This is a genomic window from Streptosporangium sp. DT93 (assembly GCF_049844535.1).
GTDB lineage: Bacteria > Actinomycetota > Actinomycetes > Streptosporangiales > Streptosporangiaceae > Streptosporangium.
Map to the genome: position 1 here is coordinate 47141 of NZ_JBNCLF010000003.1, position 56959 is coordinate 104099.

The following is a 56959-nucleotide window of genomic DNA, read 5'->3' on the forward strand; positions in this document are numbered from 1 at the left end:
ACTGTTGTTGGCACCGGGCCCGCCCGGGGCGGCGGTGGGCGGGGCGGGGGGCGCGAACGGGGGGGGCCCCCGGCTCCACGTGCCGGGTGACGTGCCCGGTTATCGGCCCGCCACTCACGCGGGCGGCGGACCGTACGCGAAAACCTCCCCATCACGCTTTACCGGCCCTTGGCCCGTTCCCGTTCCCGCGCGTGGTCACCGCCACGACGCCCCGGGTGGACGTTCGTCCCGGCCCAGACGTTCACCCTGGGCGATACTCGATCACGCATGGTAGTCAAACGAAAGAGGTTCCCCATGCGTGTCCATCTCGCCTCGGTCGCCGCAACGCTGCTCGCGACCACCTCCCTGGCCCTGACGATTCCCGCCTCGGCCTCCACGGTCGATCCCGTGCGGCCCGGGACCTACGTGATCACCAATCCCAAGGGGCAGTGCCTGCACACCGAGGGCGTCTTCAACGCGAAGGTCGCCCTCGGCCCGTGCGACACCAGGTGGAAGGTCGCTCCCGCTCCCGACGGGGAGACGATCGTGATCCGGCACGCGGACACCGGCAACTGCCTGGCCGTCGGCCTGGAGCGCATCTATCCCCCGAGGGTCGCCACGATCCCGTGCGAGGCGGGCGGCGCGATGCACAGCTGGCTCGTGCGCAAGACCGAGGCCGAGCGGGTCACCATCGCCAGCCCGCGAGGGGGCGGCTACGTGACCGAGGCGGGCGCCGAACAGCCTCTGATGGTGCTGCCCGACGACGAGTCCGGCGACCGGAGGCTGTGGACGTTCACGCCGGCCTGAGATCGCCGATCCCGCTTCGAGAGCGTCGCCCCCGGGCCGGGCCGCATCCGGGGGCGACATCGCCCGTGCGGGACATGGCGCCACCGCCCTCTTCGGGAGCGACTTCCCCGTACGGGCGATGTCGTCACCGGCCCCGCGAAGAGGTGTACAAAGGTCCGCATGCGATGGAGTGACATTTCCGTAGAAGCCGGGCGCTCGTGACGGCCGGCCCGCTCGACCGGCGCGACCGGGTACGCGGCTGCCTGCTGGGCGGCGCGCTCGGTGACGCACTCGGGGCACCCGTCGAGTTCGAGTCGATCGGGAGGATCCGCAGGCAGTACGGCCCCGGCGGCCTGACCGGCCCGGTCCCCGACTGGCGCGGCAAGGTCGGCCTCATCACCGACGACACGCAGATGACGCTGTTCACGGTGGAGGGCCTGCTCCGCGGCGGGGACGTCGCCGCGGTCCGGCGGGCCTACCTGCGCTGGCTGGACACCCAGGAGCACGACGCTCCCCCGCGTTCCTCCACGGCGGACGGTGCGGGAACCGGCACGGGCCCGGGCGCGGCGGACGGCGCGGTGCGCACCGGCGGGCTCCGCGAGCAGCTCTGGCTCTACTCGCAGCGCGCCCCGGGGAACGCCTGCCTGTCGGGCCTGCGCCGGCTGCGGGCCGGTGCCCCGCCCTTCGTCCCGGCCCCGTCCGGCGAGCCGGGCCCGGTGAACCGCGACTCCAAGGGCTGCGGGACCGTCATGCGCTCGGCCCCCTTCGGCCTGGCCGCGCCGAGTGCCCGTCACGCCTTCGACCTGGCCGCCGACTGCGCGCAGATCACCCACGGTCATCCCACCGGCTACCTGTCCGCCGGCGCCTTCGCGGCCCTCGTCCACCTCCTGGTGGAGGACGGGCCCCCGGACCAGGGCGAGCCTCTGGCGTGGGCCGTACGGGAGACGATGGACCTGCTGGCCACCTATCCCGCGCACGAGGAGACCACCGGGGCGCTGCGCGCCGCCGTCCGCCTCGCCGCCGAGGGCGGGCCGACCCCGGAGAGGGTCGAGTCGCTCGGGGGCGCCTGGGTCGCCGAGGAGGCGCTGGCGATCTCCGTCTACTGCGCCCTGCTGAACCCGGGACCCGGCGACGTCGGGCGGGCCCTGCTGCTCGCGGTCAACCACTCCGGGGACAGCGACTCCACCGGCGCCGTCTGCGGCAACCTGCTGGGCGCCCTGCACGGCGAGGCCGCGCTGCCCGGTGAGTGGCTCGCCCACCTGGAGGGCCGCGACGCCGTCGCCGAACTGGCCGACGACTTCGCGGCCCGCTTCGGGGACGGTCACCGGGCCGGCGACTCCTGGCTCGCCCGCTACCCCGTCCCCTGACCTTTGCCGTCCGGCCCCGTCCCTCCCCGGCTCCGGCCTCGGTCAAGGACGGGGCCGGACAGGGACGGGGAACGTGCGGATCGACGAGGGGCCGCTCCTGACCCGGTCCCGGCCAGGGGACGGGACGCGGGTCAGAGGTCGACGTCTATGATCTTCTCGATGTTCCGTTCGGCGAGCGCCGTGATGGTGACGAACGGGTTGACGGTGGTGTTGCCGGGGATCAGCGAGCCGTCGACGACGTACAGGCCCGGGTAGGCGGTGAGGCGGCCGTAGTTGTCGGTGGCCCTGTTCAGCACCGCCCCGCCGAGCGGGTGGTACGTGAGGTGGTCGCCCCAGATCTTGTAGACGCCGAAGAGGTCGGTCCGGTAGATCGTCCCCTCCTTCGAATTGATCCTGTCGAAGATGGTCCTGGCCATGTCGATGGACGGCTGCTTCCAGGAGGTCTGCCAGTTCAGCTCGACCCGGCCGGTCGAGGCGTTCCAGGAGAACTGGGCGCGGTTCGGGTTCCTGGTGATCGACAGGTAGAACGAGGCGAAGGTCTCGATGCCGGTGGGCAGCGGGGCGACCTCGGCGAACGCGCCGCCGGCCGCCCAGTTGTCGATGCCGGAGCAGGGGATGGACGACTGGAGCGCCCCGGTCGGGTCCCACAGGTGGTTGGCCCGGCCGCACATGACGTTGCCGTTGTCGCCCCAGCCCCTGCCGATCTCGCCGTTCAGGCCGGGCAGCACGCCGGTGGCCTTCAGCTTCACCAGCAGCTTGCTGGTGCCGACGCTGCCGGCGGCGAAGAACACCCGGTCGGCCGTCACGGCCTTGGTGGCCGTGACGGTGCCGCCGGTGTCGAGCTGCTCGATGACGATCCGGTAGCGGCCACCGGACGCCGGGGCGACCGAGGTGACCCGGTGCAGCGGCGAGACGGCGACCCTGCCGGTGGCCGCCGCCTGGGCGAGATAGGTCTTCTGCAGGGACTTCTTGCCGTGGTTGTTGCCGTAGAGGATCTCCCCGGCCAGTGCCGACTTCGTGGCGGTCCCGGCCGCCTCCCGCTTCATGTAGTCCCAGTCGTACACGTCGGGCACGAAGACGAACGGGAAGCCGGAGCGCTGGGCGTGCTTGCGGCCGACCCGGGAGTACTGGTAGCAGGCGGTGGACTCGAACCAGGCCGGGTCGACGGTGCCGACCCCGAGCCCGGCGTTGGCGCGGGGGTAGTGGACGCCGTACATCTCGTCGGCGTTCACCGACGGCAGGACGGCGGCGAAGTTCTCGCGGCGGGGGACGACCGCCATGCCGCCGTTGACCAGCGACCCGCCGCCGACGCCCCGGCCCTGGTAGACCGTGATGCCGCCGAACTCCTCGGCGTCCAGGATGCCGGTGTAGCGGGGGATGTCCCGGTCGATCGGGAAGCCGAGGAAGTAGTTGAGGGGTGCCTTGGTCCTGGTGCGCAGCCAGTAGGAGCGCTTGTCCGGCTCGCGCGTGTTGCAGAAGATCTTGCCGTCGGAGCCGGGGGTGTCCCAGGCCATGCCCATCTCGATCATGTGCACGTCGACGCCCGCCTGGGCGAGACGCAGGGCGGCGACCGCGCCGCCGTACCCGGTGCCGATCACCAGGGCCGGCACGTGGGCCCCGTCGGCGATGGCGGGAGCCGCCGAGGCGGCGTGAGCGCGGGCCGCGCCCGCCTGGCCGCCGAGGGCCGCAGCCCCCAGGATGGAACCGGTTGCAGTGATGAAACCCCGACGCGAAACGCCCTTCGAGCCAGCACCCTCTGGGGCTGTGTCGGCCATGTGACGCTCCTTTCTGGAAACAAAATGAGAACATGTTCTACATAGTGTTCGCGCCTTGGATCATCGCTTGCCAAAAGGTGGTTCACGGCCGGTCCGTCGACCGGTCGTCCAGGTCGGGGCGCGTCCGCCCCTGTGCCGAGGTGCCGATCCGGGACGCGCCCGCCCGCACGGCGGGGCGCGGGGTCAGGTGGCGTCCGCCCGGGTGCCCGAGGGGGACGGGCCCCGCGTGAGGACGCACACGGTGTCCAGGCCCAGCACGTGGTTGAGCCTGCCGAACGCCAGCCAGGAGCCGAGGCTCATGCTCAGCTCCACGATCTCCGGCTGGCTGTAGCGCGCGGTCATCCTGGTCCAGAACTCGTCGTCGAGCCCACGGTGGTCCAGGGCGTACCGTTCGGCGTACTCGGCCGCCAGCCGGGTGCGGTCGTCGAAGGCGCCGGTGGTACGCCACTGCGCGACCGCGTCGGCGAACCCGTCCTCCACCTTCTCCCCGTCCCGCTCGGTCCGCCAGTCGAGGCAGAAGACGCACCCGTTGATCTGGGCGATCCGCAGCCGCGCGGCCTCGAACTCGCGGAGCCCGAGGGTCGTGTGGGCGTAGACCGCCATCGAGAACCTCGACGCGGCGGGCCCGATGCCCGGGATCATCTCCCCCCACACGTACTCGATCGCGTCCCTGCCCTCGGGGATGTCGATGTTCACGGTCGTCTCCTTCCGAGCCTGCCGGTCGCGGGACGCAGCGGGACGTCGAGCGCGTCGTAGAGTCCGGGTTCCGCCTCCACGAGCCAGTCGACGGCGCCCACCAGGCGGCCGACCGCGGTGGCGTTCCCGCCCGCGGCCCGGTTGCCGCCGGCGTCGGTGGCCTCGACGGTGACCTCGATCCGCGGGTCCCCCTCGATGATCACCCGGTGTGCCCCGTCCCCGCCGCCGGGCGGGACCGGCCAGTCCGGGGCACAGGAGGCGTGGATGCGGGTGACGTGCTCGACGACGATCCGGGGGACGCCGCCGACGACGCCCCGCACCTCGAACCGCACCGCGCCCTGGGTGCCGGCCGCGAACTCCCCCATCGTCGCGGTGTCCACCGTCGTCTCCAGCGGACGCCGCTGGAGGGTCTCGGTGATCTCGTCGAGCTCGGCGCCGAGGGCGCGGGCCATCAGCCGCACCTGACCGCCCCACACCATGGTCGGGACCGTCGGCGCGAGCATCGGCGGCTCGTAGTCCATCGGCTGGCCCATGCCGACGAGGTAGCGCACCGCGTCGGGCTGGTCGTAGGTGGAGTAGTCGAAGATCTCCTGGCAGCGGACCACGTCCACGACGGTGCCGAGCCCGCTGATCAGCAGCGGCAGCACGTCGTTGCCCCAGCCGGGGTCGACGCCGGAGACGAACAGCGAGCCGCCGCCCTCGGCGACGGCGGCCAGCACCGCCTCCCTCGTCCCGGGCGGGGCGCCGCGCCGGTCGTAGAGCGCGTACAGGGCGGGGGTGACGACCACGGCTCCGGCCCGGATCGCCCGGACGACGTCGGCCAGGGCCCCGTCCGGGCGGATGTCGCCGGAGGCCGCGTACACCACGGCGCCGGGAGCGGTGGCCAGCACCGCGCCGGCGTCGGCGGTCGCGGTGACCCCGAGCTCGCGGCCGAGCCCGGCGAGCTCGCCCGCGTCGCGGCCCGCCTTGGCGGGGTCGTGGACGAGCACGGCGGTGAGTCTCAGTGCCGGATGGGCCTCGACGGCGCGGATGGCCGCGCGGCCGATGTTGCCGGTTCCCCAGACGACGGTGGACACCATGGGCGGAGCGTAGCAAGCGCTTGGTTTGGTGTACAGTACCGCCACCGCCGCACCTGCCGTCGCGGATCCCTCCGCCGGCGTCGGAGTCCCCTACCCGCCGTCGACGCGCACCTCGCGGCGGATCCGTACCGCCAGCGTCGCGGCCCAGCTCCAGCCGACCAGGGCCAGCAGGCGGAGCAGCAGGCTCAGCGGCCGCGCGTCCTGCCCCCGGTCCGACAGCACCCCCGCCAGCAGGTAGATCACGGGAAGCGCCACGCCGACGGCCGCGCAGTACAGCGACCAGCCGCGATCCCCGGCGGCGGCGAACCGGCGCGCGAACACGGCGCAGGCCGCGACGAGCGAGACGAGCACCACGAAGAACGACGCGCCGTGCAGGACGTAGCTCGGGCCGTACTCCTCGGGAAGGCCCGGCGGCGCCCCGGCCGGGTAGCCGAACGCCGGTTCGGTACGGAAGAGACCGGCACCGGTCAGGCCGGCGCCGTACCCGCCGATCAGCAGCGGCCCCCAGGTGCCGCCGCGCCCCGGACGCAGCACCCGCCACAGCCCGGCGGCGAACGCGACGTTCAGCAGGCCGGCGACCACGAAGTTCGCCACCTGGACCCATCCGCCGTCGCCCAGGCTCAGCATGCTGAGCAGGTGCCGCCGGGGGTCGAACCCCTCCCGGGTGTAGTCCTGGACCGCGACCACGAAGAGGAACAGCGGCCCGGCCACGGCGCCGCAGGTCAGCAGCGCCCCGGTCGACGGCCACGCGGACGTTCTCGGCATGACTCTCCCCCGTACGACTTCCTTAGCAGCGCTAAGTGCGCGCTGACGGTCATGCTTCCTTAGCGCTGCTAAGCTGTCAACGGATGGGCGAGAACAGGCGGGGAGCCGGGCTGACCCGGCAGACGGTGGTCGAGACGGCGCTCCGGCTGCTCGGCGAGGTCGGGCTGGACGGGCTGACCGTGCGCAGGCTCGCCACCGAGCTGGGCGTACGGTCGCCCGCGCTCTACTGGCACCTGCGCGACAAGCAGGAACTGCTCGACGCGATGGCCGACGCGATCGTCCTGGCCGCCGGCATGGGCCCGCCGCACGACGGCGAGTCCTGGCAGGACTGGCTGTGCCGCCGGGCCCGCGCCTACCGCGCCTCGCTGCTCGCCCACCGCGACGGCGCCCGCCTCGTCTCCAACGCGGCGAGCCTGAGCCCGCACACGGTCAGGATGTTCGACGAGGAACTGGCCGCCACCGTCGCCCTGGGCTTCACCCCGGTGCTGGCACTGCGCACGGTCACGGCCGTCACCCGGTACGTCAACGGGTTCGTCCTGCAGGAGCAGGCCGAGCGCCAGACGCCCCCCGGCAGCCCCGCCGAGCGGCTGGCGGCGCTGGCGGGGCTGCTCGAACGGGGACAGGAGGCCACCCTGATCACCGCGCTCCGCGAGGGCGGTGGCCAGGGCGGCGAGGAGGCGTTCGAGCACGGCCTGCGCGTCCTCATCGACGGCACCTCCGCCGCCCTGACCCGCGAGGCCCGTTCCTAACCGGCCGGGGCGTACCCGACGGCCCGGGTGGTGAAGGTCCCCCGGCCCTGGGTCCGGCTGCGCAGCCGGGTCGCGTACCCGAACAGCTCGGCCAGCGGCACGGTCGCGGTGATCACCACCGTTCCCGCGCGCGCGGCCGACCCCGAGACCCGGCCGCGCCGCGCCGACAGGTCGCCCATTACCCCGCCCGCGGCGTCGCCGGGCACGGTGACCGTGACCTCGACCACCGGTTCCAGCAGCACCATCGCGCAGGAGCGCAGCGCCTGGCGCAGCGCGAGCCGGCCGGCCGTGCGGAACGCCATCTCCGAGGAGTCCTTGGGGTGGGTCGCCCCGTCGGTCAGCGTGACCCGCAGGCCCGTCACCGGATGACCCCCGAGCGGACCTTCGGCCAGGGCGTCCCGGCAGCCGGCCTCCACCGCCCGGACGTACTCGCGCGGCACCCGCCCGCCGACGACGGCCGACCGGAACGCGAAGCCCGCCGCACCGCCGTCGGCGCCGTCACCACCGGCGGCACGGGCGGCACCGGCAAGACCGGCGCCACCGACCGGACCCGTCGCACCGTCGAGAGCGGCGGCACCTTCCAGGGGTTCCACGTCCAGGACGACGTGGGCGAACTGCCCGGCACCCCCGTCCTGCTTGACGTGCCGGTACAGCACCCCCGACACCCCGCGCCCGACCGTCTCGCGGTAGGCCACCTGCGGCCTGCCGACACCGACGTCCAGGTCGTGGGTACGGCGGATCCTCTCCACCGCGACCTCCAGGTGCAGCTCGCCCATCCCCGACAACAGCGTCTGACCGGTCTCGGGATCGGCCCGGACCACCAGTGAGGGGTCCTCCTCGACCAGCCGCGCCAGCGCCACCGCCAGCCTGCCCGCGTCGACACTCCTGCGGGCCTCGACCGCGACGGAGACCACCGGATCGGCCACGGACGGCGGTTCGAGGACCAGCGGCGCCGAGGGTGAGCACAGGGTGGCCCCGGTGCGGGCCGCCTTCAGCCCGACCACCGCCACGATGTCCCCGGCCACCGCCCGGTCCACCTCGGTGTTCCGGTCGGCCTGCACCCGCAGGATCCGGCCGATCCGCTCGGTACGCCCCGCGCCCGCGTCCAGCACCGTCTCCCCCTTCCTGATCGTCCCCGAGTACACCCGCAGGTAGGCCAGCCGCCCGGTGGCGGTCGCGTTCACCTTGAACACCAGCGCGGCCAGCGGCGCCTCCGGATCGGCGGCCCGCTCCTCCACCGCACCGCCCGCCGTCCCGTCGCCGACGCCCCGTACCGGCGGCACGTCCAGCGGCGAGGGCAGGTAGGCCACGACGGCGTCCAGCAGCGGCTCGATCCCGCGGTCGCGGTAGGCCGACCCGCACAGCACCACCACGCCCTCCCCCGTACGGGTCAGGTCGCGCAGCACGGCGGCGAGGGTCGGTGCGGAGATCGTCGCGTCCGCGCAGAACTCCTCCAGCGCGAGCGGATGCAGCTCGGCCACCGCCTCCTCCAGCGACCGGCGGCGCCGGAGCGCCTCCTCCCTCAGGGCGTCGGGCACCGGCCCCTCCTCGAACGCGCCGCCACCGGCCCAGACCAGTGACCGCATGCGCAGCAGGTCGACCACCCCGACGAAGGCGTCCTCGCGCCCGATCGGGAGCTGGACCACCAGCGGGACCACGCGCAGCCGCTCGCGGATGGAGGCGACCGCCGTGTCGAGGTCGGCTCCGGCGCGGTCGAGCTTGTTGACGAAGGCGATCCGCGGCACCCCGTGCCGGTCGGCCTGCCGCCACACCGACTCGCTCTGCGGTTCGACCCCGGCGACGGCGTCGAACACCGCGATCGCGCCGTCGAGCACCCGCAGCGAGCGCTCCACCTCGTCGGAGAAGTCGACGTGGCCGGGGGTGTCGATCAGGTGGACGCGGTGGCCGTCCCAGGCACAGCTCACCGCGGCGGCGAAGATGGTGATCCCACGGTCGCGCTCCTGGGGGTCGAAGTCGGTGACGGTCGTCCCGTCGTGCACGTCGCCACTCTTGTAGGTGGCGCCGGTGACGTACAGGATCCGTTCGGTGACGGTGGTCTTGCCCGCGTCGACGTGGGCGAGGATGCCCAGGTTGCGGACGCCGTCCAGCGATTCGGTGATATGACGGTGCAGGTCGGTGCGCACGGCTCATGGCCCTTCGGGAGGATCCAACGGAACAGCGCGATTTCCGGACGAGACGACCTCGGTTCGGGTCGTGGAGAGACCCCTGGCGCGGCGCGGCCGTACGGGGACATGCCCCGCCGGCCCGTTCGGCACCGGCCGGCTCGGCGCGGGCTTGTCCGGCGCCGGGCGGGTGGGGGTCAGGCGTTCGTCACGGAGCTTCGACGCCGGCCGCGCGGCCGGTGTCGGGCACCGAGGAAGACACCAGGATCACGTCGTAGCGTGACGGGGGAATGACGACAGAGGTGCGGTGGCGCACGGTCTGCTCCCCTCACTGGGTCGAAGGCGCGCGCCGCGTGACACGGCGACGCGTGATCAGTGGCGAGTGTAATGAGGTAGGAACGCGCGGGAAACCGGTTTTCCGCCCGCGGCGACTCCCGGGATGCCGGCCGAGACGAACGGGCCAGGTCACACGTCCGGCACCGGAGCGGCATGCCCCACGAAGACGACTCCGTCGATCTCGCGCAGGTGGCCGGGGTCCAGCGGGAAGTAGCCGTGGTCCGCCGACGTGTCGGTGCGCGGGACCGGCTCCGTCCCCGCGGCGCCGAGGGCGTCGGCCAGACCCTTCGGGTCGACGACGTGGCGGTTGCCCGGAAGGACGGACAGGATTCCCTCCGGCGTGTCCGGGTGCGGGGCGCCGAGCCCCCGGTGCGGCGCGGCTCCCAGGGCCGACGCCACGAAGGCGTACGCGCCGCCCAGCCGCTCGGCGACGATCGCTCCGGCGCTCCACCACCTCAGCGTCCGGCCCTCCAGCGGCCCCCAGCCGGGCGGCAGCCGCCAGAGGCTCTCGTTCCGCTGGAGGTGGCGGTTGTGGGCGTGGACCAGCGTCGGACCGGTCCGCGACCGCTGCTCCGCGACGGCCAGCAGGTTGTCGGCCATCATCGCGTCGCGAAGGCCCATGAGCCGCACCATGCGCGCCTCGGAGGTGTCGGCCATCGCGGCGTGATAGCGGAGCAGGCCCGTCGCGCTGCGCCCGTACAGGCAGGCCCGCCACCAGTCGTCGCGCGAGGTCGCGCGGATCAGGCGCGGCGCCTGAGCGGTGAGCAGCGCCAGCAGGTCGTCCGCGACCAGGCGCAGTTCCCCGGCCTCGGCGGACAGCCCCACGGACCGGGAGGGGTCGGTGAGGATCGCGGGATCGGTCCACCGGTCGTCGGAGCCGATCAGGTTCTCGACGGCGTCCACGGTGTGCGGGACGAGATCGGCCTCCAGGTGGGCGGAGAGGTAGGCGTGCAGCGCGACGAGCGCCCGCCCGGGACTGTCCGGTCCGCTCATCTCGATCGGGGCGTCGAACCCGGAGAAGGTGACCCGGTCCGCCGCGGGACGGTCGCGGTTGTACTCCCTCATCCACCGCACGAGCTCCCGGTTCGCCGCCGACCCCGCGAACCCGGGGCTGAAACCGCGGCGCATGACGTCGTCGAGCGCTCCCGCCCCCTCCGTGACGTACGCGTCGACGATCAGGCCCGACAGGCAGTCGCTCTCCAGCGCGATCGACCGGTAGCCCTCGTGCTCGACGAGGTACCGGAAGATCTCGTTGCGCAGCCGCGGAAACGCCTCCTCGCCGTGCATGGGCTCCCCCAGACCGAGCAGGCGGGGCCTGTCCGGTAGCGACCGCAGGAGTCTCGTCATCGCGGAACCGAGATCCGCGGCGCTCTCGGCGGAGAAGGCCCACGCGTCGTCCCGGGATCGAGGGTCGGCGGCCATGACGGCTCCCGTCTGTTCGGCGATTCGGCGGCACCCTCAACCGTATCCTTGAACCCCCTGTTGAGACTTCCACCGCTTCTCGCCTGCCCGGCGGGGTGAGGGTCTCAACGGTGACCGGCGACCCGGCTCCCGGGCGTCCGAGGTGCCCGTCAGGGCGCTACCGGGAGGGGCCGAGTTCCGTCACGGCGTCGGCGACGTCGCCGGGGCACTCCAACGGGACGAAGTGACCGACCCCGTCGACCGGCCGCAGGTCGAGGTCGCCGAAGAAGTCGCCCAGCCTGTCCGACCACTCCCGGGGGAACAGCGGATCGTGCTCGGGCCACAGCACGATGGTCGGCGCCGCGACGCGGTCCGCCGGGTCGGGGGTCCGCTCCGCGGCCACCACGGCCGCGGTCCCCGACCCGGCCCGGTACCAGGCGATGGAGGCGGTGAACGCCCCGGGCGCCGCGTAGCCGGGGACCAGGTGGTCGACGTCGGGCCGGAAATCCGGCCCCGACCAGTGCGTCCAGAAATGCAGGAGGTAGTCGCGCACGGCCTCGGTCTTGCCGTCGACCAGGTGCTCGGCCAGCGGCAGCCGGTGGAAGGTCTGGTACCAGAACTCGCGCTGGGCCCGCTCTCCGAGCACCCGTTCCCCGATGCCGGGCAGGGGCGGGGACAGGACCAGGCCGCCGACGAGGTCGGGGCGGGTCAGGGCGACGCGCTGGGCGATCCGGCTTCCGATGTCGTACCCGGCCAGCACCGGCCGTTCGAGGCCGAGTTCCTCGATGAGCCCGACGACGCTGCGCGCCTGCCCGGCGGCGCCGTAGTGCTCCGCCGGGTCCGCGGGGTGTTTGTCGGACTCGCCGAACCCGCGGAGATCGGGCACGACGACCCGGTGCGAGGCCGCCAGCAGGGGGACCACCAGCCGGTGGTCGCTCCTGTCACCGGGCCACCCGTGCAGCAGCACCACGGGCGGCCCGGTGCCCGTGATGTCGTAGCGGAGCCGGAACCCGTCCACCCCCGAGGTCGTCGGCATGGCCCCCTCCTCGATCGCTTCACGGTAGGTCTCCCCCGTGGAAGCGATCCCTACTCCGGCCGCCGCTACGGAGAGAGACGACCGGTGCACAGCGCATCGAGCCGCTCCAGCGTCCTGGACATGCTCTCCACCCACCAGGCACGACCGTCGCCGAACTCGGCGCGCTTGTCCTGCGGCAGGCGGGAACCGTCGAAGGTCTCGGTCACGATCGTCGCGCCGGGGCCGTCGGGCACGAGGTCGAAGACCCACCGATGCCCCCACCGCCCCTGGGGGGCGTGCACGTCCGGGTGACCGCGCCCGGGTTTGGGCTCCCAGCCGACGCGCCGGTCCTGCTCGTACTCCACGACGTGGTTGTCCATCTCGTAGTCGCCGTGCCGTTCGTTCGACATCCGCATGACGAAGACGTCGCCGAGACCCGAGATCACCGCATCGGAGGCGGGCCCCCGCACCATCCCGGAACCGTCCAGGTCGAGGTGCCGCCCCGGGTCCGTCACGACCCTGAAGATGACACCCGCCGGAGCCTCGATGCGCCGGGACACCGCCACGGGCCCGTCGGCCTCTCCCACCATCGGCACGCCTTTCCTCACCGCACAGCACCGGCTGACCTTCCGCGCGTGATGCTACGTGAGGGGTAGGACAGAACGGCCGCGCAGGAACGGGCGACCGGTGCCGGGACGCGTCACGCCTCGTGCGCGTCCAGGATCTCGTCCCAGTGCTCCCAGGTCCACTCGCACGCGGCGTTCATCGGCCCGATCATGCTGCGGCCGAGCGGCGTCAGCGCGTACTCGACCCTCTGCGCGGGATGGACGGTGCGGGTGATCAGGCCTTTGCGCGTGAGCGTCCGGAGCGACCCGGTGAGCACCTTCGCGGTGATGCCGCGCAGCGGGACCCGAAGCTCCGAGAACCGCCTCGGGCCGTCCTCCAGGCAGCGGATGATCAGCCCTGCCCACTTGTCGCCGAAGCGGATCGGCGCGAGATCGGACGGGCAGGCCGGATCGAACATGTCCGGATCAAGGGGTGCTGTCACCCGTTCCACGGTAACCGGTATCCCGTCGGTAACCACCTGTTCGGATACCTTCCCGGCAGCGGCCGGTGATCGGATCCGGCCGCGGGAACGAGGGGTGCGAGATGAGCGACATCATCGTCTTCGGCGCGGGCGGCAGGGCGGGCCGGGCGGCCGTCCACGAGGCCCGCCGCCGCGGCCACCGGGTCACCGCCGTCGTCCGGGACCCGGCCGGACACGACGACCTGACGGCGGAGGGTGCACGGATCGTCGCCGGCGACATCACGGACGCGGACGGCATCGCGAGACTCGCCCGGGGCCACGACGCCGCGATCGCCGCCGCCTACGACTTCGGTACGCCGCCCGGCGTCTTCTTCCCCGCCGCCGCCCGCGCCCTGCTCGACGGACTGGCCGGGGCGGGCGTTCCCCGGCTGCTGGCCGTCGGCCTGGCGTCGGTCCTGGAGACCGCGTCCGGGACACTCCTGATGGACACCCCCGGCTACCCGCAGGAGTACCGGTCGTTCTTCCTGGGCCACGCGGCCGGGAACGACGTTCTGCGCACCGCCGGCACCGACCTCGACTGGCTGATCCTCAGCCCGAGCGGTGACTTCGACCACGGCGGCCCCCGCACCGGCCGCTACCGTACGGCCCCCGCCGACGCGGACAGCCGTATCTCCTACGCCGACTTCGCGATCGCCCTGCTCGACGAGATCGACTCCCCCGCCCACCACCGCGTGCACCTCGGCGTCGAGAAGGGCACCGACACCATGAAGCACCCCGGCGAGAAAGACACCGACACGACGGAGGACCCCGTACAGAAGGGCACCGACGCCACGGAGCACCCCGGTGCCTCGGAGGATTCCCGCGTCGAGGGGGCCCGATGAAGGTCGCCGACCCCGTCGCCACCGTCCAGGTCGGCACCGAGACGTTCACCGTGACCGCGCGGACCGCCACCCTCGAGGAGAAGCCCCGCCTGTGGCGGCTCATGGTCGCGACCATGCCGTCCTACGAGGGGTACCGGAAGAGCACCGACCGGGACATCCCCGTGGTGATCGCCGAACGCACGGGGTGACGGGGCCGCGTCGAGCATCCCGGTACCCGCTCCCCTCGGCCCGCGCCTTGTAGCGTGTGCCCCCATGACGGAGCTTGAAGAACTGGCGGCCCGACTCCGGCGGTTCGCCGAGGCGCGGGAGTGGCAGCGCTTCCACACCCCCAAGAACCTGGCCATGGCGCTGTCCGGCGAGGCCGGTGAGCTGGTCGCGGAGTTCCAGTGGCTGACGCCCGAGGAGTCGGCGGCCGTCATGGGCGACCCCGACGCCGCCGCGCGCGTCCGCTCCGAGGTCGCCGACGTCATGATCTACCTGACCCGGCTGGCCGACACGCTGGGGATCGACCTCGTCGAGGCGGCCCACGCCAAACTCGACGAGGGCGACCGCCGCTACGACGTGCAGACCTACCGGGGAACCATCAAGAAGGCCCCGCCCCTCTCCTGATCTCATCCGGTGATCGCCCGGTGGGCGGGTTCGACGAGGTTGCCGGCGGGGTCGGTGAGCAGGATCTGCCGTCCGCCGGGACCGGCGACCACGTCGCCCTGGAAGGGCAGCCCGGCGTCGCGGAGCCGGCCGATCTCGTCGTCGAGGTCCTCGACGACGAGGTGGACGCGGTTGCGGCCGGCGGGGGTGCCCGGGGAGGTGGCGCGGGCGCCGGAGCTGCTGCGCCGCGTGGTGACCAGGCCGCCGTCGCTCAGCAGCCGCCTCCGCAGCGGGTGGCGGGCCGGCCCCACGGGGGCCGGGACGGGTCGAGCCGGGGGCACCACGTCGCGACAATACATCGCATGTAATCGATGTATTCGGCCCGCCGTAGTGTCCGATCTGCTCACGGGCTGTCACCTGGGTCCCGATGGCAGCCTTCACACCGAGCGAGCCGCACGACCGGGGAGGAGAGCGACAGTGGCAGACGAACAGGCCGCCGACGATCAGGCAGGCGGCCCCGAAGGCGGCAGGACGTCCTGGCGCGGAGTGCGGGAGGTGGCGCTGCTGTTCCTCAAGCTCGGCACCATCGCCTTCGGCGGCCCGGCCGCGCACACCGCGATGATGCGCGACGAGCTGGTACGCCGCCGAGGCTGGGTCAGCGACGAGCGGTTCGTCGACCTGATGGGCGCCACCAACCTCATCCCCGGCCCCAACTCCACCGAACTGGCCATCCACCTGGGCTTCGACCGTGCCCGCTGGCGCGGCCTGCTGGCCGCCGGCCTCTGCTTCATCCTCCCGGCCGCGTTGATCGTCACGGCTCTGGCCTGGGCCTACGTCACCTACGGAACGACACCCGCCGTCACGGGCATCCTGTACGGCATCGTCCCGGCGGTGATCGCGATCATCGCTCACGCCCTCTTCGCCCTCCTCCGCACGGTGATCAAGAACGTGTGGTTCGCGCTGCTGGCCGTCGCCGCCCTGGCCGCCTACCTGCTCGGGGTGAACGAACTGCTCGTGATGGCGGCCGGTGCGCTGCTCACGGCGGCGGCACGCGTGATCCCCCGCCGCCGGGACACCGTGCACGGAATGCTCGCGCTGCCGTTGCTCGGCATGGGCTCGCCGCTCCTCCCCGATCCCACGGGGGGTCAGCTGGCGCAGCTCTTCCTCACCATGCTGAAGATCGGATCCGTGCTGTACGGCAGCGGGTACGTCCTGCTGGCCTTCCTGCGCGGCGACTTCGTCGAGCGGCTCGGCTGGATCACCGGCCCCCAGCTCGTCGACGCCGTCTCCGTCGGCCAGGTCACCCCGGGCCCGGTCTTCACCACCGCCACCTTCGTCGGCTACCTCGTCGCCGGTCCGGCCGGAGCGTTCCTGGCCACCGTCGCCATCTTCCTGCCGTCCTTCGTCTTCGTCGGCTTGCTCACCAGGCTCGCCGACAGGCTCCGCTCCAGCGCCTGGACCTCCGCCCTGCTCGACGGCCTCAACGTCGCCGCCCTGGCCCTGATGGCCGGTGTCTCCCTCCAGCTCGGCCGGACCGCGATCGTCGATCCCCTCACCGTCGCGATCGCCCTGACCACCCTGGTGCTGCTGTGGAGGACCAGGCTCAACAACGCCTGGTACATCGCCGCCGGCGCCGCCGTCGGCCTGGCCCACACCCTGCTGACCTGAAGGACTCCCCGGCGAACCACCGGGCAGGCGGATCCACCGCGGCGACCCCCAAACCCCGCGGCGCGTTCCCGCCCCCGGCAGAGACATGGTCACCGCCGATCGCGGCGGCTCCGGGCGCGGTAGTGGTCGAGCACGTCCTGGCGGAGGAGGTCGCCGAAACCCGCGGCCTCGATGCGCAGGCCGAGTTCGGGTTCGGTCACCCCGAGCGTGACGGCGGTGTCCGCCAGGTTCCAGCCGGAGGCGGGCACCGCAGCGACATTCGAACATGCGGGCCGGGCTGCGGTGTGGCGACTGGAGCGGTCGGCCATCGCAGCGGCGCCGTGACGGCGGTAGCGGGTGGTGGTGAGGGAGGGCCTGAAAGCGTTCGGCCGTGTCGCTGTCACCGACGTCCGCGGTCAGTACACCCGGGTCGAAACAGGTCTCACGACATGGTCAGTTGGTCGATTTGACATCCAGATGGACGCCAAGGTATCCGACATATATCTTTCCGGTCCCGCGCGCGTCATCATAAAAATGAAGGCGAGGGGAGCTCATCCCCGCACCGCCACCGATGCAAATATGTGCCCACATGTACACACGGCCCGAAGAATCAACTTCCACGGGAACGGGGAACTCTCGCTGGCGACGCATCTTGACATTGTTCTGCACTGTCTCCGATTCGCCCAGCTTCACCTTTTTCGCGGAAATCGCAGCGGCCCCCGACGGGGGAACGGAACACCACCTCCGGAAGTCTCCGCTGAATCTCCCACCAGCTATCGCTTCAGCATACTCCTGAAACGCAACAACAACCTGCCAGGTAGTTTGTGCCCATGTCGAGGACTGCGTCTTCTCTTCGAGCTTCGAGACCTTGTCGATGTTTCCGGTGAACTCGACCCTGTTAAGTTCGTCAAGCCGATCCAGAACTTCGGACAATTGGGCGGGGAGCTTGATCGGCTCTTCGACCGGTAGATAAGCCTCTACCGCACGGTCGGTCTTCTCCAGCCGTTTCCGCAGAACACGGACCCAGTCCGACAACTCGGCGATCTTTTCGTTTGCCGATGCAAGGTCTATCGTGACATCCAGCATTTCGCTTTGCGCGTCTGCGACCTCTTCCCGGAGCTTCTTCTCTTCGTCTCCCACCATCTCGAACAGTTCTCGAAGTTCGTCGTTCTCCCGACGAAGAATCGTGACCTCCCCGCGGAGATCCTCAAGAGACGTGTCGACCTTCTCCTCCGGCAGGGGAAGCGTTCTGGACGAGCTGGGAGCCACAAGACCAGCTGTGCGAGCCAATTTTCCCAGCGGTCCAGGAAGACGGCCGTCAGCCGCCAGTCTCCGGGGAAGACCGGCCAGAAGCTGCGCAGCCCGGCGACTGTTGTCCCGGATGCGCGGTTCGGACAGCACCCGATGACGAGCGGCATCCTCCTCGATCGCCAGATCCAGGCCGGGAAGATACGTTCTTATCGCACCACCGCGAACCCCGAAGGAGCTGCCCACGGCTTCGTTGAACTGCATTTCAGCCAGCGGGTCGAGGATATGTAGACTCGCAACCCCGGGAAGAAGCTTTGTCACCTCCTCGACCTTCTTGCGCCACGGATCGAAACCGATGTGGCCTCGTGACGACGCCACAATGGCGGGTAGCCTGCGTTTCTCGTCGGTAAGAATCTCAAGGAGCTCGTCAACTCTTTCCGACCTGAAAAGAGTAGGAGTCGGAGTCAGCTGGGCCCAGTGGTCACGAGCATCTACGGCTGCAAGCAAATTCCGGGCGATGCCGGGCAGTCCGGCTCGCGGAGGTCTCCAGTCCTCGTCCTCGTCGTCAGCCGTTCGCACATACTCGACATCGAGCCAGAACCAGGTACGCTGCCCCGGGTCTTTCGGCTTCGACGGCGCGTGAACGACCAGTGAACTGAGCCAGTATCCCCCGTCGTTCTTCTCGCGAAGCTGCCAGTGCCGGGTCTGCGCGCCGTCCCCGCTCGACCGGACATTGTGAAGGAGCATTATCCCGTCGCCCAACCGCGCCTGCCCGGCGTCGTAGGCGGCAATGTCGATGGGCTTGTGCGCAGCCTTTGTGATCAGCCATGAGCGCATCTCACTGGCTGTGATACCAAAAGCGTCAGCCGGCGCCAGGTCGGCATGAAAAGCTGTACGGTAACGACCGGACGGCGCCCCTTCGTCCTGAGCAACGTCTTTCCGGAATCCCATACCGATAATCCCTGTTAAATAGTGGCCACTATTCGAAACTGGCAACAGGCAACGAGACCAGATCGCCTTCCCGGAGCTGGGGAGCGATAACGGGACGCCAGCTACCACTCCTTCCGGTGTCCCCGGCAAGAAAAAAGCAGGGCGAGGCGCGCCCGTAAACCGCCCGAATCCGGTTCGGCAGCGACTCCAAGGGGACAGCGGTCACCGCGAACACCCTGCGGCGCCGGGGGCGAACCACTCCAGCCCGACCCCCGTCATCGCCAGGGCCCACGGACAGGACGGGGCAGACGCTTCACAGGACTTAAAGCTCTCCCGGTTCGCCCACAAGTAGACACCCGGAAGCATTTTCGAGAATGTAATTCGACGAACGAACCACGGAATGATTAGCGGAAGCCGCGGTCGCCGGCCCGGTCACGACGGATGCGATCTCCCGAATCAGACAAATCCTCCAAAAAATATACATATCTCGCAAGCAGGACATAAGGTTATCTTATTGCCGTAGGCGTCAAAAGAATCTTTTGAACTCAAGAAAAAATGTACACACGAGATAGGGTTTTCCACAAGAAGATCCGGGCACTTGGCCCATCCATTTTCGCTGTACCCGATAAGTCGCCTTGATCGCATCTCAGACAAAGAGGCGCCTACCGACCTTGACCGTGTCGAAGTGATCAGGCACCCGGGGCCAGACGAGGCCCCCTCTCCGTCCCGTGTTGTTTCGGTGCCACCGGTAGTATCCGGATCTCGGCTATCTTCTCGACGGCCTTGTCTGATACTCCGGTCAGGCGATCGACACCCAACATGCGAGAAACGGAGTCCCATGCTGGTCGCGCAGCGCTACGAGCTCCAGGAGCCGATCGGCCGGGGCGGCATGGGAGAGATCTGGCAGGGCGTCGACCTCCATCTGAACCGCAAGGTGGCCGTCAAGCGTGTCCGGGGCGACAGGCTCACCGAGGAGACCGTCAGGCGCTTCAGGCGCGAGGCCCGGATCATGGCCCTGCTCCGTCATCCCGGAGTGCCCTCCGTCCACGACTTCGGACAGGACGACTACGGGTTCTTCCTCGTGATGGAGTTCGTCGACGGGTGGCCTCTCACGCACGTGCTCGACATGCACGAGCGCCTCCCCGTTCCCTGGGCGGCTCTGATCGGGGCACAGCTCTGCGCGGTGCTGTCGGCGGCGCACGCGCGCTCGCTCGTGCACCGGGATCTCAAGCCGGGCAACCTCATGCTCTGTCGCGACGCGACCCTCATCGTGCTGGATTTCGGGGTCGCGACGGTTCAGGGGTCACCCGACTTCTCGGTGATCACCGGAACGACGAGCGCGCCGGGCACCGAGCCGTACATGGCTCCCGAACAGTTCCACGAGGGCAGGACCGGCGCGCTGACCGACCTGTACTCGGTGGGCTGCGTCCTGTACGAGATGCTCACCGGCGGGCGCGCCTTCCAGCCGACGGGCCGCATCGGGATGGGCGAACACGCCGGCCGTCCCCCGGCGCCGCTGGGAACGGCGGTGCCGGAGGAGCTCGGCACGCTGGTGGCGGCACTGCTGGAGAGGGAACCCGATCGGCGTCCGCAGCGCGCCGACGAGGTCTTCCACCGCCTCCTGCCGTTCGTGAGGGACCTGCCCCCGCTGCCCGGCGTGGTCGACCGGGCGACGAGGCCGATCCACCTGTACGCCGGGGCGCTGTCCCGGATCAGCTGGTGACGCGCATCATCACCTCGGCGGCCGTCGGCCGGCCCCTCGGATCCTTGGCGAGGCAGGCGGCCAGCGGAGCCTGGAGCCCCACCGGCAACACGGACAGATCCGGATGATGGTTGACGATCTTCCGGTAGACGAGAGGGGTGGAACCGGCGCCGAAGGCGTGCTCGCCCGTGGCGCCGAAGAGCATGGTCGCGGCCCAGCTGAAGACGTCGGAGGCCGGGCCGACCCGCTCGCCGGAGATCTGCTCGGGGGACATGTAGGCCATGGTGCCCTTGAGGACGCCCGAGGTCATCGTGACCTGGTCCAGCGCTCTGGCGATCCCGAAGTCGATCACTCGTGGGTCGTCCGGACCCAGCAGGACGTTGGCCGGCTTGAAATCCCGGTGCACGATGCCCGCGGAGTGGATGCCCGCCAGCGCCGCCGCCGTCCCGATGGCCAGCCGGGTGAGGCTGTCGCCGCCTCTCGGCCCCTCGTCCCTGACCAGCCGTTCCAGTGACGGGCCTGGCACGTACTCGCTGATGATGTAGGCCATGTCGTCGACGACGCCGACGTCGATCAGCCTGGCCGTGGCGAAGGGACGCACCCGCCGGGCCATGGCGGCCTCCCTGACGAAGCTCTCGCGTTCGGTCGCGCCGCCGATGATCCGGCTGTGCAGCACCTTGACCGCCACCTGCTGCCCGCCCGGCCCGTACCCGAGGTAGACCGCCCCCTGCCCCCCTTCTCCGATCTTCCGGTTCAGCCGGTACGGCCCGATCCACTCGAAGGGAGGCGCGCCGGACGCGGTGTCCTCCGGATACCGGGGAGACGGGGGAAAGGACGGCGTCGGGATCGGGGGAACCGGGTGGGGCCGGGAGGCGGAGACCTGGTGGGGCGAAGGCGCGGGAGCCCGGTAAGGCACGTCCGGGGGCGACGGCGTCCGGTGGTGAGGCGGTGGCGCGGGGGCGTACCGCCATGCCTCCGAGGAGGGGTGAACCGTCGGCCGGGTCTCGAAGACGGCCGATCGAAGGATGAACGCGTGTGCCGTGCCCCCCAGCCAGCCCACGATGATCCAGATTCCCACGATCACGTCGACCGGCGCTTCCTTGGTCGTGGGGTCGTTATCGCCATATATGCCGGAAATAACGATATAGGCGAGCAGAAGAACACCGTAAACACCGGTCGCGAATCCGGCGATCCTATTTCTCAACTGCATCGCGGCATGGCCGATGACGAGGGGCGTGGCGAATCCGGCGGTGTACAAAGGCGCCAACGCCCAGATCAGGCTGAGCGGAAGGCGCCACCAGGAAGGCCGGCCGGAAACGTACCCGTCGGCATTGCGGTGATGGTGAGGGGCGGGACCACCGGCTGAGAACACGGCACAAATAATACGGACCCGCCGCCGTCATCGGGGGGGGACGACGACCTCGGAACCCGTACCACGGCCGGGTTCGCGGACCGCCCGGCGACGGGGCGTCACCTGTCACGCGGGGGACGCGCACCATCGGTCACGCAGGGCGGTGCACGCCCTCCGGGTGATCCGTCGCCCCCGGGGCGCGGTTCGGCCGGGCGCGAACGGGGTCCACCACGCGACGCCGATACACAGCATGTACACAGTCACGATTTTTAGAGTTGTGCGCTTAGTTCACAGCATGATTCACTGGTGTCGCTCGACCCACCGCTGTCCCGAAAGCGAGCCTCGTCATGCACGGAAACCCCCACCACCCGAACTACGACCACTTCCAGCCCCCTCCGCAGACCGTGATCGTGCGGCACAAGGGAGGCGGCTGCCTGCGGGCGACCCTCGTCGGCGCCGCCGTCCTCGCCGGCCTGGTGGTCCTCGGCGGGCTCCTCGCCGGAGGCGGCCGAGACGGCGGGGACCTCGCGAACCGCACCGGCACCACGGCCGCCGAGGCCGCCACCCCGACGAAGACGAAGAGGAAGAGCGAGCCGAAGCGGGCCGGACCCGGCGACACCGTCAGGGACGGCAAGTTCTCCTTCAAGGTCACCAGGGTCGAGAAGGGCGTCAAGCGGGTCGGCGACCGATACCTCGGCTCCGACGCCCAGGGGCAGTACATCCTGGTGCACGTCACCGTGAGGAACATCGGCGACGAGTCGCAACTGTTCGTCGACTCCGCGCAGAAGCTCATCGACGCCCGGGGCAGGCAGTACGACACCGATTCGGGCGCCGCCCTCGGACTGAAGAACTCCAACGCCTTTCTCAACACCATCAATCCCGGCAACACGGTCAACGGGATTCTTCTCTTCGACGTCCCCGAGAACTTCACCATCAAGGCGATCGAACTACACGACTCCGTTTTCTCCGACGGGGTCACCGTCGTTCTGAACGACTGACCTGTGACGCACTGTTGTACGGCTCCGGCAGGCCGAGGAGAACGCCTCAGGCCGTGATCCGGGCATGCTTCAATGGCCGGTGATGACCACGAGGAAGCGGATGGCGGGGCCGGCCCTGCTGGTCGCCGTGGCCCCGCTCCTGACGGGACAGGCCCAGGCCGAGGTGTCGTCCCCGGCCCTGTCGGTGATGAGCTGGAACGTCTGCGCCGGCACCAATCCCGCCTGCCTCCTCTACGGCCGGGACATGCGGGAGGTGGCCGTAGAGATCGGCCGGTACGCGACCGGCCAGGCGATCAGGCCGGATGTGATCCTCCTCCAGGAGTTCTGCTCGGGCGGGACGGCCGTGCTGGAGGGCGTCCTGGAGCAGGCGACCCGGCGGGCCTGGACCGTGCGGTCCTCGGTCCTCACGCTGAAGGACGGCTCGCCGAAGGTCTGCGCGCCCGACCGGCAGGGGCGCCCGCGGGGCGACATCGCCGTCGCCGTCGCGGTCGCCGATCACGCGGCCGTCTTCCGGGCCCACGCGCTGACCTCTCCCCCGTCGTACGCCGGGCGCATGGCGCTCTGCGCGGCCGTCCCGGCCAGGAGGGTCCACGTCTGCGGCACCCACCTCAGCTCCGGCCTGTCCTACGACGACAACAGGCCGGACGCGCCCTTCCGGAGGAAGCAGGTCGGGGAGTTGCTGGCGGCGGTGGCCAAACCCGGCTACCGCGCCGTCTTCGGCGGGGACCTCAACCTGCCCCCGCCGGACAGCCGGCAGGGCACGGCCGTGAAGAGACGCATCCTGGCGCCCGTCTACGCGGCCTACGCCGAGTGCGACCAGAAGGGTGGCCGCAGCGGCCGCTGGACGGAGAAGCACGCCGGTGAGAACGGCGGCGTCGTGAAGCGCAAGCTCGACTACCTCTTCGCGCCCAGGGGAAGCGTCGTGCGGTGCCACGTGGCCCAGGGGGCCGGCTCGTCCGACCACAAACCCGTCTACGCCGGCCTGAACCTCGGCTGACGTGGACGGGTCTCCAACACACGATCCCTATCGAAGCGCGGCGCGCTTGTCCGCCGACGTCACGGCGACCCAGGTCATGGCCGTGATCGCCCCGACGGCCAGGGTCAGTGATCCGGCCCGCCCTCCCGACATGGCCCAGCCGTCGCCGACGGCGAAGATCAGGCCGCTGACCCGCGAGGCCGCCGCGAATCCGGGACGTCCGGCGCGGGAGAAGTGGCGGCCCAGGACGAAGCAGGCGGCGATGAGGGCGGTGAACGCGATGGATCCCGCGATCATGTGCATCAGCGCGTGCCGGCTCAGCGTGCCGGTCTGGCCCAGCGGGGTGCCCGCGGGGAAGCCGTCGCCCGCGTCCATCACGAAGACGCCCGCGGCGGCCATCGCGACGCCGCTGACCAGGATCAGCCGGGGTGCCCACGTACCGCCGGGCGTACCCCGCATGGCGCGGCGCAGCCCGAGCGCGCCGGCGACGGTCAGGGCGCCGCTGAGCAGGAAGGTGGCGATCTGGAGCCAGCCGAGGTCACCGGTGGCGAGCATGCTCAGGGGGTGACGCGTCAGGTCGAAGCCCTCCCGGGTGAAGGCCTGCGCCAGCGACACGATCGCGAACAGGGGCCCGGCGGCGACACCTCCGGCGAGCAGGGCCCGCGTCACCGACCCGTCGGGGCGGTCGGTGACGGCACCGGGAAGGGGGGTGGGCTGGACGGCGGTCATGGGTGTTCCTCTCTGCCGCGACGGGGTCCCGTCGCTCTCCTTCGCCCGCCGGTCTCGACCGGCGCTGTGGCTCGTGCCCGCCGGGTCTCGCCCGGCCTCGCTGACGCGTCGAACGAGCCGGGCCGAACGCGACACCGCCGCCGCCCCGGGCCTCCGGCCTGCGGGCATGCCGTTTTTCCCGCATTCCCTGTCACGGCGCATTCCCTGTCACATCACACCACCGCCCAGGTCAGGACGTCCCTGTCGATATCGGCCCCCTCCGGTCGACGCGTAGCCGGGAACCGGCGAGGATCGGTCCTGCGAACACCAGAGGGAGATACGACGATGCGATTCCTTATGACCACCAAGGGCGATATGGCTCCCCCGGACGAGGCGATGATGGCCGAGATGGGTGCCTTCATCGAGGAGATGACCCGGGCGGGGGTGCTGCTGGCGACCGGTGGCCTGGACCCGGCCGGTACGCACCTGAGCGCCTCGGGAGGGAAGGTCACCGTCACCGACGGACCGTTCACCGAGGCCAAGGAGGCGATCGTCAGCTTCGCGCTCATCGAGGCCCGGTCGAAGGAGGAGGCCATCGAGCTCTCCCGCCGCTTCTGGAAGATCCTCGGGGACGGCGAGGGCGACATCCAGCAGGTCTTCGGCCCCGACAACTGATCCGACGCCCCGGGCCGGGCCGGGCGGGCTACGCGATCAGGCCCTTCACAGCCGGCCGCACGGGGGCGCTCCGGCCGTACGAGGGCTCCGGCCGGGGCGCCCGCGCGGGCGCACGCGGAACCGGCGCCGGACGGGCTCTTGCACATCTGATCGGACGGGTCCTTGCGCACCCGCCCGGACCGGTGCTCTCATCGAGCGGTGACATCCCGGGACGCCCACCGCGCGGTCGACGCGGTCTGGAAGATGGAGTCGGCGAGGATCGTCGCCGGGCTCGTCCGGATGGTGGGCGACGTGGGACTGGCCGAGGAGTTCGCGCAGGACGCGCTCCTCGCCGCCCTCGAACGGTGGCCTCGGGCCGGCGTACCGGACAACCCGGGTGCCTGGCTGATGGCCGTCGCCAAGCGCCGCGCCGTCGACCACCTGCGGCGCGGCGAGCGGCTCGACCGCGGGCACGAGCGGCTCGCCCACGAGCTCACCGTCCGCCAGGACGTCTCCGACGAGGCCCAGGCCGAGGTCGACGCGGCCCTCGACGACGAGGTGGGCGACGACGTCCTGCGGCTGATGTTCGTCTCCTGCCACCCGGCGCTGCCGGCCGAGGCGCGGGTGGCGTTGACGCTGCGGCTCCTCGGCGGCCTGAGCACCGAGGAGATCGCCCGCGCGTTCCTGGTCTCCGAACCGGCCGTGGCGCAGCGCGTCGTCCGGGCCAAACGGACCCTCGCCTCCCTCGGCGTCCCCTTCGAGATCCCCGAGGGGGCCGACCGCGCGAGCCGCCTGTCGTCGGTCCTGGAGGTCGTCTACCTGATCTTCAACGAGGGGTACGCGGCCGGGACGGGCGACGACTGGATGCGTCAGGACCTCTGCCAGGAGGCGCTGCGCCTGGGCCGCCTGCTGGCCGGGCTCGCACCCGCCGAGGCCGAGGTGCACGGCCTGGTCGCGTTGATGGAGCTCCAGGCGTCACGGTCGGCGGCCCGGACGGATCCGTCGGGCCGGCCGGTCGCGCTGCACGAGCAGAACCGCGGGCGCTGGGACCGGCTTCTCATCCACCGCGGCGTCGCGGCCCTGCTGCGCGCCCGGCAGTGCGGCGGCCCCCTCGGCCCGTACGTGCTGCAGGCCGCGATCGCCGTGTGCCACGCCCAGGCCCCCACGGCGGAGGAGACCGACTGGGTGCGGATCGCCGCCCTCTACGAGGCGCTCGCCCGGGTGCTGCCCACGCCGGTCGTGCAGCTCAACCGCGCGGTCGCGCTGGCCATGGCGTACGGCCCCGAAAGGGGGCTGGAACTCGCCGACACGCTGACCGGTGAACCGTCGCTCCGGGCCTACCACCGCCTGCCCAGCGTGCGCGGCGACCTGCTGGCCAGGCTCGGCCGCCACGAGGAGGCGCGGCGGGAGTTCGAACGCGCCGCCGGTCTCACCCGCAACCTGCCCGAACGCGCGATCCTCCTGGAACGCGCCGCGACCTGCGCCGACGAGGTCGTACGGGAGGCGTCCGCTCCGGAGAGGTCCGCCTGGGAGGCGGGCGGGCCGGGAGGGGCCGTCACCCTGGCCGAGGCCGCGGCGGCGTTCCTGTCGCGCGACGACCTGGACGCCTCGACCGTCCGTTCCTACGCGCAGACCATGGACCGGCTCCGCCGCGACCTCGGTGACGCCACCCCGCTGACCGAGGTGAGCGCCGGGCGGGTCGCCGGGGTGTTCGCCTCCGCGTGGGGCGGTGCCGCCGCCGCGACCTGGAACCGGCACCGCGGCGCCGTCCGCTCCTTCTCCACCTGGATCACCACCCGCGACCCGGACCACGAACCCGCCCTCGACCCAGGCACCGACCTGCGCACCGACCTCGCCGCCGGCCTCGTCCGCCGGTACGAGCCCCGGGGGCGCGCCCGTCCCCTCGACCGCTCGTACGTCGAGGCCCTGGTGGGACGGCGGGACGTCGCCCCGCGCGAGCGCGCCCTGTGGCTGCTGATCCACGAGAGCGCGGCCGGTCCCGGTGCGGCGCTCGCGCTCGACGTCGAGGACCTCGACCTTGCCGGGATGCGTGGCAGGACGGCCTCCGGCTGGATCCGCTGGCGCTCCGGCACCGCCGATCTCCTCCCCGGCCTCGTGGCGGGCCGCCGCCGGGGACCGCTGTTCCTGTCCGACCGCAGGCCGGGACCCGGCCGTCCCCCCGCCCCCGGTGACCTGTGCCCCGAGACCGGCCGCCGCAGGCTCTCCTACGAACGGGCCGCGTACCTGTTCAAGCAGGCCACCGGCCACACCCTCGACCGGCTCCGCTCCAGGCAGGAGAGGTCACCGGCAGAGGGCCCGCCAGGACCGTAGCGGCCGAGGAGGTCGCGCCGGGCGGCGTCACGATCACATGAGAGCCCCTGGCGATCTCTGATTACATGGGAGCCTCGGGCGACAGCTCCTGTCCCGGTCGCATCAGATCGAGGTCCTCGCCCCACGCGTCCAGCACCGCGCCGTGCCCGGCGCGCCGGGCCGTCGCCTCGACGCGGGCGAAGAGGCTCCGTTGCAGAGGTACGTCACCGGTTCCCGAGACGCGGCGCACGGCGTCCAGCAGCACGGCGGCGTCCCAGCCGGGCAGCGGGTGGCGGGCGAGCTCCCATTCCAGGTACCTGTTGTAGGGGCGCGAGCGGCGATCGAGGGCGAAGAGCAGCTCCAGCAGGAACCGGACGCTGTCGGCGGCGTCGAGGAGAGCGGCGAGCGGGTGCCCGTCCCGGTCGTTCTTGACGGAGCGGTAGAGGGAGTTGGCGTAGGCGTCGAGCCAGTGGACCCTATCGTCCGGGCCGCTTGGGAGGCACCGGGTCGCCGTAGACACACCGTCCGGCATTCGGCACGGATCACACGATGCCGGACGTCGCGACACCCAAACGCGAAGCAATCTTTCCGCATTTATCATGAATTACCACCACAGCACCCTAGCCTTCGATGGGACATAAAGGGAAAGCGGCCAATAATTCACAGACAGCCCATTTCGGCAAGTAACCCCATGTCAACGGCCTGGCCGAACAACGTCGATAAAAGTATTTCCATTGACACCACAGAACGAGAATGACACCTTTACCAAGGTCCGGCACCATTCATACGGGATCGGAACCGCGCCCTTTCTCGATTACCGGACAAGGCTCGCAGAACGACCTCTGCCCACGCTCCACCCAGCTCGGAGGTACGATCATGCGTCGATCACTTCGTACGATCTCCATCACGGCCGGTATCGCAGGCGCGGTGTTCCTCGGGGGCTCACCGCCCACGGCGATCGCGGCTCCGGTGCGGTCCTCCCCCGCGCCCCCTCCCTCCCCCGCCCCGGCCCCCGGTTCCGAACGGTCCGCCGCCAGAGGCGAGGCACGCCTGGAGAACAGGGGCCCCTCCTCCTCGCGGGACGCCCGGTCGGCGTCCGCGTACTGCGTCTTCCAGACCTACGGGGACTACGTCCACGTCTCCTCGTCCGCCTTCGAGGCCTCCGGGCACGGCTGGTGGCTGAACGGCAACTGCAGCGCCACCCTGGCGGTCGTCACCGTGCAGCTCCAGCAGTACTACTCCGACGGCGTCTGGAGGAACGCCGGCGCGCCGGGCAGCCAGACGGTGCGGTCCGGGGGCGGCGCCGGCAACCGCGCGACCGGGCGCGCCGCGTGCGTCAACGGCGGCCTGACGGGATGGCGTAGCGTCGTCGACGTGGACCTGGTCGGCCTGGCCGACGACCCGGGCAAGCTCTACACACCGAGCCGCAACATCTACTGCCGGCGATAGCGGAAGAGGGCGACGTGAGCATCGAACCCGACGACACCATGTTCGTGGCACTGCACGGCGAACTGGCGTTGCACCCGTGGCGCGATCCTCTCGTCGCCTCCTCGGACGCCTACAGCCTGTTCCTCGCCAGGTCCTCCGCGATGGGATGGCTCACCGAGGCCACGCGGAGCGCGTCCGGTGGCCTCTGGGGGATGAACGACGCCGGGCAGGGCCCCGGCGTCGGGCCGGAGCCGTCGCACATCGCGTGGTTCCAGGTCTCGCTGACCGCACCGGTCCCCGAGGACCGGCCGCTGCCGGTCCAGGCGTTCCTGTCGTGCGCGGGCGACGTCACGGCACGCCTCGGCGACCTGACCCTGCGAGCGGTCCAGGTCCTGCTTCCGGTTCCGGTACGGGGCCCCGACCCGTCCGCGGGAACGTCACCGCCCCTGGGCGGCGTGATCCCCCTGCTCCAGGACGCGGGCTGGTTCGCCGACGGCGATCCGCGCCGCAGGACGCCGGTACGGGTGACGCTGGACGGCGGGCAGGACCCGTCCGTCCGCTCGGCGGCACCCGGGATGCTCCGGTGGATGCGGGGTTTCGATCAGGACGTCCTGGTGTGCGACTCGTTCTCCCTGACCGACGACCACCCGATCCCGGCGTCCCCGGTCATCGACGAGTTGTGGCACGGCCCCGCCCGGCACCGGGTCACCTTCCACGGCGTCCTCACCGAGTGGTCGACGGACGCCCTGGGATGGCTGGCCGCCCTCTTCGCCGAGGCGGCCTCCCTGCACGGGGTGGGCACCCCGTTGATGCTCACGGCCGACCGCCCCGAGAAGAGCTGAAGCCCCGTCCCGCGGGGAAGCCGGGTCCCACAGGAAGCCGGGGTCGCCGTTCCGCGGAGGGGCGACGTTCACAACCGGCCGCCCGACGGGAAAACGGCCGACGGCGGCTACGGCGACGAAGGATCAAAGTACCTTCAACTTTTGATATCACTCTATGTGTCGTCAATTTCACTATAAGTGAAAATAGGTAGTTTGACGGTGTGACAGACACGATCGGCACCAACGGATCGACGAGGCTGTCGAGCCGCGCGTGTGGCCACTCCCACGGTGAGTGCCACGTCGCCTGCGCCGGCACCGTACCGCTTCGGGAGTACTGCGGGCCGCCGGATCAGATCCGGCCCGGCGGTGAGACCGGCGAGAGCGGAACCACCGACGTGCACCGCGCCGTCCGGAGCCCCGATCTCGGTGAGACACCGACCGTGACCGTCGTCCCGCATGAGCCCGTCCACCGGGAGATCACCGATCCCGAGAACCTCCTGGCGGCCGCCGAGCGGAAGGCCGCCGACCAGACCGCGCTGGCCACGCGCGCGCTGAGCCTGCAACAGAAGGAATGGCGACGCGCCGAGGCCCTGGCCGCGAACAACCAGAGGTTGCAGGACGCCTACCAGGCGCTGCGGCGGGAGCTGGACACCGCACGGGAGGAGACCACCGCCGAGAGGATCCGTACCTGCCGGCTCGACTACCAGCTGTCCACGCTGCGCGAGCAGTACGTCGTGGAGTTGCGCCGGCTGCACGAGGAGGCCGCCGAACAGGTCCGGACCCTGCGCGCCGAGCTCACCGCCGCCGGGAAGGAGGTGAGCGGCCTGCGCGCCGCACTGTCGGGAATCCGCGACCAGGCCGGGTTCACCAACCGGCAGGCCCGCACCACGGACGATCGGACCCGGATCGCCGACGAGCCGGCCCGGGGCGTACGCGAGCGGGCCTGGGACGTACGCGAGCGGACTCGGCGCGCACATGAGCGAGCCCCCCACGCGCGCGAACAGGTCCCGTTCGCGCGCGACCGATCCGGGCCGGCCACCTCGCCGGGCGCCGGGCGTCACCGCAGAAGGGCACCGAGCCACCGATCGAACGGACGCGGCCTCTGGTCGGGACCGAGGTCGAGGTCGAGCGGGCTGTCCTGGATGAGATCACGGCCGACGGGAATCTCCTGCCCGGGGCTGGCATCGATCGTGGCCTGGCTGATCCGCCTCCGATGACCGAAGGCGAACCCGCCCATGACACCGGCCCGCGGGAACGCGCATCTTCGGGAAAGCACGAGCCCCTGAAGGAGCACGGGTCCCTGAAGAAGCACGAATTCCGCCACACCTCCGGCGGCAGAGCCCCGCCGTCGCCGACGACATGGACGGATTCACATCACGCGCGCGGCGACGTCCCGCCCTACCGGGCGAGCTGCTCGATCAGCAGACGCACCAGGCCCTCCGGGTCCTCCCGGTGCGGGTCGTGCCCGGTGGGCAGGGACGCCGCCCGCACCAGGGGCGCCTCCCGCACGGCCGTCCGCAGCTCGTGCTCCACCCACGCGCAGTACGCGTTCCAGGCGGGGACGAGATGGTCGGGGAACACCCCCGCGAAGGCCCGCGCGTCACCGCTGACGACGAGCAGCGGGCATCGCGCCGCCCGGTAGGCGGCGAACCGGTCGAGGGCGTCTATCTCCCGCATGACCTGGAGGAACGACTCCGGGAGCCCCTGCCCCATCTCCTCCAGGAAGGCCGTCATCTCCCGGCACGCACGCGCCGCGGCCTCCTCGTCCAGGCCGAGGAACTGCCCGGGCCGCGTGGGATTTCCGTGACCGTCGAGGTTGACCGCGAGCGGGCACTCCGGATGTTCCCCGGCCCACAACGCGGCGACCATGCCTCCCAGCGAGTGCCCGACGATCAAGGGCCGGTGAAGCCCGAACGCCTCCACCACGGCGGCCACGTCCCCCAGCACGTCCCGCCACGCCCACGGTGCCGCGCCCGACTCGCCGTGGCCGCGCAGGTCCATGGCCACCGGCCGGAACCCGGCGCTGAGAAGGAACCCCGCGAAGGCGTCCCAGTCCTCGCGCGTCCGCCCTCCGCCGTGCAGCAGGAGCACGTCCTGCCCCTGCCCACCGTGGTCCTCCGCCACGATCGGCACACCACCGGCCAGGACCTCCCCGACCGTGCTCCCGTCGCCGTCCCTGTAAGCCATGTCGCCCGTCACCTTCCGCTCGCCCTCCCCTGCACCGCCCTCTTCGTAACAGCCCGGCGCCGTGGTCGCGACGACTTTTCCGGCGGCCGGCGACGACGTCCGAGGGACGCGGTCGTCACCCGTAGGTGGCGAGGAACATCTCCACGGCCGCGTCCGCTTCTATAGGAGCGGCAACAAGGTCATGGTGAAAGACGAGGTGCCCGCCGACCCGGGAGACGGTTGCGACGAGGTGAACGCCACCACGCGGTGGGCCTGCCCAGTGCCTCGGCGCGCGGTTCCAGTCTGCTGCCGAGATCCCCGGCGCTCTTCAGCGCAAGCTTGGTGGGACGTGAAGGACACAGGGAAGGTCATCGACGATCCGTCCGTCGAGTCTCACACCCGTCTCCAGTTCGAGAACGGTCAGCATGACGGCCTGCAGGTAGACCGGGTCCGCCTCCTCGTCGTCGGCCTCATCCGCCTGGACATAGCGGTGAAACAGGTCGGCATACTCCGCGAGAGGCCCCTGTCGCAATGCCGCGACCATGACCTCGCCTTCCTCCCTGTCATCGCGTGCCTCTTCGTCCCAGCTACCGCCGCTTCCGTCGCGACGCACGTAGGAGAACATCAGATTGCAGGAATCCCACTGCACAACCCCGTGATCACATCCCTCGGCGAGGGCGACCTCGCCACGCAGAAAGCGGCCGACCCCCGCCTCGTCGAACGTGACCACGGCCTGTCCGGACTGCCCGATGAGGAGGCATCCCTCCTCGGCAAGGGTGTCGTGCCCGTCCGCGGGGAGAAGGTCCTTCCCGTGCATACCGATGCGATGAACAGCCTCGTCGACAAGAAGGGGCATGGTCACGGTGTAACAAAAGTGTTCCCGATACTCGACCAGCTCACAATAGTAGGAAATGATTTCGCGGTAGCGTAAGGGAATCTCGTCGTGCATCTGCGGTCTCTCTTCGTGGATAAAGGACCAGAGCGGTCCCGAAAGGTTGAGGGTCTGCCGGGGTCACCCATTGATGCCGACCCGTCGCTTTCCAGAGCTGACGGCCCAAAGCTACCGCCTCAACGGAGAACTGCTCCAGCGCGCAGCGGCCGGGGGCGACATGGCGAGGTTTCAGCGTGTCGGGAGGGTTGACGGGTTCTTTCCCGGTGCGGATTCTGAGGCGGTGGCTCTCATCATCCGATCGCTACGCGAGAGGCGGGGCCGGGAACATGGCAGGACGGCACCGTACGCTCACCTGGACAGTGGCTTTGACCGTCGGTCTGGTCATCACCGGGCTCGGCGTCCACTTCGCGGTGGCGGGGCTTGACGACGCGGACAAACTCGCCAGCGTGGTGGGCGGTGTGGCCGGCATCATCGGCGTCGGGCTTTCCGTCTACGGACTCGCGCTCGCGCGGCGGGTTCCCGGAACGTCACCGGAGAGTGCCGGTCCCGCGTCCGCTCCGGGTGGTGACACCGTGACGAACACCATCGGCGGCACCGTGCACGGTCCCGTCCTGCAGGGGCATGACTTCACCGGGCCCATCACCCTTGGTTCCTCATCGGCCGATCCGGCGGAGAGAACCCCTCGGCAATCGGGTGAAGGACCCCGGAATCCTTGAACGACCAGGCCGCACAAGAAGGACATGACCGGCAGCAGGCTCTGCAGGTTCAGCCGGTCACCAGATCGATGCAGTAGATGTCCCAGAACGGCGGCACGACGCCTGCTGTCGGGCCTTTTCTGCCGATCGGCCGCCGGCCCGAAGCTCGGTGGAAGCCGTGCGCACGAGCCGCGTCCGGCCGCACCGAAAGTATCGCGCGCGACCCCTTCCCCGGACCGAGCGGGGAGTCGACCAGGCGACGGCCGGCCGTGGACCGCGCGAGTTCAGCCAAGGACCGTGAATCTCGTACCGCCGGGTACGGTCTCGTTCCGTTACGGCCGGGGGTCGGCGGCGCGGAGGAGGGCCAGCAGGCCGTGCACGGCCCTGTACTGATCGTCCGAGAGCGGGTCGGGAGAGAAGTGCATGAGCTCGTTGCGCACCTTGCGGACGTCCCTGATGTGGTCGAGGAGGATTCCGTGGTCGATGTTCCAGCCGAGCGCCTCCCATCGGCACTGGTCCTCCAGCAGTTAGGAGTAGTTTGCCGAAGGTGAGGTCGGCGTCCTGGTGGACCCGGGGCCGCTGGTGGCGCGGCACGGCCTGCCTGAACTCGTCCACTCCGAACACCGAGGCCGCACGGTGGAGCCTGTTTTCCGCCTCCTCGATCAGGATGAACGGCCGCGCGTGATACCCGAGCTGCCGGGTCAACTGGCCGGTCCAGTTGGAGACGACGCCCGGAGGAGCCTCCGGATAGGCCGCCGCACCTCGGCCTTGAGTGCCTGCCAGTTCTCGCAGGTGGAGATGTCGCCGATTCCCCGCCAGGCGACGATCGCGAGGTTCTCGGCCAGTGCCTCGCTCTCGATCTCGCCGTCCCGGCCACCGCGGACCAGCCATGCCAGAGGCTCATTGTCATGCCGCGACTTCTCGCGCATTCGATCTCCTCGTGATAATCGTGAACGAGAGCACCAATGACCAGGGTCGATCTAAGCGCACAAAGCATTTGTCTCGCCACGCATTCGGAGGCACCGAAGCTCACACACCACATTTGTCCGAATCCCGCTTTTCACAGAACTCGCCGTGACGTTAGAGTTAAATAGCCGAAAATGGGACAAGGGGGATGGTGGATTCCATGGAACCGGGAGCAGGGCCCTTGTCGCCGGACTTCAGCGGGATGGACCCCACCCAGATGGACGGTTTCATCTCCGAGCTGGAGCGCGGCCGTGACGTGATCGACGAGCAGTCCGAGCGGATCGGGCGACTGCTCGCGGCGGCCGACGTCCCGGCCGCGGGGCTGCATCCGATCAGGGAGGTCGGCGGCTGGGTCCGCGACGAGCTGCCCAAGCTGCGCCGGCGCCTGGAAACGATCAACGAGGACCTTCCCATGCTGGGACCGGCTCCCCCCGGCCTGAAGCAGGGCTCGATGTGGATCGGCGGCCCGCGCCAGGACGCGTTCCCGTGGGGGGTTCTGCCCTACGACGAGAAGACGGGGAAGTCCCCGGTGGGCGGCAGCGTCAAGAAGGGCGCCGAGCTCGGCGCGGAGTTCAAGCGTCTGCACGAGCTCTCCCCCGGCCGGTCCAACGCCGCCTACGACCGGATTCTCGGCAGGCTCGCCGAAGGACGGAAGGACGCCTACCTCGCCGCCGGCTTCTTCCGGGCCGTCGGCCCCGAGGGCATGCTCGGCATGATCGGCCGCCTGGACCAGTACGACAAGAAGGTGGCGGACCAGCACCGGAAGGTCATGGGCGACGCCCTGGCCGCGGCGGTCGGCGCGCAACCGGCCGTGCTCGGCTCCGACTGGCAGGTCGGCACCCTCAAGAAGGCGTCGGACCACGAGCTGGCGTCCCTGCTCCGGTACGGCATGTTCCCTGCCGCGTGGCTCACCGAGATAGCACGGGGCAGGGTGGGCAAGCCCGTCGACGGCGGCGACGGCACCCGCCCCCGGCGCTGGGAGACCGACCTCGTCCCACTGCTACCGGCTTTGGCGAACAACCCCGACGCTGCCAGGAGCCTGTTCAACGCCATGTCCCGCGAGGACCTCAGGGACGTGTTCACCGAGCTCAACCGCCTGGGAACCTTCAAGACCTACCTATCCCCCCTGGGGGTGGAACTCCCGAAACCCTCCTGGCTGGGACCGAAGAGCATGGACTTCGAGATCGGCACCGAATTCGGCCGGATGCTCGCCGCCGGAGGCGGGGCCTACGAGAAGGGCCCGCACAGTCCCGAGGCCGCGAAGTTCGCCTTCAACGTCATGACCGTCATGGGAAACCTCAAGGACCCCGGCGGGAACACGGACTCCCCGATGGAGGTCGCGCCGAAAGCCCGGGTCTTCATGTCGACGCTGGCCGGCGCGTACGCCGCCGAGATCACCGAGGGCGCGAACATCGGTGACGCCAACATGACCGAGGAGAGCACGCTCAAGCCCTTCACCTCGGCCTTCGGCATGACGTCGGCGTTCACCCTGAGCCCGGAGGACACCTACCGCTTCCTCAAGACCTTCGCCGACTCCCCGGCGAACCTCGCCCCGTTCGACCGGGCGATGGGCGGCCTCTCCCAGAAGCTCATCGCCGACGCCTCGGCGAAGGCTCGGCAGACCGGGGACGTCGACCACCTGGACCGGGTCTTCACCGCCCTGGGCAACGTACGAGGCTTCGAGCTGGCCGCCGTCGAGAAGGTCCAGGGCGACCTGGACATGATCGCCAAACAGGAGAAGGACACGGTGAACTTCTTCCGCGACACCGCTGCCGGAGTGGCCGGCCTCTACCTCGCCCCCACCGCGGCCATGGGCTACTTCTGGTTCGCGGTGAGCACGAGTCTCTCCGCCCACAGCGCCTTCATCGACGAGGACGTGACCCGCATGGACGGGGTGAACAAGGGCGAAAGAGCCGCGACCCTCGGTCGGCAGCACACGTACGCGCAGATCCTCATGGCCAACGGCTTTGTCCCCAAGGTGACACCCGCAGAGTTTCAGGCCGGCCGCGCGTCCATCGTCGATGCCAAGGGCAACCTCAAGCCCTTCTCCGAGCTGATCAAGCCACCCGATGTTCCCCTCACCGACGCCAAAGGAAATCTCAGACCGCATTCCGAGCTGCTCAAAGAGGGGAACGATGGGCTTGAGGCGTTCGAGAGGTGGACGGTCGCCAACGGGATGGGCAGCAAAGACGATCTATCTGTGGGAGACCTCTCCGAAAAGATGGCGAGTCGTTTCGAAGGCGGCAACAAACGAGGCAGAGAGCGCGGGCTGGCCTACGACAGCTAGTTCACAAGATCGGAAGGCATTCGGTTTCGCCCCTTACTCTGTACTGTCCGTTAGCCGGTGATTCCAAGATGATCACCGTCTTGTACGTCTCATTGGCAAGGCGGATAGGGGCGTTGCCCGGGTCTTCGACGATCCGATAGGGGGCAACCGAGGAGAGTTCACCAACCAAGTAGGTGTTAAGCCCATCAGGCTCGCGTTGCGGTGCAGCATCTTTGGCGGTAGCTGCGAAAGTCCTTCTAGCCCTTCCTTCCCCACATGGAATATCACGCCCGCCGGAATCCGTGATACGGACGTCCAGAACATGACTTTCCTTCATCAGCTCAGTTATGTGTGACTTAAGGATCTCCCCCGCTTCGGCCGCTGTGGGGTCGCTGTTCCCGCATCCAGAGGCCGCCAGCACCACCGCTCCGATCAGGACTCCGCGCCATGCCAAACGTGTCATGCATTCCTCCGAGACTGGCCGTGGTGCCGTAGATCCAATAATGTCCAATAGTCCACCCGATGTATCGGCCTCCAAGAGGGATATATGAATCCTGGTCCGGAAGATCTGGTGCCCAATCCACGGCGTCAGATGCTGGAACAGACGTTGACGGAGGTCAGGGCGAGGGTCGCCATCCTGGAGGCCGCGCTTGACCCGGCACACGGCAAGTTCGCCGGCCGGTCGGTGTGGGTGGGGCCCAAGGCCCGGACTTTCACCGAAGACCTCACCGCCCGTCGCACACGTCTGCGCCAGGCGGCCAAGGCACTCGTCGACGCGCTCGAAGAGGAGATCCGGGCTGCCCCAGCGAAGGTTTCCCCTTCCGCCGCGCGACAGTGACACGTCCGACTCGATATCGGACCATGAGCCGACGCCATCGACTCACGTCACGCCTCGTGACGCGCTTCCAGGTCCTCGAAGCCATCACCCTTGATGCTGTCGAGGAAGGCATCCCACTCGGCAGAGATGAAGGCCAGCACGGGGCCGCTGGGGTCCTTGGAGTCTCGCATCAGAACGAGCAGGTCAGCAGCCGGTGTGGACTCAGCCTGCAAGCTATCGGCGAGGGTGACTTCAACGCAGGCGGGGCCGTCGCCGCTCAGCGAGCTCTTGCGCCAGAGACCGATCTCGACGCAGTTTTGCCCGTTCCCACTGAGTGAGCTTTTACGCCACGTCACCTGGGGAAGTTCCGATATGGACATTCCACATTTCCTTTCGCGGAGTGGTCATTCGAACTGGGAAGCCGCTTCGGCGACGAAGCGGCGGGAGCCGTCCGGGTCCAGCGCTTTCGCCCGAAGGTGATCGAAAGTCAGGCTGTATCGGTAAACGTCCGTTTCTCGCTCTATGTAGAGGCTTCCCGTGAAGTTCTCCATGAACACCACATCTGGGTCAGCAGGTTCGGGAAACTCCATGATCTCAAATGCGCCGTTCGTACCCGGATGGGCTCCAACAGCGAACGGCAGGACTTGAATGGTGACGTTGGGAAGATCGGTTATGTCGAGTAGCCGCTTGAGTTGGGAGCGCATCACCGCAGGTCCGCCGACGGGACGACGAATGACGGCCTCGTCCAGCACTGCCCAGAGGCGCAGGGGCCCGTCTTGAGCAAGAAGCGCTTGTCGAGCCATGCGGACTTCGACGCGGCGCTCGATCTCGCCTGGAGACGAGAAGGACAAGGCGGAGCGGATCACGGCGCGAGCGTAGTCCTCGGTCTGGAGAAGACCGGGAAAGATCGTTGGCGCGAAGCTTCGCATTGAGGTCGCTTCGGCTTCGAGCCCGATGTAGGTGGTGTACTCCGTAGGAAGATCACCGTAAGCCTGCCACCATCCCTTCTTGCGAGCATCTTTCGCAAGGTCGAGTAGTTCTCCCCGCTTGGCGGAGTCGACCGCGTAGAGGTCGAGAAGGCGCCCGGTGTCGGTGAGGGCCACCCTGACACGGGCCGTCTCGATCCGCGAGATCTTCGTAGCCGACCAGCCAAGCTGCTCCCCCACCTCCTCCATCGTCAGTTGAGCCCGTTCGCGCAAGCGTCGCAGCTCAGAGGCCAGACGGCGCCTGCGCACCGTGGGACTTGCGGTTTGCTTCACATTCACCCCTCCTTGAGTCGAAGCCAACGGTAGCGGATCAGTAACAGAAAGTGTTGAAGTTACTTCCCGAGCAATTTGCCAATCTCGTTGCACGGCACCTCGCCCCCCTGCATCCTCTAGGTGCATATCCAGTGACTTTGAGTCACCGAGAGGTGCTGATGGCACCCCTGGCTACGAAGGGCAGGTAGGCGGATGAGGGTTCATGATCTTCAAGGGTGGGGTGGTGAGTTGCTGGAGCTGGCCTGGGAGTTGAACGATCTCGGGTTCGACTCCGTGGTCAGGCTCTCGTCGGACCGGCAACCGAGCATGGAGATCTTCGTGCCGCTGGATCGGCCGAGAGTCATCGCAACCCAGCGGGGCCGCACGTCGGTGTTCACCTGGAAGAGGCGGCGAGACCGGCCGGACCCACGCGACCGCACTCCACAAGGGCGGGAGCAGCGAGGGCGTAGCAGGATGCGGGAGGCGGCCGAGCGGCTGGTCGAGGTGACGCGGTGAAGGCCCTCGGGCTGCTGGGCCAGATCGAGGTGCCCGCGCAGATCGCCGCCGTCCCCCGGGCCCGACGCTACGTCCGCGACCTCCTCAAAGGACTCGACCACCCGCACACCGACGACGCGCTGCTTCTGCTCACCGAACTCGTCACCAACTCCGTACGCCACTCCGACTCCGGACGCTGCCCCAGCGGGCGGATCACCGTCGCCGTCGCCCACCACGATGGAACGCTCCACATCGACGTGATCGACGCCGGCTCGACAGCCGGACATCACCCCCTGGTCTGCGCGGACGTCACCGCCGACAGCGGCGGAGGACGTGGCCTCTGGCTGGTACGGGAGCTGTCGTCGGCCTGGGGCTGGTACGAGATCCTCACCGGACGCGTCGTCTGGTTCCAGCTGGGCGAAGGCTGACTCTGTGATCCGCTGGGAATGCCCACCCCGCTGCCTCGCCCCGCACGTCCTTCCCGTGCGATCCCACCACGAGCCGCTGACCTGGCACCCCGTACGCGGAGACGAGCAGGTCCGGATCGTGCGATGGACCTGCGACTGCGACCCGGTCTTCTACGAGCTGTGCCAGGCGGGCGGACGGAGGTTCATCCGCCGCACCACCCGCGCGCAAAACAACCCGTCGATCCACGAGAGCAACCGCTACCCCGTCGCAGAGGCCGACGCCCTGTGGGCCGCCCTGCTCCACGGACTCGCGCGATGAGCCGGGCTCACGCCACCCCTTGGACCGCGTCCTGTCCGGCGGTCGATCGCCGATCCGATCAGGACGACGTTCGCGGGACGCGTGAGACGGCGAGAGAAGGGACGGTGAGCCAAGAAGGACAGTGCGTCCTGGTCAGGCCGTGGTAGGACATGGCGGCGGCGAGCAGCCCCAGGCCCCACGCGGTGTAGCCGACCATCTCCATCGACAGCTTCCAGACCGGGGCCCGGGCCAGGTTGCCCCTGCCGAGGACCCATGCCGCCATCCCGGCCACGCCGAAGTAACCGACCAGGCTCGCACCGACGAACAGGGCGGGGCCGAGTACGAGCCACCGCGGCACGTCGCGTCCCGCCGACGGCAGCACCCAGCGTGGCCAGATCCTGCCGAACCGGTGGACCAGTGCCGACGGCAGCAGGGTACCGGCCACCCATGCCGACGCCACCAGCGTCCACCCCACATGAGAGGGTCTTTTCGAGCGTCATGCACTGAAAAGTCCGGGGAGAGGGCAGTCCGTAGGAGGCCGTGACGGCGGCGAGCCCCGGCGTCCGCCGTCACGAGCGCGAGGGGGTCTTCATGCCCGAGGTGGAACTCTCGGCGGGAACCATCGACTACCAGGACACCGGCGGTGACGGCCCGGTGGTCGTCCTGCTGCACGGCGTCGCGATGGACGGTTCGCTCTGGCGTCACGTCGTCGCCGGGCTCCGGGACGACTACCGCTGCGTCGTCCCCGTCCTCCCGCTCGGCGGGCACCGGCGTCCGATGCGCCCGGACGCCGACCTGTCGATCCTCGGTGTGGCCCGGCTGGTGGACGAGTTCCTCCAGCGGCTCGGCCTGAGCGATGTCACGCTGGTGCTCAACGACTGGGGCGGCGCCCAGAGCCTCGTGGCCGACGGCCGCGCGTCCCGCATCGGCCGGCTCGTCCTCACCTCCTGCGAGGCCTTCGACAACTACCCGCCCGGCCTGCCCGGCCGCAACCTGGTCACGTCCGCCAGGCTGCCCGGCGGCCTGGCCCTGGCCTTCACCCTGCTCCGCCTGAGGCCCGTGCGCCGGCTCCCGATGACCTGGGGCTGGATGACCAAGCGGCCGGTGCCGCCCGAGATCATGGACGCCTGGTTCCGTCCCGTGCTCGACTCCGCCGGAGTGCGCCGGGACCTGCGCACGTACGTCCTCAGCATCCCGCCGAAGGCCGAGTTGCTCGCCTGGTCCGAGGCGCTCCGCACCTTCGACCGCCCCGTCCTCGTCGCCTGGGCCGCCGAGGACCGCGTGATGCCCCTCTCCCACGCCCACCGCCTGGCCGAGCTGATGCCGCAGGCCAGGCTCGTCGAGATCGCCGACAGCTACACCCTCATCCCCGAGGACCAGCCCGCCGTCCTCACCGCCCACCTGCGGGACTTCCTCCAGGACCGGCCGTGAGACAGCGCGGGCGCGTATCGCCGCCGGCCTCGCGCCGGGCCATGGATCGGTGAGCTGTCCACGCGCCATGGCGGTGGCCTACCAGCGCCGTTCGCCACGATCACGATGTGTCCGCCGGAGAACTTCACGCCCCCCCAGCGACGCGACAGTCTCGGTGTGCTCGGAGTATTCAGGCGCGTGAGCTCTCGCCTGCCGATCCTGGCCGGGGGATGACCGATCCAGGCCAGGACCGAATGCTTCACGTCCGAACAGATGGGGAGAGGGCACGCGTCGTCCGCTCCGGTCCGTATTCGTGATCGGCCCGAAGCCCCTTGCCTCCCACCGCCCGGACCGGCTGCCCGCGCCCCCGACGTTTCCCGAGGCGTCACCGCCCACGAAGTCGTAGCCGTCGATGGGGTGGCAGACTTCGACGATGACCTCGGAGACGATCACCGCGGCGGCCGCGGGTACCTGGAAGCTCGGCGACCTGACGGTCAACCGGATCGGATTCGGCGCGATGCGCCTGCCCCAGAACGGCGAGGCGTTCGGCGACGGCACCCCGAGCGATCGCGGCCGGGCGATCGCCGTGCTGCGCCGCGCGGTCGAACTGGGCGTCAACCACATCGACACGGCCGCGTTCTACTTCTCCTCGCTGCGCTCGGCCAACGAACTGATCAACCGGGCGCTGGCTCCCTACCCCGACGACCTGGTCATCGCCACCAAGGTCTGGCCGGGGCGGGACCCCTCGGGAAAGTGGTGGTGGGCCACCCCGGAGCAACTGCGCGGACAGGTCGAGGAGAACCTGCGCCAGCTCGGCCGCGACCACCTCGACGTGGTGAACCTGCGCATTCCCTCCGGTCGCGTGACCGGCTCGATCGCCGAGCACTTCGGCGCGCTGGCCGAGCTGCGCGAAGCCGGGCTCGTCCGCCACCTGGGCCTGTCCAACGCCACACCCGCGCACCTGGCCGAGGCCCGCTCCATCGCCCCGGTGGTGTGCGTGCAGAACCCCTACGGCCTCGGCCTTCGGCCCGATGACCTCGTCCTGCCGCGTACCTGCGCGGAACAGGACATCGCGTTCGTCCCGTTCTTCGCGATCGCCGGCGTCGGACGGGAGGCGGGCACGAGCGGCGCCGACAGCGAGGAGGTCGTGGCCGTCGCCCGCGCGCACCGGGCGACGGCCGCGCAGGTCCGGCTGGCCTGGACGCTGCAGCAGGGACCGAACGTGCTGGCCATCCCCGGCACCGGCGACCCGGATCACCTGGCCGACAACGTCGCCGCCGGTGCGTTGCGGCTCTCACGAGAGGAGCTGACCCGCCTCGGCTCCGCCCCACGGTCAGGAGCCTGACCGGCCGGGCGAGGCAGAGCCGTCACGAGACCACCACACCACCCGGCCGGTCGTGGTCTCGCGGGTGACGGTCGGGACGTCGAGCAGGCGGCCGGACGTTTCCCACCCGCACACAGACGGCGTCGACGACGTACACGATCCCACCCTTCTCCGGCTTCACATCCACGCAAAGAAATAGTGTGCGCTTAGTTCACATTTTCAAAGAAATGGTCTACGTTCCATGAGTGTGACGCGGCACACGTCCGATCGGGTTACCGAACGGAGTCCTTTGGCTCCGATCCGACGTGAGCCGCGCGTACCACCGAAGAAACCCCCGGCCGGTGGTGCCGGTGGGCACCGATCTCGGAGGAAACATGGGCAGTGCCGACCTGGCCGACCTCACCGACCGCGCCGCCTCGGCGAGCGGCGGCCACGGTGACCGTGCCGACCGTGCCGACCGCGCCGCCGGGGCGGGTGGCGACGGCCGGGCCGATCGCGGTACGGGAGCGGCCGGCGGCAACCGGGCCGACCGCGTTCCCGCGCCGATCGGCGGCAACCCCGCCGCGCTGGCGGCCACCGTCGGGCACGCCGCCCTGGCGGCCGGCGGTGAGCTCGCCGTCGCCGTCGCGAACGACCGGACCGCGACGATCGCCGAGGAACAGCGCGCCGTCGACCACGCGTACGACTGCCTGGAGTGGCGGCGGCAGGACGCCGGGCGGGTCAGGGCCGCGCGCACCCTGGAGGATCCCGAGCGCGGTCTCCCCTTCGTCCCCGACCTTCCCCCGGAGTTCGGGGAGTCCGACGACCTCGGCGGGCAGCCGCTGGTGTTCCTGCGCGTCGACGTCGCCGACGACCCCGACGGGCGGGAGACGTGGCGTATCGGGCGGCGTTCGGTCCGCGACGCCGAGGGCGACCTGGCCGTGATCAGCTGGACCTCCGAGCAGGCGGTCCGGTGGATGAAGGCCCGCGCCTCCCGTCCCGGTGAGATCCGGCTTCGCCGCAGGCTGCGCATGCACGGGCGTACGGTGACCGACTACCTCGACGACATCCGGCCCCGGGTCGCGACCCGCAGGACCCGGGCACCGCTCGCGGACGCCTCCGACCTTCTCACCCCTCAGGTTCAGCAGGAGCCTCAGGCCGTCGAGGCGCCCGGCCAGGACGCCGACGCCTTCCTCCTCGCCGACCTCGACCGGGGACGCGACGGGATCATGCGCGACATCGTGGAGACCATCCAGCGCGACCAGCTGGACCTGGTCTCCGACGGGCGGCCCGGGGTGCTGGTCGTCCAGGGCGGCCCTGGCACCGGTAAGACCGCGGTCGGCCTGCACCGCGTCGTCTGGCTGCTGGACCCGACGAACCGGGGGCTCACCCCCGACGACGTCCTCGTCATCGGGCCGCACCGGGGGTTCCTGCGCTACGTCGGCCAGGTCCTGCCGAGGCTGGGCAGCCGGGGCGTGGCGACCGTGGAGGTGTCGCGGCTGTGGGACGGCGAGGTCCGCGGCGAGGACACCCCGCAGGCGCACCTGGTCAAGTCGGACGAGCGGATGGCCGAGGTGCTGCGCCGCGTCGTCGAGAGCGGCATCCGCCCCGAGGCACCGGCCTCCCACATCGGCGACGACGTCTTCAGCACCCCGTACAGGGGCGCCGCCCTGACGCTTCCCGCCGCGGAGATCGAGGCGCTCGCCGTCGGCGCGCGCGACTCCAGCGGCCCCTACCTGGTACGGCGCCGCAAGTTCGTCGACACGTTCGTCGACCGCCTGCTGACCAGGTACGCCAAGGCCTCGCCCGGCCAGCGCCCGGACGGCACCCTGCGCTCCGGCATCGAGAGGCACGGCCGGGTGGCCTCCCTGATCAACGCCATCTGGCCGGCGCCGAACGCCGAGACCCTGCTGCGCAGGACGCTGAACGACGCGGAGGTGCTCAGGGCCGCGGCCTCGGGCCTGCTGACCGCCGAGGAGCGGGAGGCCGTCACGCGGCCCCGCGTGGCCCGCGCCTCCGAGGAGCCCTGGACGCTCGACGACCTGGTCTGCCTGGAGGAGCTGCGCCACCTGCTGTCGGGGGACGAACCTCGCCGCTACCGCCACATCGTGGTGGACGAGGCCCAGGATCTCACGCCCATGCAGGCGCGTTCCATCGCGCGCCGCTGCCCCGGCGGCTCCATGACCGTGCTCGGCGACCTCGCCCAGACCACCGGGGCCCGGCAGTACGACGTGTGGGAGCGGCTCGCCGGGATCCTGAGCGGGCACGACGGCTGGCACCTGGCCGAGCTCACCAGGGGGTACCGGGTGCCCGACGAGGTCATGCGCTTCGCGGAACCGCTGGCCAGATCCGTCTCCCTGTCGACCGCGGTTCCCCGGTCGGTACGCGGGATCGACGAGACCTCGCTGAGGATCACGCGGGTTGAGCAGGGCCGGCTGGTGGACGAGGCCGTTGCGCGGGCCCTCGACCTCGCCACCGCCGGCCTGGAGCGGTCGCGGTCGGTCGCGGTGATCGTCCCCGACGACACCGCGCTGCTGGGGGAACTGGAGCGGAGGGTCGCGGAGGTGCAGGGGGCCGTCCCGGCGGACGACGTCCCGCCGGTGAGCGTGCTGCCCGCGACCCTGGCCAGGGGCCTGGAGTTCGACCACGTCGTGGTGGTCGAACCGGCCGCCGTCGCCGCCCAGGGGCCCGCCGGGCCGCGACGGCTGTATGTGGCGATCACCCGGTGCACCCAGTCGCTCAGCGTGGTGCACGCGGCACCGCTCCCGGCCGTACTGGGCGGCCCGGCCGAACCGCTGCCGGTCGAACACGTCGAGCCGCTGCCGGTCGAACCGGCCGTCGAGGTGCGAAGCACAGCGAACGGAACGTCCGGCACGGTGCCGGAGGTCACGGTCACGAGCGTCGCGACCTCCGAGGTCGTGGTCCCGGAGGTCGCGGTTCCGAGCGTCACAGCCTCGGACGTCACGCCCTCCGAGGTCACGATCCCGGAGACCACGATCCCGCAGGTCGCGGCCTCCGAGGTCGTGGTCCCGAGCGTCACGGTTCCGGACGTCACGCCCTCCGAGATCACGATCCCGGAGACCACGATCCCGGACGTCACGGTCCTGGAGACCGCGATCCCGGAGGTCACGGCCTTCGAGGTCGCGGCGGAACACCCCACGCCGACGCTCACCGTGCCGGAGGAGCCTCTCGCCGCCGGCCCGTCCGGCCCGTCAGGCACATCCGGCATGCCCGCCCCGTTGTCCGAGGAGGTCACGAACGTGGACGACGACGCGCCGGTCGAGGGCGACGGCTTCCAGGACTTCGTCTCCTCGCTGGAGGAGCGCGTCCGCGCCGACAGGCGGTGCCACGTCCACGAGCAGCTGCGCCACACGCTCATCGCCGAGCTGCACGGAGCACGGCTCGCCCCCGCGCAGTCCCCCTTCGCCGACATCACCTGCGAGGGGCCGGAGGGTTCGGTCCTGTACGAGGTGCTGGGAGAGGGCGGGCACACCTACGAGCGCATGCGCGAGGCCGTACTCCGGATCATGGAGGTCGAGCACGTCACCGGGAATCGCGCGGATCACCTGTTCCTGGTGCTCCCCCAGGCCCCCGAGCCCGCCTGGGCCGCGGCGATGCCTGCCACGGCGTTCGACATCGCGACGATCTGGCGGGACGGCGCGGGCTGGGCCGGGGACGGCCTCGGCGTCGCCCTCGGCCGTCCTTCCACGGCTGGGTCGCCTCTCCGGTGAACTGAGTCAACGGATAGGCTGCCAGAGACCTCCCACGGAAGGCCGCGACACCCGCCCGGCCGGGCGTACGTCGTGGCCGCGGTTTCCCGCGGCGGGGTCGTCACCGTCCTGACCCCTGTCCGGAGACACGATGCCTCCTTCTGCCGACCCGACCGTGTCCGTCACCCTGGCGGAGATAGCCAGGATCGCCGGTGTCGGGCGCGCGGCCGTCAGCAACTGGCGCCGCCGCCACGACAGCTTTCCCGCACCCGTCGGCGGTACGGACACCAGCCCGCAGTTCGCGCTGTCGCAGGTGGAGCAGTGGCTGCGGCGCACGGGGAAGCTCGACGAGGTGGGCAGCCGGGAACGATTGTGGCCGGAGTTCGAGGCGCTCGGGGACCGCGACGCGATGGGAGCGGCGATCGCCGTGACCGGCGCCCGACTCCTCCGGGGCGAGACGGGACATGCGCAGGACGCGGAACACCCGGTGGATCCGCCGAGCGCCGAGGAGGCCGAGGGACTTCCGGACGGTACCGGTCTCTCCGACGCCCAGCGTTCCCTGGTGGAACGCGCGGTCGGCCTGGCCGGGAAGCACGGGGCACGGGACACCTTCGACTTCCTGCTCGGACGCTGGCTCGACACGCACGTCCGGCAGATCGGCGTCACTCCGGCCCCGCTGGCGGCCCTGATGGCCGAGATCGCCGAGCTGTCACGCGAGGACGACGCCCCGGACGCCCGCACGGTGCTCGACCCCGCGTGCGGCACGGGCGGCCTGCTGCTCGCCGCAGCCCGGCAGTGGGCGAGCACCCCGGAAGACGCCGTGGACGCCGTGGAGGACACCGCGCGGGACGCGGCGGAAAGCCCGGCGGAGAACACAGCGGAGAACACGGCCGAGAGCACCGCGCGGACGCGCGCCTCGGCCCCGCCGCTACGGCTGCTCGGCCAGGACGCCGACCCGACCCAGGCCGCGCTGGCCGCCGTACGCCTGCTGATCGCCCGGCAACGGCCGGGTCCCGGAACCGCGTGGGAGGTGAACGTCCGGGCCGGGAACACGCTGCGCGCCGATCCCCATCCCGACGTCCGCGCCGACGTGGTGCTGTGCAACCCGCCGTTCAACGAGCGCGACTGGGGATACGAGGAGCTCGCCACCGACGTCCGCTGGACGTACGGGCTGCCTCCCCGTACCGAACCGGAGCTCGCCTGGACGCAGCATGCGCTGAGCCGCCTGGCGCCCGGCGGGACGGCCGTACTGCTGATGCCCCCCGGGGTCGCCTCCCGCAGGGCGGGGCGCCGGATCCGGGCCGGGCTGCTCCGGAGCGGCGTGCTGCGCGCGGTGGTCGCCCTGCCACCGGGGTCCGCTCCCCCGCACAGCGTCGCGCTGCACCTGTGGGTCCTGCGGACACCGGCCGCTGGCGGAACGGACGTGGGGGCCGGGGTTCTCCTGGTCGACGCGGCCGACGTCCAGGCCGAGCCTCCGGGAGGAGCACACAGGACGGGCAGGACGGCGATCGACTGGCCCCTCCTGCACCGGCGCGTGGTGTCGGCCGTCAGGGCCGGAGCCGAAAGCGACCCCGACGATACGGACGACGCGACCGACGCGACCGACGCGGCCGACGCGATCCACGCGGGCAGGGACAGGCCCGCCGACCACGCCGTGCTCCCGGTGATCGACCTGCTGGACGACGAGGTGGACCTCACCCCCGCACGTCACGTCCCGAGGAAGGGCGCCTCCGCGAGCCAGGGTCTGCGCCGCTCGTGGGACCGGTTCGGCGCCCTGCTCGACGAGCTGCGGGATCTGACCGCGACCCTGTCCGCGCTCGAACCGGGCGAGGAGGAGCCCGCGGGCCAGGGCTCGGTGACCGTGGGCGACCTGCTCCGGGCGGGCGCGGTGACGATGCGGGCCGGTCAGCAACCGGCGGACGGCGCGGTGCGCTCCGGTGACGCCCCCGACGACGCCGTACCCGTGCTGACCGTCGGCGACGTGCCGTCCGGGGGCGTGCCGTCCGGCTGGCTCCCCGCGGGCGAGGCGTCGGCGGGAGAGGCGGCGGGCACCCTCACGGTGACCGTTCCCGGTGAGGTGGTCGTCGTCGGGGCCCACCGGGCCTTCGGCGCCTGGGTCGGCACCGGTCCCCCCACGGTGCTGGGACCGCAGCTGTTCGCCCTGCGGGTGGATGCCACCCTGCTCGACCCGTGGTTCCTGGCCGGTTGCCTGCGGGCCCCGGCCAACGCGAGGCAGGCGGGGACCCACGCCTCGACCTCCTCGCGCATCGACGTCCGCAGGCTGCAGGTGCTGCGGCTCCCCCTCGACGAGCAGCGCCGCCACGGCGAGGCCTTCCGGCGGCTCGCGACCTTCGAGCGGTCGCTGCGCGAGGCCGGGGCGATCGGCGTGGAGCTGGTCGACGGGCTGACCGACGGCCTGTCCGCCGGAAGGGTGCCCCGCGACCGGCCGTGAGCGGGTGCCCGCGACGGGGCGGCCCCCCGGGCCGCCCTCCGGCATCGGGATCATCGAAGATCGTGACGGGTCATACGACCGAGGAACTCCATCGGGTGCGGGGGGCGGGCGCACTCCTGAAAGCCCGACGAGCCCCGTGGTCCTGCTCGCCGGGACAACCCGCGCTTCGATTCTTCGGCGAATCATCGGGACGGCTCTTCACCATGCCACATCGAATGGACGTCTGACATCCAATGGCCAGGGGAGGGTGGCACTCCGGCCCAGGCGAACATCCAGGTGATCGAGCGACGTCGTCGATTCGACGAGGAGGTGCTGTCCAGCGGCGTCCATGGCCAGATCGACTATCCTGCCTCCTTCGCCGGACAGGTCGAATTCTCCCAGAACATTTCCGTCGGCGATTGATGTCTCCTCGATTCCTTCCTTGTCGTCCGAGGGGGTGAAGAGTGACGACGCATCGGCGCTGAACGCGATGGGCAGGTCGCTTCCCGCCTCCCTCCAGCGACGCAGTTCGGAAGCACGAGCAAGGTCACGACCGGGATCTCGGGTGTCCAGCATTCGAACGACCGTGTCCGGCAGGCAGAACTCTCCCGGATCCGCCGTGCACGGCTCGATGACCGACAGCGCGATTCTGTCCTGACCCGCCCATGCCAGATGCTTGGCCGACAGGTTCTTACCGGCCGTCGTGATGCTCCACGATTCACTCATGTTCGTCTTCACGTCGTGAACGGTGAGCGTTTGCGGCGTTCCCGAGCCGCAACCGTCATCGACGTAAGCCAGCCTGCTTCCGTCGCGCGTCACAGCGAGCGCGCCGACATGTCCACCGGCCCTCAACCGAACCATCCGCCGCACATCCACCTTCGGCGAATCTCCGACGCCCATGCGGGTTCGATATATTACAGAAGCGCAAGCGGTGGAGTCGTCCGGGCGCACGGCCAGGTAGAAGGTGTCGTCCTCGCCCGCGGCAACTTTCTCGATATTGCCGTACACTTCGGCTTGGTCAATGAAAGTGATCTTACTGCCGGTACGTGCATCGACCTTGAGTATCGACGGGATGCCCGCGGCATGGACGACATAGTAATCCGGGATGCCCACGGCGGGTCCCGTCGTTCTCCTCCCCTCCCCTCCGCACGCGGTGAGGCCCGCAATGAGAACCAGGGCGAGTAGTGCACGAATATTCTGGTTGTTTCTCACCGGAGTCGTGAAACCTCGCAGTCGCAAGCACGTTGGCCGACAGTACGTGAAGGGCGTCCATGAGCGCGGCGCCCTCGACGCCGCCCGGAGCATATATCAGCATGAGATCGTGCGCGGTGTGCTCCAGATATCCGGTGCCGATTGTTTGGCCCATCGAGTCCGTGAAGATATCACCGTTCGCGCCGCAGTGCCCGGCGGTGAGCATGTAGGTGACGTTGCCGTGTCGAACGGAGAATCCGGCGGTGCAATTATAGGCGCCACCGGTGCTTCCGCACTGCAGGGTATGGAACTTGGTATTGCGAATCGCCACACCGCCATACCAGGGAGGAGAGTCGTCACATCGGCTCGACAACTTCGTACGCGGAGCGGAGACGACATCCACGGGAACACCGATGTCCTCAGGAACGAGCGATCGAGCACTCGCCCTGGACGATTCTTCAGGATCCACCGCAGCGACCAGGCCACTGCCGTCGAATGGCATTTTAACGGCATGGACCGGTCCGTCCGCGGTGACACCCGCCGAAGCCGTCAGCTTCTTCGCCGCGACTTTCAGTTCCTTCTCGGAGTGATCGGCCTGTCTGAGCTCGACGGGGGCCACCGGAGCGGCAGCGGCCATGGCGCGAAAATACTCGGGGAGGGCGATCCCTTCCACCATACGACGACCCGATCATCGATCAGTTCGATTCCGGCGTATCCGGAGTCGTCACCGGTCTCGACCAGGGATCGAATCCTCCCGGCAGCTTGAATCAACGGCCATTGACGGGTGATCGTTCTTTGATCTTCGGGCGACACGTGGTCCGGAACTCCCGGCTTTTCAGGAGCGTTTTTCTTTGGCGAGGGAGTAGGAGCCGGACCCATGGCCTCCGCGGCGCCGACCGGCGAGGTCGTGAGGATGGTGAGCAGCAACAGCAGAAGGGACGTGATCGAACAGAGGAGTAACGGTTTCCGGCTGCGGGGCAGATGCAAGGTTATTCTCGCTCTCCTGGATCCGGGGTCCATGAGATCATCACAAGAGAAGTTTGACGTGTCAATAACCGTGGACGGGTGGAGCTTTTCCGGCCTGGCGAATCACGTCACGACTCGTCATGGAACACAATGCGCGATTTACATGTAAAGAAGCGCCGGTCACAAGAGGTGCCGATGCCGGCCCAGGCATCAAAGGTTTCGAGCCGCTGTTGCCCTCGGTCCTTGCCCCGGTTGCCCGGTCTCCTTTACCGCACCGTCTGCCGTCACGTTTCCGCCCGGATCGGCACTTTTGATTCTGGGGCGCGGGGCTTCGTCGCCGACCGGAATCCGCGCCCAGGCATCCCGGGCGCGGTAAGGATCGCGCGGGAGAGCGGGTCCGGGCGGGCAGTTCCGCATTCCCCGCAATGGCCGGCCCCGTCCGGTGTCCGCCATCGCCGCCGCCGGGCCACCCGTTCGCCCACCGCCGTCACCGGCGCCGGAACCCCCTTCCCCGCCGACGAAACCACCACCGAGGCGATCTCCGGCCCGCCGAAGTCGGCCTCGCATGAACGGCCCTGCTCAACGGGCGCGATCGGATGCGCCCCGGTTCGGAACGTTTACGGCCTTCCTCGCACGGTAGATGTGTGGCACGAATGGCACGACCGAACGGGGCCTGAATTCTTCAGGGAACAGAAAAGGGGGCATCGACATGCAGGATCGTCGAACCAGTTTCTGGTGGCGGGGTCCTTTCGATCCCGACGGGAGATGGCGCGCAACGCCTTTGTGGCGGGTGGGCCTCATCGGTCTCGCGGTGGGCGCGGTCGCGGGTTTCCTGGTGAACCTCATCAGCACGTGGATCGAAACCCACGACTCCACGCGGGGCTTCGCCATCGACTGGTCGAGGGCTCTCGTCTTCGCGGCCCTCATGGGTCTGGTGACCGCCGCCATCTGGATTCTCACCGTGCGCCACCGCAGGAAGGCCTTCAAGGGGGCGGGGCGGGCGGCGTCCGGATCGGCCGAGCGCGCCATGACCGGCGAGTCCCGCTAGGCGTTCCGATGTCACGTGTCCCGGATCGGGCCGATGCCCTCCGGTCGCGCCCTCCGGATTCGACGGGCGGATCCAGGCGCGTGACCGCGCCTGGTTCGAGGAGCCGGCGTCTTCGCCGGCGGAGCGGATCCATCGGTGGAGACGCCGGTGGATCCGCCGAGCCCGGCCGGCGGATGTGAAGGTGCCCGCCCAGCGGGGCCGGGCGGGCGGTGGAGCCGTCCACGACGGACGGCGGAGGACCGGCGTGGGCGAAGTCCACCGGATCCCGCCCGACAGCCGAGACTAATCGCATAACCGACACATCAATCTTTTAATATCTATGTCGTATTTTATACGATATGACAGTATCCACTGCACCAGTATTTGACACGGTCGCCGACCGGAACGACGGCGGTGGATTCCAGAGCGATGCGCGCCGACGAGAAAACCCGCGAGCACGAATCGGCCGGGATCCGTCACGTCTCCCCGTACGCAATCCCGGCGCACCGCCGACCGTGGCCGGAATCTGCCACTTCACCTGCACGGGAACCCTTGCGCCTATCCCGTCATCAATGGTTAGCTCACTCACGTGACACGCACGCCAAGGTATACGGCGGACGAAATCAGACCTGATTAATCGCGATCGGATCACGACGGTTCTCCTCCGGACCCCGATTTCCGGAGGAATCACACCGGACCGATCCGGGCCGCGCGAGCAGGATGTGAGCAGGTGCCGGCGGTCCCCTCCGGCACTCTTCCACCACACCCATCGACCTCCTTTTTATATTTTTTGGAACGTTCCAGGGATCGAAGCGCTTCAGCTACGACTGGAAACACCTCTCGTGTCCCCCGGGAGGCGGAGAGCCTCGTTCGCGTTCGACGCATCACCGCGCCACCGAATCGCCGCATCACCGCGTTACCGCATTCATCCCCCCGAGCCTTGATGTGATCGCCCGGGAGTTCGGTCCACCATTCCCGAGCTCCTGTCCAGGCGTGGCCATATGGGCGTTCCCGACGCCGGATCGTTTGGAGTCTGCTCCGTGACGAGTTCGCTTTCCGATGTCCACAGTCCCCTTCCAGAACCGGCGACAGGCGAAGGGTCCCGATCACCCACGCCGGACCTCGCCGCCGCCTTCGACCCCGACCGTTTCCGTGACGGCGCCGTGGACATCGTCGGCCGCCTGACGACCTACCTCGCCGACCGATCGGTCCGGGGGCTCGACCTGCTCGACCCCGCGGTGCTGCTGAAGGCCGCGCGGGAGCTGATGACCCCGGAACGGCAGCGCATAGCCGACTTCGACGCCGACCGGGTGAGCCGGATCGTCGACCTCTACACCGAGACCGGCATCCCGGTCTACTCGCCCGGTTACATGGGGCGGCAGTTCTCCGGGGTGGTGCCGCTGGCCGGCCTCATCGACCTGGTCGGCTCGGTGGTCAACCAGCCCTCCTCCTTCTACGAGGCCGGGCAGCTCCCCAGCGTCGCCGAACGGCTCATGGCAGAGGAGCTCAACCGCTTCATCGGCTGGGACCGCGACCGGTTCGCCATGGTGACGACGTCGGGGGGCTCCCTGGCCAACCTGACCGCGTTGCTGGCCGCCCGCAACCGCGCCTTCCCGCAGATCTGGACGCGCGGCACCGGCGGCATGCCGGGCCCCCCGGCCATCGCGGTCAGCGAGGAGGCCCACTACAGCGTGACGCGGGCCGCCGGGGTGCTCGGCATCGGGGAACGGCAGATCATCCGGCTGCCGGTCGACCGGGCCGGGCGGATCCGCCCCGACCTGGCCGGCCCGGCGCTGGCCGAGGCGCTCCGGCGCGGCCTGCGGCCGTTCTGCCTGGTGGCCTCGGCCGGCACCACGTCGACGGGCGCCTTCGACCCGCTGGAGGAGCTCGCGGCCGTGGCGGACCGCTACGGGCTCTGGCTGCACGTGGACGGGGCGCACGGGGCGAGCCTGCTGCTGTCGGACCTGCACCGGGACAGGCTGCGCGGCATCGAGCGGGCCGACTCGCTGACCTGGGACGCGCACAAGATGCTGTTCATGCCGGCGCCGTGCACGCTGCTGTTCTACCGCGACGGCTCGGCGGCGCGCGACGCGTTCCGCCAGCGCGCCAGCTACGTCTTCGACGAGGAACCGGACGTCTACAGCGCCTACGACAGCGCGGCCAAGAACCTGGAGTGCACGAAGCGTCCGATGATCATGCCGCTGTGGACGGTCTGGTCGGTCTACGGCCCGGCGCTGTTCGCACAGAAGATCGACCGGTTGTGCGCGACCGCCCGGCAGGCGTACCGGATGCTCGCCGCCGAGCCGGACTTCGCCGTGGCGCACGAGCCGGAGTCCAACATCGTGTGCTTCCGGTACGTGCCGGAGGGCCTGGAGCCGGGGAGCGCGCACCGGCTGCAACTGGAGATCCGCAACCGGATCCGGGGCGGCGGGCGCTTCTTCATCTCCAAGGTCGACCTCGACGGGACGGCGGCGCTGCGCGTGGTGGTCATGAACCACCTGATCGACGCCGACCACCTGGCCATGCTCATCGACGAGATCAGGGACATCGGGCAACGGGTGCTGCGCGCGGGCGCCGCGACCCGGAACGACCAGCGGAACGGGAGTCATTCATGACCATGACGGGCCTGGACATCGCCGCCTCGGCGGAGCTGGCGGAACGGCTGATCCCCGAGGAGGAGCTGCGGCCCCGCTCGGTGGACGACGTCGTCCGGCTGCCGTCGTTCGCGGGGAGGCTGGAGGAGTGCGGGCGCCTCACCGGGGTCCCCTACTGCGAGTCCCCGCTCGACCTGCAGAACGCGCTGGTGTTCCGGCGGCTCCGCCAGCTCGTCGGCATCGCCCTGCTCAACCCGCTGTGGCGCGAGCGGCTGCACCACTTCGGGGTCCGCGACGTCCCCGCCGACATGTCCGAGTGGGAGCGGATCCCCCTGTCGGACAAGATCGTGCAGCGGGACATGTTCATGGGCGCGCGGGCCGGGATGGTCGTGCCGCTGGAGCGCGGCGGGTTCGAGGTGGTGGCCAGCGGCGGCACCGGCGACGGCATGCCCCTGGAGATCGTCTACTCCCTGCGGGAGCTGCGCGACACGTACCGCATCTCCGGGGCGTTCATGGGCGCCTACCAGCTCGGCCGCTACCTGCGCGGCCCGGCGCCGCGCTGGCTGTTCACCACCCTGGCCGACTACCAGATGTGGAGCAGCGGGACCATGGTCGGCGGCGTGCTGTCCCACGTCCCGGGGGTCAACTACATCGGCGCGGGGCCGGTGAGCGCGCCGGTGCTGGAGCACATGTTCTCCTACCCCGGCCACAAGGCGCTGATGGGCATCACCGCCGGCATCGCGTTGCTGCCCGAGCTGGGCGCGGCCCTGACGCCGCACGCCAGGGCGAGCTTCCGGGTCGCCATGTACGGCAGCGGCTCCCTGCCGCAGCGCAAGCGCGACGAGCTGCAGGCGTTCTTCCCCAACGTGTCGATCCTCAGCTACTTCGCCGCGACCCAGGCCGAGTGCGTCGGGCTCCAGCTCGACCACGCCTCGCCGGCGCTGTCGGCCGTGCCGGGGCTGCACCTGGTGGAGATCGTCGACGAGCACGGCCGCGCCGTCGCCGAGGGCGAGGAGGGCGAGCTGGTCGTCACCCGGCTGCACGCCGACGAGACGCCACTGCTGCGGCTCAAGCTCGGCGACCGGATGATCCGCCGCCCCGCCCTGGACGGCCCCGGGCCGCGCACCGAGCGGTTCGAGTTCGCCGGGCGCACCGCCGACGTGCTGCACCTCAACGACAGCCAGTACTCGGCGACGCTGGCGTACGCGGCCCTGCGCGGGCGGCTGCGCTCGTCGACCGGCGTCGACCTGGACCTGATCGCGCACGAGGTCCAGTTCCACAACCACCGCGAGGAGCGGAGCCTCACCCTGCTGGCGGCGGTGGACGACGCCGAGGGCACGACCGCGGCCGTCGAGCAGGCCCTCGGCCCGAGCGGGACGCGGCAGCTGTTCACCCGGTCGCTGCCGAGTTCCCTGTCGCTCTTCAACGACCGGGAGGCCAACGCGGCGGCCATCGAGCAGACCGGGTACGGGTTCCGGCTGGAGTTCGTCCCCCGCTCCTCGCCGCGGATCGAGCGGACGGCCGTCGGCAAGACACCGCTGGTCAGGGACCGGGGCTGAGCGCGGTGGCCCGCATGACCGAACGACATCCGACAAGGGAGGAACGATGAAACAGAGGATCAGCATCGTCGTGATGGTCGACGCCGTCGGGGCGTTGTCCGACCGGACGCTGCACAACGGCAACATCTCGCTGGTCGACGACAGCTCGGCGGGAAGCAAACACCAGGGGACCCCCGATCTCGTCACGGTGGTCTCCCCGGGGCAGGTCGTCCAGTGGACGCCCATCCACATAGACGTGCAGACCCCGGTCGAGATCCAGTCCATCGAGTTCCTGTCCGCCGCGAACGCCGCGGCCCCGGCCGCCGCGACCCCGGCCGGCGGGGCGGCGGCGCCGCGCCAGGCGGGGCACTCCGCCGCCACCCCCCACCCGGTGTCCGGTGCCGCGCACGGGACGGGGGTCGACGCCACGGCCTCCAACGGATACGAGAACCACGACCTGCTGATCTGGGAGGGCATCGTGCCCTACGGCATGACGCCCGGCGTCCCGTACCGGTACCGGCTCTCCCTCAGGCTCCACGAAGGCGCCAACAGCGTGCTGCACATCGACTCGCCCGCGCTGATGTGCGTGTGAGCCCCGTTCCCCGAAAGGCGGTTCCATGGCCCAGCAACACGGGATCATCGTGCTCTTCGACGTCGAGAACGCGCTCCGGACGCGATCGCTCGACGGCAACACCTACTGGTTCGACAACATGAAGCTGTTCGGCTCCACCGGGGTCGGCAGCGAGCAGCTGGTGACGATCGTGCCCGGCACCCACTACCTCGACGGGTCGCAGGCGACCGAGCAGGTGCTGAACTGGCTGCCCGCGGCGCTGGGGTCGATCCCCCCGACCGTGCCGCGCAACTACCTGGCCGAGCAGGGCCACGCCGACGACCGGCGCACTCTGAAGGAGCTGTCCGAGCTCGACGCCGACGGCGGCGTGGGGGAGGCCGACGTCAAGCGGCTGCAGCGCAGGGTCGGCAAGCGCGCCCGCAAGTCCGCGAGCGGACGCGGCCTCACCGACGCCAAGCTGCTGGACGTCACCGGCAGGACCACGACCAGCTCCGACGCGTACAACTACCCCGCTCCGGTGATCACCGACATCACCGGCCCGGCCGTCACCGAGAAGGTCATGTACCCGGCCCAGTACGGGTCGCCCGACATGATCTACGACGGCTGGTACTGGGCCGCGAACGTGGACACGAGCCGGC

The 56959-nt window shown here is 70.2% G+C and carries 53 protein-coding genes and 1 pseudogene (1 of these 54 only partly in view); 30 read left to right on the plus strand and 24 right to left on the minus strand.

All coding sequences use genetic code 11. The features are described 5' to 3' along the window. The first annotated feature begins 294 nt into the window (after positions 1-294). A complete protein-coding gene (locus ACLQ2R_RS08055) occupies positions 295-786 on the plus strand; it encodes a hypothetical protein (RefSeq protein ID WP_425958718.1) in 492 nt (163 codons plus the stop codon). A gap of 197 nt (positions 787-983) precedes the next feature. Further along, the gene (locus ACLQ2R_RS08060; RefSeq protein WP_425958719.1) at positions 984-2132 is read left to right on the plus strand and encodes an ADP-ribosylglycohydrolase family protein; all 1149 of its coding nucleotides are present in this window, start codon (positions 984-986) and stop codon (positions 2130-2132) included. Between the two features lie 131 nt (positions 2133-2263). Here ACLQ2R_RS08060 and ACLQ2R_RS08065 read toward each other — a convergent pair whose 3' ends face one another. The 4 genes from ACLQ2R_RS08065 to ACLQ2R_RS08080 all read right to left on the minus strand — a co-directional run bounded on the left by ACLQ2R_RS08065 (position 2264) and on the right by ACLQ2R_RS08080 (position 6447). Further along, positions 2264-3907, minus strand: coding sequence for a GMC oxidoreductase (locus ACLQ2R_RS08065; protein WP_425958720.1), 1644 nt, complete (start codon positions 3905-3907; stop codon positions 2264-2266). Positions 3908-4090: 183 nt separating this feature from the next. Continuing rightward, entirely contained in the window at positions 4091-4603 is a 513-nt protein-coding gene (locus ACLQ2R_RS08070) for a carboxymuconolactone decarboxylase family protein (RefSeq protein ID WP_425958721.1), read from the minus strand. Further along, positions 4600-5682: a dihydrodipicolinate reductase gene (locus ACLQ2R_RS08075; protein ID WP_425958722.1), complete on the minus strand. Its 1083-nt coding sequence runs from the start codon at positions 5680-5682 to the stop codon at positions 4600-4602. The genes ACLQ2R_RS08070 and ACLQ2R_RS08075 overlap by 4 nt, the downstream gene beginning before the upstream one ends. 90 nt (positions 5683-5772) lie before the next feature. Then, positions 5773-6447, minus strand: a complete 675-nt coding sequence (locus ACLQ2R_RS08080; RefSeq protein WP_425958723.1) for a DUF998 domain-containing protein — start codon at positions 6445-6447, stop codon at positions 5773-5775. An 83-nt stretch (positions 6448-6530) separates the two neighbouring features. Here ACLQ2R_RS08080 and ACLQ2R_RS08085 point away from each other — a divergent pair, with 83 nt between their 5' ends. Beyond that, positions 6531-7196: a TetR/AcrR family transcriptional regulator C-terminal domain-containing protein gene (locus tag ACLQ2R_RS08085; RefSeq protein ID WP_425958724.1), complete on the plus strand. Its 666-nt coding sequence runs from the start codon at positions 6531-6533 to the stop codon at positions 7194-7196. Here ACLQ2R_RS08085 and ACLQ2R_RS08090 read toward each other — a convergent pair. From ACLQ2R_RS08090 to ACLQ2R_RS08110, 5 genes are all read right to left on the minus strand, one after another. Further along, complete coding sequence (locus ACLQ2R_RS08090; RefSeq protein ID WP_425958725.1) at positions 7193-9340, minus strand: elongation factor G; 2148 nt, start codon at positions 9338-9340, stop codon at positions 7193-7195. The genes ACLQ2R_RS08085 and ACLQ2R_RS08090 overlap by 4 nt on opposite strands. A gap of 444 nt (positions 9341-9784) precedes the next feature. Continuing rightward, positions 9785-11077 (minus strand): erythromycin esterase family protein, encoded by a 1293-nt coding sequence (locus ACLQ2R_RS08095; RefSeq protein WP_425958726.1) that lies wholly within the window; start codon positions 11075-11077, stop codon positions 9785-9787. Positions 11078-11234: 157 nt separating this feature from the next. After that, on the minus strand, positions 11235-12092 hold the full coding sequence (locus tag ACLQ2R_RS08100) for an alpha/beta fold hydrolase (protein WP_425958728.1): 858 nt from the start codon (positions 12090-12092) through the stop codon (positions 11235-11237). A gap of 65 nt (positions 12093-12157) precedes the next feature. Next, entirely contained in the window at positions 12158-12667 is a 510-nt protein-coding gene (locus ACLQ2R_RS08105; RefSeq protein WP_425958730.1) for a hypothetical protein, read from the minus strand. Positions 12668-12771: 104 nt separating this feature from the next. Then, entirely contained in the window at positions 12772-13119 is a 348-nt protein-coding gene (locus ACLQ2R_RS08110; protein WP_425958732.1) for a winged helix-turn-helix transcriptional regulator, read from the minus strand. A 101-nt stretch (positions 13120-13220) separates the two neighbouring features. On the opposite strand from ACLQ2R_RS08110, the gene ACLQ2R_RS08115 reads away from it, so the two are divergent. The 3 genes from ACLQ2R_RS08115 (at position 13221) to ACLQ2R_RS08125 (ending at position 14588) form a co-directional block, all read left to right on the plus strand. Further along, positions 13221-13979, plus strand: coding sequence for an NAD(P)-dependent oxidoreductase (locus ACLQ2R_RS08115; RefSeq protein WP_425958733.1), 759 nt, complete (start codon positions 13221-13223; stop codon positions 13977-13979). Further along, the gene (locus ACLQ2R_RS08120; RefSeq protein WP_425958735.1) at positions 13976-14167 is read left to right on the plus strand and encodes a nitroreductase/quinone reductase family protein; all 192 of its coding nucleotides are present in this window, start codon (positions 13976-13978) and stop codon (positions 14165-14167) included. The genes ACLQ2R_RS08115 and ACLQ2R_RS08120 overlap by 4 nt, the downstream gene beginning before the upstream one ends. 64 nt (positions 14168-14231) lie before the next feature. Then, positions 14232-14588: a nucleotide pyrophosphohydrolase gene (locus ACLQ2R_RS08125; protein ID WP_425958736.1), complete on the plus strand. Its 357-nt coding sequence runs from the start codon at positions 14232-14234 to the stop codon at positions 14586-14588. 2 nt (positions 14589-14590) lie between these two features. Here ACLQ2R_RS08125 and ACLQ2R_RS08130 read toward each other — a convergent pair whose 3' ends face one another. Further along, a complete protein-coding gene (locus ACLQ2R_RS08130) occupies positions 14591-14911 on the minus strand; it encodes a VOC family protein (RefSeq protein ID WP_425958738.1) in 321 nt (106 codons plus the stop codon). 133 nt (positions 14912-15044) lie between these two features. Here ACLQ2R_RS08130 and chrA point away from each other — a divergent pair, with 133 nt between their 5' ends. Then, the gene (chrA, locus tag ACLQ2R_RS08135) at positions 15045-16235 is read left to right on the plus strand and encodes a chromate efflux transporter (protein ID WP_425958739.1); all 1191 of its coding nucleotides are present in this window, start codon (positions 15045-15047) and stop codon (positions 16233-16235) included. An 89-nt stretch (positions 16236-16324) separates the two neighbouring features. On the opposite strand, the gene ACLQ2R_RS08140 is transcribed toward chrA, so the two are convergent. Together ACLQ2R_RS08140 and ACLQ2R_RS08145 are read right to left on the minus strand one after the other, a co-directional pair. Continuing rightward, complete coding sequence (locus ACLQ2R_RS08140; protein WP_425958740.1) at positions 16325-16483, minus strand: hypothetical protein; 159 nt, start codon at positions 16481-16483, stop codon at positions 16325-16327. Positions 16484-16667: 184 nt separating this feature from the next. Further along, entirely contained in the window at positions 16668-18299 is a 1632-nt protein-coding gene (locus ACLQ2R_RS08145) for a hypothetical protein (protein ID WP_425958741.1), read from the minus strand. Positions 18300-19230: 931 nt separating this feature from the next. On the opposite strand from ACLQ2R_RS08145, the gene ACLQ2R_RS08150 reads away from it, so the two are divergent. Next, on the plus strand, positions 19231-20115 hold the full coding sequence (locus ACLQ2R_RS08150) for a serine/threonine-protein kinase (RefSeq protein ID WP_425958742.1): 885 nt from the start codon (positions 19231-19233) through the stop codon (positions 20113-20115). Here ACLQ2R_RS08150 and ACLQ2R_RS08155 read toward each other — a convergent pair. Further along, the gene (locus tag ACLQ2R_RS08155) at positions 20105-21178 is read right to left on the minus strand and encodes a serine/threonine-protein kinase (RefSeq protein ID WP_425958743.1); all 1074 of its coding nucleotides are present in this window, start codon (positions 21176-21178) and stop codon (positions 20105-20107) included. The two genes, ACLQ2R_RS08150 and ACLQ2R_RS08155, sit on opposite strands and share 11 nt — an antisense overlap. A 614-nt stretch (positions 21179-21792) precedes the next feature. Between ACLQ2R_RS08155 and ACLQ2R_RS08160 the strand changes: the two genes are divergently transcribed. After that, positions 21793-22443 carry a DUF4352 domain-containing protein gene (locus tag ACLQ2R_RS08160; RefSeq protein WP_425958744.1) on the plus strand — a complete coding sequence of 217 codons (651 nt, stop codon included), beginning with the start codon at positions 21793-21795 and terminating at the stop codon, positions 22441-22443. Positions 22444-22525: 82 nt separating this feature from the next. Next, on the plus strand, positions 22526-23440 hold the full coding sequence (locus ACLQ2R_RS08165; protein WP_425958745.1) for an endonuclease/exonuclease/phosphatase family protein: 915 nt from the start codon (positions 22526-22528) through the stop codon (positions 23438-23440). A gap of 27 nt (positions 23441-23467) precedes the next feature. Here the strand turns inward: ACLQ2R_RS08165 and ACLQ2R_RS08170 are convergent, their stop codons facing one another. Then, positions 23468-24148, minus strand: a complete 681-nt coding sequence (locus ACLQ2R_RS08170; RefSeq protein WP_425958746.1) for a DUF998 domain-containing protein — start codon at positions 24146-24148, stop codon at positions 23468-23470. Between the two features lie 324 nt (positions 24149-24472). Between ACLQ2R_RS08170 and ACLQ2R_RS08175 the strand changes: the two genes are divergently transcribed. Both ACLQ2R_RS08175 and ACLQ2R_RS08180 read left to right on the plus strand, forming a co-directional pair. After that, positions 24473-24802, plus strand: a complete 330-nt coding sequence (locus ACLQ2R_RS08175) for a YciI family protein (RefSeq protein ID WP_425958747.1) — start codon at positions 24473-24475, stop codon at positions 24800-24802. A 198-nt stretch (positions 24803-25000) separates the two neighbouring features. Further along, positions 25001-26269, plus strand: a pseudogene (locus tag ACLQ2R_RS08180) (RNA polymerase sigma factor); the annotation flags it as partial. 904 nt (positions 26270-27173) lie between these two features. Here ACLQ2R_RS08180 and ACLQ2R_RS08185 read toward each other — a convergent pair. Then, the gene (locus ACLQ2R_RS08185; protein WP_425958748.1) at positions 27174-27611 is read right to left on the minus strand and encodes a hypothetical protein; all 438 of its coding nucleotides are present in this window, start codon (positions 27609-27611) and stop codon (positions 27174-27176) included. 356 nt (positions 27612-27967) lie between these two features. Here ACLQ2R_RS08185 and ACLQ2R_RS08190 point away from each other — a divergent pair, with 356 nt between their 5' ends. The 3 genes from ACLQ2R_RS08190 (at position 27968) to ACLQ2R_RS08200 (ending at position 30557) form a co-directional block, all read left to right on the plus strand. Continuing rightward, positions 27968-28540: a hypothetical protein gene (locus ACLQ2R_RS08190; protein ID WP_425958749.1), complete on the plus strand. Its 573-nt coding sequence runs from the start codon at positions 27968-27970 to the stop codon at positions 28538-28540. 14 nt (positions 28541-28554) lie between these two features. Next, positions 28555-29361 (plus strand): hypothetical protein, encoded by an 807-nt coding sequence (locus ACLQ2R_RS08195; RefSeq protein WP_425958750.1) that lies wholly within the window; start codon positions 28555-28557, stop codon positions 29359-29361. Positions 29362-29561: 200 nt separating this feature from the next. After that, positions 29562-30557, plus strand: a complete 996-nt coding sequence (locus ACLQ2R_RS08200; RefSeq protein WP_425958751.1) for a hypothetical protein — start codon at positions 29562-29564, stop codon at positions 30555-30557. Between the two features lie 181 nt (positions 30558-30738). Here ACLQ2R_RS08200 and ACLQ2R_RS08205 read toward each other — a convergent pair whose 3' ends face one another. Both ACLQ2R_RS08205 and ACLQ2R_RS08210 read right to left on the minus strand, forming a co-directional pair. Next, a complete protein-coding gene (locus ACLQ2R_RS08205; protein ID WP_425958752.1) occupies positions 30739-31527 on the minus strand; it encodes an alpha/beta fold hydrolase in 789 nt (262 codons plus the stop codon). Positions 31528-31834: 307 nt separating this feature from the next. Further along, a complete protein-coding gene (locus tag ACLQ2R_RS08210) occupies positions 31835-32455 on the minus strand; it encodes a hypothetical protein (RefSeq protein ID WP_425958753.1) in 621 nt (206 codons plus the stop codon). A 302-nt stretch (positions 32456-32757) separates the two neighbouring features. Here ACLQ2R_RS08210 and ACLQ2R_RS08215 point away from each other — a divergent pair, with 302 nt between their 5' ends. Continuing rightward, positions 32758-33114, plus strand: a complete 357-nt coding sequence (locus ACLQ2R_RS08215) for a hypothetical protein (RefSeq protein ID WP_425958754.1) — start codon at positions 32758-32760, stop codon at positions 33112-33114. 680 nt (positions 33115-33794) lie between these two features. Here ACLQ2R_RS08215 and ACLQ2R_RS08220 read toward each other — a convergent pair. Further along, positions 33795-34022, minus strand: coding sequence for a hypothetical protein (locus ACLQ2R_RS08220; protein ID WP_425958755.1), 228 nt, complete (start codon positions 34020-34022; stop codon positions 33795-33797). A 197-nt stretch (positions 34023-34219) separates the two neighbouring features. Between ACLQ2R_RS08220 and ACLQ2R_RS08225 the strand changes: the two genes are divergently transcribed. Beyond that, entirely contained in the window at positions 34220-36346 is a 2127-nt protein-coding gene (locus tag ACLQ2R_RS08225) for a hypothetical protein (RefSeq protein ID WP_425958756.1), read from the plus strand. Position 36347: 1 nt separating this feature from the next. Here ACLQ2R_RS08225 and ACLQ2R_RS08230 read toward each other — a convergent pair whose 3' ends face one another. Then, complete coding sequence (locus tag ACLQ2R_RS08230; protein ID WP_425958757.1) at positions 36348-36788, minus strand: hypothetical protein; 441 nt, start codon at positions 36786-36788, stop codon at positions 36348-36350. 84 nt (positions 36789-36872) lie between these two features. Here ACLQ2R_RS08230 and ACLQ2R_RS08235 point away from each other — a divergent pair, with 84 nt between their 5' ends. Then, positions 36873-37163 carry a hypothetical protein gene (locus ACLQ2R_RS08235; RefSeq protein ID WP_425958758.1) on the plus strand — a complete coding sequence of 97 codons (291 nt, stop codon included), beginning with the start codon at positions 36873-36875 and terminating at the stop codon, positions 37161-37163. Positions 37164-37210: 47 nt separating this feature from the next. Here the strand turns inward: ACLQ2R_RS08235 and ACLQ2R_RS08240 are convergent, their stop codons facing one another. Together ACLQ2R_RS08240 and ACLQ2R_RS08245 are read right to left on the minus strand one after the other, a co-directional pair. Then, positions 37211-37522, minus strand: coding sequence for a DUF397 domain-containing protein (locus tag ACLQ2R_RS08240; protein ID WP_425958759.1), 312 nt, complete (start codon positions 37520-37522; stop codon positions 37211-37213). Positions 37523-37546: 24 nt separating this feature from the next. Next, complete coding sequence (locus ACLQ2R_RS08245; protein WP_425958760.1) at positions 37547-38401, minus strand: helix-turn-helix domain-containing protein; 855 nt, start codon at positions 38399-38401, stop codon at positions 37547-37549. 192 nt (positions 38402-38593) lie between these two features. Between ACLQ2R_RS08245 and ACLQ2R_RS08250 the strand changes: the two genes are divergently transcribed. The 3 genes from ACLQ2R_RS08250 to ACLQ2R_RS08260 are packed head-to-tail and all read left to right on the plus strand — an operon-like array spanning position 38594 to position 39601. Then, positions 38594-38896, plus strand: coding sequence for a hypothetical protein (locus ACLQ2R_RS08250; RefSeq protein WP_425958761.1), 303 nt, complete (start codon positions 38594-38596; stop codon positions 38894-38896). After that, positions 38893-39303: an ATP-binding protein gene (locus ACLQ2R_RS08255; protein ID WP_425958762.1), complete on the plus strand. Its 411-nt coding sequence runs from the start codon at positions 38893-38895 to the stop codon at positions 39301-39303. Before ACLQ2R_RS08250 ends, ACLQ2R_RS08255 begins: the two co-directional genes overlap by 4 nt. Positions 39304-39358: 55 nt before the next feature. Continuing rightward, positions 39359-39601, plus strand: a complete 243-nt coding sequence (locus ACLQ2R_RS08260; RefSeq protein ID WP_425958763.1) for a hypothetical protein — start codon at positions 39359-39361, stop codon at positions 39599-39601. A 58-nt stretch (positions 39602-39659) separates the two neighbouring features. Here the strand turns inward: ACLQ2R_RS08260 and ACLQ2R_RS08265 are convergent, their stop codons facing one another. Continuing rightward, positions 39660-40040: a hypothetical protein gene (locus tag ACLQ2R_RS08265; protein WP_425958764.1), complete on the minus strand. Its 381-nt coding sequence runs from the start codon at positions 40038-40040 to the stop codon at positions 39660-39662. Positions 40041-40120: 80 nt separating this feature from the next. On the opposite strand from ACLQ2R_RS08265, the gene ACLQ2R_RS08270 reads away from it, so the two are divergent. From ACLQ2R_RS08270 to ACLQ2R_RS08285, 4 genes are all read left to right on the plus strand, one after another. After that, complete coding sequence (locus tag ACLQ2R_RS08270) at positions 40121-41011, plus strand: alpha/beta fold hydrolase (RefSeq protein ID WP_425958765.1); 891 nt, start codon at positions 40121-40123, stop codon at positions 41009-41011. 412 nt (positions 41012-41423) lie between these two features. Then, on the plus strand, positions 41424-42335 hold the full coding sequence (locus ACLQ2R_RS08275; protein ID WP_425958766.1) for an oxidoreductase: 912 nt from the start codon (positions 41424-41426) through the stop codon (positions 42333-42335). A 353-nt stretch (positions 42336-42688) separates the two neighbouring features. Continuing rightward, positions 42689-46024, plus strand: a complete 3336-nt coding sequence (locus ACLQ2R_RS08280; protein ID WP_425958767.1) for a hypothetical protein — start codon at positions 42689-42691, stop codon at positions 46022-46024. Between the two features lie 130 nt (positions 46025-46154). After that, on the plus strand, positions 46155-48455 hold the full coding sequence (locus tag ACLQ2R_RS08285) for an N-6 DNA methylase (protein WP_425958768.1): 2301 nt from the start codon (positions 46155-46157) through the stop codon (positions 48453-48455). A 198-nt stretch (positions 48456-48653) separates the two neighbouring features. Here ACLQ2R_RS08285 and ACLQ2R_RS08290 read toward each other — a convergent pair whose 3' ends face one another. Further along, positions 48654-49547, minus strand: a complete 894-nt coding sequence (locus tag ACLQ2R_RS08290) for a hypothetical protein (RefSeq protein ID WP_425958769.1) — start codon at positions 49545-49547, stop codon at positions 48654-48656. Next, positions 49468-50301 carry a hypothetical protein gene (locus tag ACLQ2R_RS08295; protein WP_425958770.1) on the minus strand — a complete coding sequence of 278 codons (834 nt, stop codon included), beginning with the start codon at positions 50299-50301 and terminating at the stop codon, positions 49468-49470. Before ACLQ2R_RS08295 ends, ACLQ2R_RS08290 begins: the two co-directional genes overlap by 80 nt. A 1080-nt stretch (positions 50302-51381) precedes the next feature. Between ACLQ2R_RS08295 and ACLQ2R_RS08300 the strand changes: the two genes are divergently transcribed. The 5 genes from ACLQ2R_RS08300 to ACLQ2R_RS08320 all read left to right on the plus strand — a co-directional run. Continuing rightward, positions 51382-51639, plus strand: coding sequence for a hypothetical protein (locus ACLQ2R_RS08300; RefSeq protein WP_425958771.1), 258 nt, complete (start codon positions 51382-51384; stop codon positions 51637-51639). A gap of 1019 nt (positions 51640-52658) precedes the next feature. Further along, the gene (locus tag ACLQ2R_RS08305) at positions 52659-54233 is read left to right on the plus strand and encodes a pyridoxal phosphate-dependent decarboxylase family protein (protein WP_425958772.1); all 1575 of its coding nucleotides are present in this window, start codon (positions 52659-52661) and stop codon (positions 54231-54233) included. Continuing rightward, complete coding sequence (locus ACLQ2R_RS08310) at positions 54230-55771, plus strand: hypothetical protein (protein ID WP_425958773.1); 1542 nt, start codon at positions 54230-54232, stop codon at positions 55769-55771. The genes ACLQ2R_RS08305 and ACLQ2R_RS08310 overlap by 4 nt, the downstream gene beginning before the upstream one ends. A gap of 46 nt (positions 55772-55817) precedes the next feature. Further along, positions 55818-56342, plus strand: a complete 525-nt coding sequence (locus tag ACLQ2R_RS08315) for a hypothetical protein (protein ID WP_425958774.1) — start codon at positions 55818-55820, stop codon at positions 56340-56342. Positions 56343-56367: 25 nt separating this feature from the next. After that, on the plus strand, positions 56368-56959 hold the 5' portion of the coding sequence (locus ACLQ2R_RS08320; RefSeq protein ID WP_425958775.1) for a hypothetical protein. It continues 191 nt past the right edge of the window; 592 of the gene's 783 nt are visible here — the first part of the coding sequence; it begins with the start codon at positions 56368-56370; its stop codon lies beyond the right edge, outside the window.

Coding starts and splice junctions, on each gene's coding strand:
- ACLQ2R_RS08160 (WP_425958744.1), top strand. CDS start 21,793: ATGCACGGAAACCCCCACCACCCGAACTACGACCACTTCCAGCCCCCT.
- ACLQ2R_RS08150 (WP_425958742.1), top strand. CDS start 19,231: ATGCTGGTCGCGCAGCGCTACGAGCTCCAGGAGCCGATCGGCCGGGGC.
- ACLQ2R_RS08230 (WP_425958757.1), bottom strand. CDS start 36,788: ATGACACGTTTGGCATGGCGCGGAGTCCTGATCGGAGCGGTGGTGCTG.
- ACLQ2R_RS08095 (WP_425958726.1), bottom strand. CDS start 11,077: ATGGCCGCCGACCCTCGATCCCGGGACGACGCGTGGGCCTTCTCCGCC.
- ACLQ2R_RS08145 (WP_425958741.1), bottom strand. CDS start 18,299: ATGCGCTCATGGCTGATCACAAAGGCTGCGCACAAGCCCATCGACATT.
- ACLQ2R_RS08120 (WP_425958735.1), top strand. CDS start 13,976: ATGAAGGTCGCCGACCCCGTCGCCACCGTCCAGGTCGGCACCGAGACG.
- ACLQ2R_RS08275 (WP_425958766.1), top strand. CDS start 41,424: ATGACCTCGGAGACGATCACCGCGGCGGCCGCGGGTACCTGGAAGCTC.
- ACLQ2R_RS08205 (WP_425958752.1), bottom strand. CDS start 31,527: ATGGCTTACAGGGACGGCGACGGGAGCACGGTCGGGGAGGTCCTGGCC.
- ACLQ2R_RS08165 (WP_425958745.1), top strand. CDS start 22,526: ATGACCACGAGGAAGCGGATGGCGGGGCCGGCCCTGCTGGTCGCCGTG.
- ACLQ2R_RS08055 (WP_425958718.1), top strand. CDS start 295: ATGCGTGTCCATCTCGCCTCGGTCGCCGCAACGCTGCTCGCGACCACC.
- ACLQ2R_RS08210 (WP_425958753.1), bottom strand. CDS start 32,455: ATGCACGACGAGATTCCCTTACGCTACCGCGAAATCATTTCCTACTAT.
- ACLQ2R_RS08075 (WP_425958722.1), bottom strand. CDS start 5,682: ATGGTGTCCACCGTCGTCTGGGGAACCGGCAACATCGGCCGCGCGGCC.
- ACLQ2R_RS08295 (WP_425958770.1), bottom strand. CDS start 50,301: ATGGTGGAAGGGATCGCCCTCCCCGAGTATTTTCGCGCCATGGCCGCT.
- ACLQ2R_RS08285 (WP_425958768.1), top strand. CDS start 46,155: ATGCCTCCTTCTGCCGACCCGACCGTGTCCGTCACCCTGGCGGAGATA.
- ACLQ2R_RS08310 (WP_425958773.1), top strand. CDS start 54,230: ATGACCATGACGGGCCTGGACATCGCCGCCTCGGCGGAGCTGGCGGAA.
- ACLQ2R_RS08085 (WP_425958724.1), top strand. CDS start 6,531: ATGGGCGAGAACAGGCGGGGAGCCGGGCTGACCCGGCAGACGGTGGTC.
- ACLQ2R_RS08250 (WP_425958761.1), top strand. CDS start 38,594: ATGAGGGTTCATGATCTTCAAGGGTGGGGTGGTGAGTTGCTGGAGCTG.
- ACLQ2R_RS08240 (WP_425958759.1), bottom strand. CDS start 37,522: ATGTCCATATCGGAACTTCCCCAGGTGACGTGGCGTAAAAGCTCACTC.
- ACLQ2R_RS08220 (WP_425958755.1), bottom strand. CDS start 34,022: ATGCGCGAGAAGTCGCGGCATGACAATGAGCCTCTGGCATGGCTGGTC.
- ACLQ2R_RS08315 (WP_425958774.1), top strand. CDS start 55,818: ATGAAACAGAGGATCAGCATCGTCGTGATGGTCGACGCCGTCGGGGCG.
- ACLQ2R_RS08115 (WP_425958733.1), top strand. CDS start 13,221: ATGAGCGACATCATCGTCTTCGGCGCGGGCGGCAGGGCGGGCCGGGCG.
- ACLQ2R_RS08065 (WP_425958720.1), bottom strand. CDS start 3,907: ATGGCCGACACAGCCCCAGAGGGTGCTGGCTCGAAGGGCGTTTCGCGT.
- ACLQ2R_RS08280 (WP_425958767.1), top strand. CDS start 42,689: ATGGGCAGTGCCGACCTGGCCGACCTCACCGACCGCGCCGCCTCGGCG.
- ACLQ2R_RS08190 (WP_425958749.1), top strand. CDS start 27,968: ATGCGTCGATCACTTCGTACGATCTCCATCACGGCCGGTATCGCAGGC.
- ACLQ2R_RS08235 (WP_425958758.1), top strand. CDS start 36,873: ATGAATCCTGGTCCGGAAGATCTGGTGCCCAATCCACGGCGTCAGATG.
- ACLQ2R_RS08080 (WP_425958723.1), bottom strand. CDS start 6,447: ATGCCGAGAACGTCCGCGTGGCCGTCGACCGGGGCGCTGCTGACCTGC.
- ACLQ2R_RS08100 (WP_425958728.1), bottom strand. CDS start 12,092: ATGCCGACGACCTCGGGGGTGGACGGGTTCCGGCTCCGCTACGACATC.
- ACLQ2R_RS08170 (WP_425958746.1), bottom strand. CDS start 24,148: ATGACCGCCGTCCAGCCCACCCCCCTTCCCGGTGCCGTCACCGACCGC.
- ACLQ2R_RS08125 (WP_425958736.1), top strand. CDS start 14,232: ATGACGGAGCTTGAAGAACTGGCGGCCCGACTCCGGCGGTTCGCCGAG.
- ACLQ2R_RS08225 (WP_425958756.1), top strand. CDS start 34,220: ATGGAACCGGGAGCAGGGCCCTTGTCGCCGGACTTCAGCGGGATGGAC.
- ACLQ2R_RS08175 (WP_425958747.1), top strand. CDS start 24,473: ATGCGATTCCTTATGACCACCAAGGGCGATATGGCTCCCCCGGACGAG.